This window comes from Nonomuraea sp. NPDC049419, from assembly GCF_040676995.1.
Taxonomy (GTDB): domain Bacteria; phylum Actinomycetota; class Actinomycetes; order Streptosporangiales; family Streptosporangiaceae; genus Nonomuraea; species Nonomuraea salmonea.
In genome coordinates, this window is the sequence record NZ_JBFAQB010000022.1 from 57,672 (window position 1) to 114,811 (window position 57,140).

The 57,140-nt window shown below is 72.2% G+C and carries 50 protein-coding genes (2 of these 50 cut by a window edge); 21 read left to right on the forward strand and 29 right to left on the reverse strand.

Going from position 1 to position 57,140, the window contains the following annotated elements:
- Positions 1-305, forward strand: partial view of a LacI family DNA-binding transcriptional regulator gene (locus tag AB0K12_RS40575; protein WP_364573187.1) — the 3' end only. 721 nt of this gene lie to the left of the window's left edge; only the last 305 of its 1,026 coding nucleotides appear in the window; its start codon lies beyond the left edge, outside the window; it ends in the stop codon at positions 303-305.
- Entirely contained in the window at positions 302-1,168 is an 867-nt protein-coding gene (locus tag AB0K12_RS40580; protein ID WP_364573189.1) for a PfkB family carbohydrate kinase, read from the forward strand. Before AB0K12_RS40575 ends, AB0K12_RS40580 begins: the two co-directional genes overlap by 4 nt.
- Here the strand turns inward: AB0K12_RS40580 and AB0K12_RS40585 are convergent.
- A complete protein-coding gene (locus tag AB0K12_RS40585) occupies positions 1,160-2,359 on the reverse strand; it encodes an MFS transporter (RefSeq protein ID WP_364573191.1) in 1,200 nt (399 codons plus the stop codon). The two genes, AB0K12_RS40580 and AB0K12_RS40585, sit on opposite strands and share 9 nt — an antisense overlap.
- A 240-nt stretch (positions 2,360-2,599) precedes the next feature.
- On the opposite strand from AB0K12_RS40585, the gene AB0K12_RS40590 reads away from it, so the two are divergent.
- Positions 2,600-3,505 (forward strand): D-isomer specific 2-hydroxyacid dehydrogenase family protein, encoded by a 906-nt coding sequence (locus AB0K12_RS40590; protein ID WP_364573193.1) that lies wholly within the window; start codon positions 2,600-2,602, stop codon positions 3,503-3,505.
- A 23-nt stretch (positions 3,506-3,528) separates the two neighbouring features.
- Here AB0K12_RS40590 and AB0K12_RS40595 read toward each other — a convergent pair whose 3' ends face one another.
- The 7 genes from AB0K12_RS40595 to AB0K12_RS40625 form a co-directional block, all read right to left on the reverse strand.
- Positions 3,529-5,607, reverse strand: coding sequence for a protein kinase (locus AB0K12_RS40595; protein ID WP_364573195.1), 2,079 nt, complete (start codon positions 5,605-5,607; stop codon positions 3,529-3,531).
- Between the two features lie 184 nt (positions 5,608-5,791).
- Complete coding sequence (locus tag AB0K12_RS40600; RefSeq protein ID WP_364573197.1) at positions 5,792-6,937, reverse strand: cytochrome P450; 1,146 nt, start codon at positions 6,935-6,937, stop codon at positions 5,792-5,794.
- A gap of 136 nt (positions 6,938-7,073) precedes the next feature.
- The gene (locus AB0K12_RS40605) at positions 7,074-7,865 is read right to left on the reverse strand and encodes an IclR family transcriptional regulator (protein WP_364573200.1); all 792 of its coding nucleotides are present in this window, start codon (positions 7,863-7,865) and stop codon (positions 7,074-7,076) included.
- A 122-nt stretch (positions 7,866-7,987) separates the two neighbouring features.
- The gene (locus tag AB0K12_RS40610; protein ID WP_364573202.1) at positions 7,988-8,734 is read right to left on the reverse strand and encodes an XdhC family protein; all 747 of its coding nucleotides are present in this window, start codon (positions 8,732-8,734) and stop codon (positions 7,988-7,990) included.
- Positions 8,731-11,079: an aerobic carbon-monoxide dehydrogenase large subunit gene (locus AB0K12_RS40615; protein WP_364573204.1), complete on the reverse strand. Its 2,349-nt coding sequence runs from the start codon at positions 11,077-11,079 to the stop codon at positions 8,731-8,733. Before AB0K12_RS40615 ends, AB0K12_RS40610 begins: the two co-directional genes overlap by 4 nt.
- Positions 11,076-11,543 carry a (2Fe-2S)-binding protein gene (locus AB0K12_RS40620; protein ID WP_364573206.1) on the reverse strand — a complete coding sequence of 156 codons (468 nt, stop codon included), beginning with the start codon at positions 11,541-11,543 and terminating at the stop codon, positions 11,076-11,078. The genes AB0K12_RS40615 and AB0K12_RS40620 overlap by 4 nt, the downstream gene beginning before the upstream one ends.
- A gap of 1 nt (position 11,544) precedes the next feature.
- Entirely contained in the window at positions 11,545-12,408 is an 864-nt protein-coding gene (locus AB0K12_RS40625) for a xanthine dehydrogenase family protein subunit M (RefSeq protein WP_364573208.1), read from the reverse strand.
- 85 nt (positions 12,409-12,493) lie between these two features.
- Between AB0K12_RS40625 and AB0K12_RS40630 the strand changes: the two genes are divergently transcribed.
- Positions 12,494-13,402, forward strand: coding sequence for a LysR family transcriptional regulator (locus tag AB0K12_RS40630; protein ID WP_364573210.1), 909 nt, complete (start codon positions 12,494-12,496; stop codon positions 13,400-13,402).
- On the opposite strand, the gene AB0K12_RS40635 is transcribed toward AB0K12_RS40630, so the two are convergent.
- The 5 genes from AB0K12_RS40635 to zwf all read right to left on the reverse strand — a co-directional run bounded on the left by AB0K12_RS40635 (position 13,403) and on the right by zwf (position 21,876).
- Positions 13,403-16,555 carry an NACHT domain-containing protein gene (locus tag AB0K12_RS40635; protein ID WP_364573212.1) on the reverse strand — a complete coding sequence of 1,051 codons (3,153 nt, stop codon included), beginning with the start codon at positions 16,553-16,555 and terminating at the stop codon, positions 13,403-13,405.
- A 91-nt stretch (positions 16,556-16,646) separates the two neighbouring features.
- On the reverse strand, positions 16,647-17,258 hold the full coding sequence (eda, locus tag AB0K12_RS40640) for a bifunctional 4-hydroxy-2-oxoglutarate aldolase/2-dehydro-3-deoxy-phosphogluconate aldolase (protein WP_364573214.1): 612 nt from the start codon (positions 17,256-17,258) through the stop codon (positions 16,647-16,649).
- A gap of 98 nt (positions 17,259-17,356) precedes the next feature.
- On the reverse strand, positions 17,357-18,322 hold the full coding sequence (gene glk, locus AB0K12_RS40645; RefSeq protein ID WP_364573216.1) for a glucokinase: 966 nt from the start codon (positions 18,320-18,322) through the stop codon (positions 17,357-17,359).
- A 120-nt stretch (positions 18,323-18,442) separates the two neighbouring features.
- Positions 18,443-20,386: a phosphogluconate dehydratase gene (gene edd, locus AB0K12_RS40650; RefSeq protein WP_364573218.1), complete on the reverse strand. Its 1,944-nt coding sequence runs from the start codon at positions 20,384-20,386 to the stop codon at positions 18,443-18,445.
- Positions 20,383-21,876, reverse strand: coding sequence for a glucose-6-phosphate dehydrogenase (zwf, locus tag AB0K12_RS40655; RefSeq protein WP_364573220.1), 1,494 nt, complete (start codon positions 21,874-21,876; stop codon positions 20,383-20,385). The genes edd and zwf overlap by 4 nt, the downstream gene beginning before the upstream one ends.
- Before the next feature lie 142 nt (positions 21,877-22,018).
- Here zwf and AB0K12_RS40660 point away from each other — a divergent pair, with 142 nt between their 5' ends.
- Positions 22,019-23,230 (forward strand): ROK family transcriptional regulator, encoded by a 1,212-nt coding sequence (locus AB0K12_RS40660; protein WP_364573222.1) that lies wholly within the window; start codon positions 22,019-22,021, stop codon positions 23,228-23,230.
- On the opposite strand, the gene AB0K12_RS40665 is transcribed toward AB0K12_RS40660, so the two are convergent.
- Complete coding sequence (locus AB0K12_RS40665; protein WP_364573224.1) at positions 23,231-24,805, reverse strand: ATP-binding cassette domain-containing protein; 1,575 nt, start codon at positions 24,803-24,805, stop codon at positions 23,231-23,233.
- 72 nt (positions 24,806-24,877) lie between these two features.
- Here AB0K12_RS40665 and AB0K12_RS40670 point away from each other — a divergent pair, with 72 nt between their 5' ends.
- Positions 24,878-25,498 (forward strand): TetR/AcrR family transcriptional regulator, encoded by a 621-nt coding sequence (locus AB0K12_RS40670; protein ID WP_364573226.1) that lies wholly within the window; start codon positions 24,878-24,880, stop codon positions 25,496-25,498.
- Between the two features lie 2 nt (positions 25,499-25,500).
- Here AB0K12_RS40670 and AB0K12_RS40675 read toward each other — a convergent pair whose 3' ends face one another.
- Entirely contained in the window at positions 25,501-26,202 is a 702-nt protein-coding gene (locus AB0K12_RS40675; protein WP_364573228.1) for a DUF2470 domain-containing protein, read from the reverse strand.
- A 78-nt stretch (positions 26,203-26,280) separates the two neighbouring features.
- Between AB0K12_RS40675 and rpsD the strand changes: the two genes are divergently transcribed.
- Positions 26,281-26,895 (forward strand): 30S ribosomal protein S4, encoded by a 615-nt coding sequence (gene rpsD, locus AB0K12_RS40680; protein WP_345409737.1) that lies wholly within the window; start codon positions 26,281-26,283, stop codon positions 26,893-26,895.
- A gap of 27 nt (positions 26,896-26,922) precedes the next feature.
- On the opposite strand, the gene AB0K12_RS40685 is transcribed toward rpsD, so the two are convergent.
- Entirely contained in the window at positions 26,923-27,795 is an 873-nt protein-coding gene (locus AB0K12_RS40685; protein WP_364573230.1) for an ion transporter, read from the reverse strand.
- A 116-nt stretch (positions 27,796-27,911) separates the two neighbouring features.
- Here AB0K12_RS40685 and AB0K12_RS40690 point away from each other — a divergent pair, with 116 nt between their 5' ends.
- Complete coding sequence (locus AB0K12_RS40690) at positions 27,912-28,220, forward strand: DUF4190 domain-containing protein (RefSeq protein ID WP_364573232.1); 309 nt, start codon at positions 27,912-27,914, stop codon at positions 28,218-28,220.
- Positions 28,221-28,273: 53 nt separating this feature from the next.
- On the opposite strand, the gene AB0K12_RS40695 is transcribed toward AB0K12_RS40690, so the two are convergent.
- Positions 28,274-28,915: a TetR/AcrR family transcriptional regulator gene (locus AB0K12_RS40695; RefSeq protein WP_364573234.1), complete on the reverse strand. Its 642-nt coding sequence runs from the start codon at positions 28,913-28,915 to the stop codon at positions 28,274-28,276.
- A 54-nt stretch (positions 28,916-28,969) separates the two neighbouring features.
- On the opposite strand from AB0K12_RS40695, the gene AB0K12_RS40700 reads away from it, so the two are divergent.
- From AB0K12_RS40700 to AB0K12_RS40715, 4 genes are all read left to right on the forward strand, one after another.
- Positions 28,970-29,725: an ABC transporter ATP-binding protein gene (locus AB0K12_RS40700; protein WP_364573236.1), complete on the forward strand. Its 756-nt coding sequence runs from the start codon at positions 28,970-28,972 to the stop codon at positions 29,723-29,725.
- Positions 29,722-30,450, forward strand: a complete 729-nt coding sequence (locus tag AB0K12_RS40705) for an ABC transporter permease (protein WP_364573238.1) — start codon at positions 29,722-29,724, stop codon at positions 30,448-30,450. The genes AB0K12_RS40700 and AB0K12_RS40705 overlap by 4 nt, the downstream gene beginning before the upstream one ends.
- A 286-nt stretch (positions 30,451-30,736) precedes the next feature.
- On the forward strand, positions 30,737-32,719 hold the full coding sequence (locus AB0K12_RS40710) for a spermidine synthase (protein WP_364573240.1): 1,983 nt from the start codon (positions 30,737-30,739) through the stop codon (positions 32,717-32,719).
- A 207-nt stretch (positions 32,720-32,926) separates the two neighbouring features.
- Positions 32,927-33,274 (forward strand): hypothetical protein, encoded by a 348-nt coding sequence (locus tag AB0K12_RS40715; protein ID WP_364573242.1) that lies wholly within the window; start codon positions 32,927-32,929, stop codon positions 33,272-33,274.
- On the opposite strand, the gene AB0K12_RS40720 is transcribed toward AB0K12_RS40715, so the two are convergent.
- Together AB0K12_RS40720 and AB0K12_RS40725 are read right to left on the reverse strand one after the other, a co-directional pair.
- Entirely contained in the window at positions 33,252-34,601 is a 1,350-nt protein-coding gene (locus AB0K12_RS40720; RefSeq protein ID WP_364573244.1) for an LCP family protein, read from the reverse strand. The genes AB0K12_RS40715 and AB0K12_RS40720 overlap by 23 nt on opposite strands.
- A 764-nt stretch (positions 34,602-35,365) precedes the next feature.
- Positions 35,366-36,496, reverse strand: a complete 1,131-nt coding sequence (locus AB0K12_RS40725; protein ID WP_364573246.1) for a neutral zinc metallopeptidase — start codon at positions 36,494-36,496, stop codon at positions 35,366-35,368.
- 424 nt (positions 36,497-36,920) lie between these two features.
- Between AB0K12_RS40725 and AB0K12_RS40730 the strand changes: the two genes are divergently transcribed.
- Positions 36,921-37,790: a LysR family transcriptional regulator gene (locus AB0K12_RS40730; RefSeq protein WP_364366831.1), complete on the forward strand. Its 870-nt coding sequence runs from the start codon at positions 36,921-36,923 to the stop codon at positions 37,788-37,790.
- Between the two features lie 394 nt (positions 37,791-38,184).
- On the opposite strand, the gene AB0K12_RS40735 is transcribed toward AB0K12_RS40730, so the two are convergent.
- The gene (locus AB0K12_RS40735; protein ID WP_364573248.1) at positions 38,185-39,531 is read right to left on the reverse strand and encodes an ATP-binding protein; all 1,347 of its coding nucleotides are present in this window, start codon (positions 39,529-39,531) and stop codon (positions 38,185-38,187) included.
- Positions 39,524-40,198 carry a response regulator transcription factor gene (locus tag AB0K12_RS40740; RefSeq protein ID WP_364573250.1) on the reverse strand — a complete coding sequence of 225 codons (675 nt, stop codon included), beginning with the start codon at positions 40,196-40,198 and terminating at the stop codon, positions 39,524-39,526. The genes AB0K12_RS40735 and AB0K12_RS40740 overlap by 8 nt, the downstream gene beginning before the upstream one ends.
- 145 nt (positions 40,199-40,343) lie before the next feature.
- On the opposite strand from AB0K12_RS40740, the gene AB0K12_RS40745 reads away from it, so the two are divergent.
- From AB0K12_RS40745 to AB0K12_RS40755, 3 genes are read left to right on the forward strand one after another with little or no spacing between them, the layout of a single operon-like run.
- A complete protein-coding gene (locus tag AB0K12_RS40745) occupies positions 40,344-41,495 on the forward strand; it encodes a DUF2092 domain-containing protein (RefSeq protein WP_364573252.1) in 1,152 nt (383 codons plus the stop codon).
- Positions 41,492-42,469: an ABC transporter ATP-binding protein gene (locus AB0K12_RS40750; protein ID WP_364573254.1), complete on the forward strand. Its 978-nt coding sequence runs from the start codon at positions 41,492-41,494 to the stop codon at positions 42,467-42,469. The genes AB0K12_RS40745 and AB0K12_RS40750 overlap by 4 nt, the downstream gene beginning before the upstream one ends.
- Positions 42,456-43,556: an ABC transporter permease gene (locus AB0K12_RS40755; protein ID WP_364573256.1), complete on the forward strand. Its 1,101-nt coding sequence runs from the start codon at positions 42,456-42,458 to the stop codon at positions 43,554-43,556. The genes AB0K12_RS40750 and AB0K12_RS40755 overlap by 14 nt, the downstream gene beginning before the upstream one ends.
- A gap of 51 nt (positions 43,557-43,607) precedes the next feature.
- Here AB0K12_RS40755 and AB0K12_RS40760 read toward each other — a convergent pair whose 3' ends face one another.
- A complete protein-coding gene (locus tag AB0K12_RS40760) occupies positions 43,608-44,336 on the reverse strand; it encodes a YcnI family protein (protein WP_364573258.1) in 729 nt (242 codons plus the stop codon).
- A gap of 47 nt (positions 44,337-44,383) precedes the next feature.
- The gene (locus tag AB0K12_RS40765; protein WP_364573260.1) at positions 44,384-44,920 is read right to left on the reverse strand and encodes an MFS transporter; all 537 of its coding nucleotides are present in this window, start codon (positions 44,918-44,920) and stop codon (positions 44,384-44,386) included.
- 119 nt (positions 44,921-45,039) lie between these two features.
- On the opposite strand from AB0K12_RS40765, the gene AB0K12_RS40770 reads away from it, so the two are divergent.
- Complete coding sequence (locus AB0K12_RS40770) at positions 45,040-45,522, forward strand: hypothetical protein (protein ID WP_364366850.1); 483 nt, start codon at positions 45,040-45,042, stop codon at positions 45,520-45,522.
- On the opposite strand, the gene AB0K12_RS40775 is transcribed toward AB0K12_RS40770, so the two are convergent.
- Genes AB0K12_RS40775 through AB0K12_RS40785 form a run of 3 tightly spaced genes read right to left on the reverse strand, consistent with a single transcriptional unit; the run spans position 45,516 to position 47,729 of the window.
- Positions 45,516-46,262: an ATP-binding cassette domain-containing protein gene (locus AB0K12_RS40775; protein ID WP_364573262.1), complete on the reverse strand. Its 747-nt coding sequence runs from the start codon at positions 46,260-46,262 to the stop codon at positions 45,516-45,518. The genes AB0K12_RS40770 and AB0K12_RS40775 overlap by 7 nt on opposite strands.
- Positions 46,263-46,264: 2 nt before the next feature.
- Complete coding sequence (locus AB0K12_RS40780; protein ID WP_364573264.1) at positions 46,265-47,053, reverse strand: ABC-2 family transporter protein; 789 nt, start codon at positions 47,051-47,053, stop codon at positions 46,265-46,267.
- Positions 47,046-47,729 carry an ABC-2 family transporter protein gene (locus AB0K12_RS40785; protein WP_364573266.1) on the reverse strand — a complete coding sequence of 228 codons (684 nt, stop codon included), beginning with the start codon at positions 47,727-47,729 and terminating at the stop codon, positions 47,046-47,048. Before AB0K12_RS40785 ends, AB0K12_RS40780 begins: the two co-directional genes overlap by 8 nt.
- A gap of 325 nt (positions 47,730-48,054) precedes the next feature.
- Between AB0K12_RS40785 and AB0K12_RS40790 the strand changes: the two genes are divergently transcribed.
- From AB0K12_RS40790 to AB0K12_RS40800, 3 genes are all read left to right on the forward strand, one after another.
- Positions 48,055-49,032: an alpha/beta hydrolase fold domain-containing protein gene (locus AB0K12_RS40790; protein WP_364573268.1), complete on the forward strand. Its 978-nt coding sequence runs from the start codon at positions 48,055-48,057 to the stop codon at positions 49,030-49,032.
- 93 nt (positions 49,033-49,125) lie between these two features.
- Positions 49,126-49,962 carry a siderophore-interacting protein gene (locus AB0K12_RS40795; RefSeq protein ID WP_364573270.1) on the forward strand — a complete coding sequence of 279 codons (837 nt, stop codon included), beginning with the start codon at positions 49,126-49,128 and terminating at the stop codon, positions 49,960-49,962.
- Positions 49,963-50,163: 201 nt separating this feature from the next.
- On the forward strand, positions 50,164-51,777 hold the full coding sequence (locus tag AB0K12_RS40800) for a serine/threonine-protein kinase (protein WP_364573272.1): 1,614 nt from the start codon (positions 50,164-50,166) through the stop codon (positions 51,775-51,777).
- Positions 51,778-51,888: 111 nt separating this feature from the next.
- Here the strand turns inward: AB0K12_RS40800 and aceA are convergent, their stop codons facing one another.
- Complete coding sequence (gene aceA / locus AB0K12_RS40805) at positions 51,889-53,175, reverse strand: isocitrate lyase (RefSeq protein ID WP_345402404.1); 1,287 nt, start codon at positions 53,173-53,175, stop codon at positions 51,889-51,891.
- Between the two features lie 292 nt (positions 53,176-53,467).
- On the opposite strand from aceA, the gene AB0K12_RS40810 reads away from it, so the two are divergent.
- On the forward strand, positions 53,468-54,907 hold the full coding sequence (locus tag AB0K12_RS40810; protein WP_364573336.1) for a helix-turn-helix domain-containing protein: 1,440 nt from the start codon (positions 53,468-53,470) through the stop codon (positions 54,905-54,907).
- A 4-nt stretch (positions 54,908-54,911) separates the two neighbouring features.
- Here AB0K12_RS40810 and AB0K12_RS40815 read toward each other — a convergent pair whose 3' ends face one another.
- Positions 54,912-56,084 (reverse strand): FAD-dependent monooxygenase, encoded by a 1,173-nt coding sequence (locus tag AB0K12_RS40815; protein WP_364573275.1) that lies wholly within the window; start codon positions 56,082-56,084, stop codon positions 54,912-54,914.
- Positions 56,085-56,181: 97 nt separating this feature from the next.
- Positions 56,182-57,140: the 3' portion of an asparagine synthase (glutamine-hydrolyzing) gene (asnB, locus tag AB0K12_RS40820; RefSeq protein ID WP_364573277.1), read on the reverse strand. It continues 934 nt past the right edge of the window; only the last 959 of its 1,893 coding nucleotides appear in the window; its start codon lies beyond the right edge, outside the window; the stop codon is at positions 56,182-56,184.

Here is a 57,140-nt window from a genome sequence, read left to right on the forward strand (position 1 = left end):
GCTGCACCGGCATCGTGTGCGCCAGCGACCTCATGGCGCTCGGCGCGATCAGGGCGTGCAGGGAGAAGGGACTGACGGTCCCGGGGGAGGTGTCGGTGGTCGGGTTCGACGACTCGCCGCTCATCGCGTTCACCGATCCGCCGCTGACCACCGTACGCAAGCCCATCGGCGCCATGGCGTCGGCCGCCGTGCAGACGCTGCTCGAAGAGGTCAACGGCGCGCCCGCGAAGAACGTCGAGCTGATCTTCCAGCCCGAGCTGGTCGTGCGCGGCTCCACCGGATCAGGCCCGCTGGTCAACCGGTGAGCGACCTGCTCGTGCTCGGCGGCTCCGGCGTCGACACCACCGTCTACGTTCCCGAGCTGCCGCTGCCCTACCGCGACACCCACCATGTGCCGCCCGTCATCGACCGCATCGGCAACACCGGCGCCGGCGTCGCGCTCCGCTGCCACGCGCTCGGCCTCGGCGTCGTCTTCGCCGACCTCATCGGCGACGACCCGCAGGGCGCGCTCATCCGCGACGCGCTGCGCGACCTCGACTGCCGCTTCGCCCGCGCCGCGGCGGGCACCCGGCGCAGCGTCCTGCTCGTGGACCCCGACGGCCGCCGCACCTCGCTGCACGACGCGCGGGCCACGCCGGGCGAGCGGCTGCCCCGCGAGCTTTACGCCGGCGTGCCGGTCAGGCACGCTCACGTGTCGATCATCGACGCCTGCCGCGACGTCCTCGCCGAGCTCGGCGGCGTGCCCGTCTCCACCGACCTGCACGACTGGGACGGCGTCAACGACTACCACCGCGACTTCGCCCGCCGGGCCGACCTCGTGTTCCTGTCCGCAGCCGCGCTGCCCGACCCGGCCGCCACCATGCACGAGATCATCGAGCGCGGGCGGGCCCACACCGTCGTCTGCACGCGCGGCGCGCTCGGCTGCCTGGTGCTGACGCGCGGCTCCGCCGTCCGCGCCTTCCCCGCCGCGCCGCTGCCGGGGCCGATCGCCGACACCAACGGCGCCGGCGACGCGTTCGTCTCCGGCTTCCTGTACGGCACCCTGCGCGGCAGGCCCCTGGAGGAGTGCGTACGCCTCGGCGCCGTCGCAGGGGCCCACGCCTGCACCGTGCCGGGCACCCACGAGTCCCCGATCACCGAGGCGGTGCTGCTCGCCCGCTCACCGTGAGCGGTCCAGCTCGCGCCAGGCGCGGAAGACGAAGGGCGGCGCCGAGATCAGCACGTAGACGCTGGTGAACATGAGCAGCGTCACGTCCAGGCCGGTCAGCGTGCTCAGCGAGCCCGCCAGCAGGCCGCCGACCGGCATGCCCGCGTACGCGGCGGCCGTCATCGCGCCGATCACCCTGGCCCGCAGCCGGGCGGGGATCCTGTCGTACTGCAGGATGCCCAGGATGGGGTTGATCGCGCCGGCGGCGAACCCCGACAGCGCCGTCACCGCCACCGCCACCGGGAACGGCGCGTCCAGGGCCAGCACCAGCACCCTTGGCACCCCGGCCAGCAGGAAGCACAGCCCGTACGTCAGCCGCATCGGTAATCGCTCGCCGGCCGCCCCGTACACGATGGTGCCGGCCACCGCGCCCGCCCCCAGCACGCCCGTGAGCAGGCCGAAGGCGCGCGGGTCGCCCACCACCTCGCGCGCGTAGAGCGCGAGCAGCACCTGCGTGACGCCCGTGTCGAGCAGGTTGACCACGACGACCATGGCGGTGGCGCTGAGCTGCAGCCGGTCCTGCCGGAGGAAGCTCAGCCCGGCCCGCAGATCGCCGAGGTAGCCGGTCGAGTCGCGGGCGTTCCGCCGTACGCGCGGCACGCCCGCCCCGATGAGCAGCGCCGACAGCAGGAACGACACGCCGTCCACGAACAGCAGCAGGTGCGGGCCGATCCATAGGATCAGCACCCCGGCCAGCGGCGCCCCGACCATGGCCGCGCCCCGGTAGACGCCGTCGTACGCCGCCGTGGCCCGCTCGATGCGCACCCCGGCCGCCAGCGACAGGTCGGGCAGCATGGCCTTGCGCGCGGTCTCGCCCGGCGTGGTCACCAGCCAGCGCAGGAAGAGCATCAGCAGCAGCAGCGGATAGCTGAGCCCTGTCGTCAGGAACAACGCCGGGACGGCCAGCACGATCAGCCCGCTGACCAGGTCGGACACCACGCTCGTCAGCCGGTAGCCGAACCGGTCCACCAGCGTGCCGCCGAAGGCCGCGGAGATCACGATGGGGAACGTGGTCGCGAACGAGGCCAGCCCCGTCAGCACCGCGCTCCCGGTCGTCTCCAGCACGAACCAGGGGACGGCGAGGATGGAGAGCATGTTGCCGGTGACGGATAAGGCGTTGGCGGCCAGGAAGGTGATGAATGGACGCCTCACGCGATGCCCCCGGCAACAGTTGTCGCTTCAGCGTTGCTCATGGGTGCCTTATGGTCAAGCGCCCCTTTTGAGAGTCGTAGTCCGATAAGTCAGATGATCACGCTACTTATGCGCCCGAAAGCCCAAAAGTCGGGAATCATGCGATGGCGGGAGCGAGGTGACGAACGGGGGCGGATAGGCTCGTGGCCCTGACCTTGAATGTCCTTGCGTGTCCTTGCGTACCTCCCGGAGGCTGCCCCGATGACCGTTGCCGTTCACGTCGGTCCCGAACCCGTCCCCGCGCTCATCGACGCCGTCGAACGCGGCGGCGGCCGGGTCGTGCCTCTTGAGCAGGCCGAGGCGATCGTCTACTTCGGCAGCGACGACCCCGCCGAGCTGCGCGGCATGCTGCACGAAGGCATCCGCTGGGTGCAGCTGCCGCACGCCGGCATCGAGCGGTGGGCCGACGCCGGCGTCGTCACGGAGCACCCCGTCTTCACCGCCGCCACCGGCTCCTACGGCCCCGCCGTCGCCGAGCAGGCGCTGGCCCTCATGCTGGCCGCCGCCCGCGATCTGCACCGCCACGCCAGGGCCACCACCTGGGGCCGCAACGACTCCCGGATGCTGGCCGGCTCGACGGTCGCCATCGTCGGCGCGGGCGGCATCGGGCGGGCGCTGACCCGGCTGCTCGAGCCGTTCGGCTGCCGGGTGGTGGGGGTCAGCGACCGCGGCGAGGTGCCGGGCGCCGACGCCGTCCTGCCGCGCGCCCGCTACCGCGAGGCGCTGCCCGGCGCCGACTACGTCGTCGTCGCCGCGCCCGCCACCCCCGAGACCAAGGGCATGTTCGGAACGCGCGAGTTCGAGCTCATGGAGAAGGACGCCTGGCTGGTGAACGTCGCCAGAGGCAGCCTCGTCGTCACCGGCGATCTGGTCGAGGCGCTGCGCGCGGGCGTCATCGGCGGCGCCGCCCTCGACGTCACCGACCCCGAGCCGCTGCCCGCCGGCCACCCGCTGTGGACCATGCAGAACGTCCTCATCACCCCCCACAGCGCCAACCCCCGCCCCGCTTACTGGCGCGGCCTGGCCGGCCGGGTCACCGCCAACGTCCGCCACTTCGGCGCCGGCGAGCCACTCGAAGGCGTGGCCTCTCCCAAGCAGGGCTTCTGACGCACCTGCCGCTGCGGGGGTGCTCAGTCGAGGTTGAGGCGGGCACCCCTGCTCAGGCCGGAGTCGTGGACCTCCAGGCCGAGCGGGTCGAGGTTCTTCGGCAGCTCGAACACCAGCGAGCCCTTGAACGTCCGGCCCGCCTCGATGCGGGCCGGGGTGATCTCCTTGCCGTCGGCGTCGAGCAGCTTGGCGCCGTCGTGCAGGGCCTCGTCCTCGTCGATCAGCTTCTGCCGGCCGGGGTCGAGGACGCGGGCCTCCTGGCCGACGTTCCTGACCTGGACGCCGACCTCGCACGTGCGCATGGTCGCCGCCCCGCCCGGCTCGGGGCACTTCGTACTGGTCACCGCGAACCGCAGCTTGCCGTCCTGCACCGGCCCGTCCGCGCCGACGCCCGTCGAGCGGAGGAACCACGACACCGCTGTCACCAGCAGCACCAGCAGCACGATGACGATCACGGCCGCCATCAGGCAGCCGGACAGTACCCCGCGCTTGGGCCGCGCGGGGTAGCCGGGGAGCGGGCCCTGGCCGGTCGTCGAGTGGTGCGGCCCCGCCTGATGGGGCATCGGCCCCTGCCCGCCCTGAGGCGGCATGGGCACCCGCGGCATGGGCCCGGTCCGCTCGACCAGCGGCGGCAGCTGCACACCCCCCGGTGGCGGCTGATGCGACGCCCCGGGCCGGGGTCCGGTGCGTTCGGCCGGTGGCGGCTGATGTGACGCCCCGGGGCGGGGTCCGGTGCGCTCGGCGGGCGGCGGCTGATGTGACGCCCCAGGGCGGGGCCCGGTGCGCTCGGCGGGCGGCGGCAACGGCGAGCCTCCCGGCAGCGGCCCGGTGCGCTCGGCGGGCGGCGGCAGTTGCGCACCCCCCGGCTGTGGTTGAGGTGAGGACCCAGGCCGGGGCCCCGTGCGCTCGGCGGGCGACGGCTGCTGCGAGACGCCGGGACGCGGTCCGGTGCGTTCGGCCGGCGGCGGTTGCGGCGCCCCGTGGGCGCCTCCCGGCACGACCTGCTGCGGCGCCCGCGCCGCCTCGGGCTGCGGCGCGTGCGAGGAGCCGGGTCCGGGCTGGGGCGCCCGCGCGGCATTCGGTCCGGGATGGGGTGCGTGGGCGGGACCTGGCCCGGCGTGCGAGGAGCCGGGAGCCGCCTGCGGCGCGTGCCCAGGGCCGGGAGTGCCGTGGGGGGCCGGGCCCGCGCGGTCGGGCCGGGGCGGCATGAGGGGGCCGAACTCCGACGGGTTCCACGCGCTGGTGAGGTGCCTGGTGGCGGCGAGCTGCGCGGCCGGCTCGTCGGCCGCCCCCACGAGCTCCAGCAGCAGCTGCCGGGCGGCGGGCCGCCGCGCGGGGTCGGGGTGGATGGCCGCGGCGACCAGCCGGTCGAGCGGCGCGGGCAGCCCCCGCAGGTCGGGTGGCGCCTGCCGGGCCCTGGCCGCCATCACGTACGCGTCGCCCTCGCCGAACGGATGCCCGCCGAGCCCCGCGTACGCGATGAGCGACCCCCACGCGAACACGTCGCCCGCCGGGCTGGTCTGGCCCTCGAAGACCTGCTCGGGAGCGATCCAGCCGGGCGTGCCCATGACCATGCCGGCGTTGGTGTGGCGGGAGTGCACGTGGGTGGAGCGGGCCAGCCCGAAGTCGATCACCCGCGGCCCGGCCAGCGTCAGCATCACGTTGGCCGGCTTGAGGTCGCGGTGGACGAGCCCGGCGGCGTGGATGGCGGTGAGCGCGGCGGCCACGCCGACGGCGGCGGCGTGGAGCACGGACGGCGACAGCGCCCCGTGCTCGATGAGGTGGTCTTCGAGCGAGATGCCGTCGATGTACTCGGTGACGAGGTAGAGCCGCCCGCGGTCCTCGCCGTGGTCGAGCACCCGGGCGGTGCAGAACGAGGCGACCTTGCGCGCGTTGGACACCTCTTCGTGGAAGCGCGCGCGGTAGACGGGGTCGGCGGTGAAGTCGCGCCGGATCGCCTTGACCGCGACCTTGGAGCCGTCGGCGGCCCTGGCGAGATAGACCACGCCCATGCCGCCGGAACCGAGACGGCTGATCAGCTCATAGGGGCCGATCGCCGGCGGGTCTTCCGGCTCAAGAGGAGTGCCTGCGGAGCGCCCCAACGTCGCCGTCCTCTCGCCGTCGTCATCCCGTCGCAACCCGAACCGTTCCTCCCGCCGGTTCGTTTCGTGTGACAACCCGAACTGTCCCGCGCCCGGCATCCCGTTTGTACCCCAGACTCTAACGGAGGAAGGCGATGCCCGGTGGCGAGTAGTCCGCGCATGGCCGCATCGGGCTATCCCGTCGTCAGCCTCTGGCGGGGTCGCGGCGCAGGGGACGCATGGAGATCCGCAACCGGGCGAGATCGATGGCGTGCGGCAGCGGCCGGTGGGGCGAGAGCAGCCGGCCGACGGGCTTGGGACGGGCGGTGCGCAGGATGGCGCCGAGGAACGCGGTGCCGACGGCGAGCGTCAGGTTCACGCCGTCGCAGCCGGGCCGGGCCCACCACTCGGTGGCGGCGGTGCCGTCCAGCCAGATCTCGGGGGCGAAGGTGTCGGCGTACGGCAGGCGCGGGCTGCGCTGGTGGGCGGCGACCGGCACGAGGACGGGGGTGCCGGCGGGGACGGCGCTGCCGTACCAGGAGGTCTCGGTGGTCGTGACGCGCGCGAGCGCGGGCACGGACGGCCACAGGCGCAGGCCCTCGCGCAGGCAGGCGCGCAGGTGGTCGGGATCGGAGCGGGCGGTCTTGCGGTGGCCGGGGTGCGCGGCGAGCAGCGCCAGCGTCTGCGTCAGCCCGGCGGCCGCGCAGCCGAACCCCATGAGCCAGTACGCCGCCTGCATGAGCCCGCGCGCCTCCGGCTCGGGGGTCTCGGCGATGAGCCCGGCCAGGCTGCCCGGTTCGGCCCTGCGCAGGTGGTCGATGATGCGGGCGTCGTAGCGGCCGGACAGGATCTCCTGCCGGCGGCTCGCCCGCCACCGCCCGGCCCGCGTGAGGCCCTCCAGCAGCCGGGTCAGCTCCTCGTCGCGGGCGGCGCCGTCGCCGTAGACGCACCGCCTGGCCACCCGCTGCCAGCAGGCGTTGAGCCTGGAGTGGTCGACCACGCCGCTGGCCAGGTCCGCGGCCTCCTCCTTGGCGATCTCGATGAAGCGCGGCCGCAGCACGTCGGTGGGCAGGCCGAAGGGGCGCTCGTCGAGCGCGGGCGCGTAGGAGGCGTCGTCCTCGGCCAGCACGCGCACGGCGTCGCGCTTGGACAGCACCAGCAGCGCGGGGCGGCGCGGCCGGCGGACGAGGACGGGACGGCCGCCGTAGCGGGCATCGAGGGCGGCCAGCAGCGGGCGGGAGCGCAGCAGGTCGCGGCCGTGCGTGACGTGCGGGATGCTGCCCGGGGGGAGGAGCAGGGCGGTCAGGCGCAGGCTCTCCAGCACGCTCGTCCTGGGCAGCCCCCTAGGCACGCGCTGCCTGCCGCGGAGCGGGTGGGTAGGTCATGGATCGATGTGATCGCCCCCGGAGCGGCGCCGCAATGCGGGGTTTCGGCCAATGGAACACATCCGGCGGCAAGATCGGTCGGTGTTCCGGTGACCGGAACGCTCACCGGCCGAGGAGGGCGGCGGAGATGGCCTGGGCGGCGCCGCGTACGGAGATGCCGAGCGGCCCCAGCGGCACCACTTGGGCCGGCGCCGCCACCGACACCGCCATGCACACCCGCCCGCCCGGCCCGAACACCGGCGCTGCCACGCAGGCCACGCCCTCGGTGTACTCCTCCTGGGAGCAGGCCAGGCCCTGCCTGCGCACCTGGGCCAGCTCGCGGTCGAGCGCCGCGAGGCTCGTGACCGTGCGGCGGGTCAGCCGCTCGAACGGGCCGTGCGCCGGCAGGTCGTGGCGCAGCTTGGCGTCGAAGGCCAGCAGCGCCTTGCCCGCCGCCGTGCAGTGCAGCGGCGCCCGGTCGTCGCCGTCGGAGCGCGAGCGGACCCGGTCGTGGCCGTAGACGCGTTCGACGTAACGGACCTCGAGCCCGGCGGGCACGGCCAGGTTGACCGTCTGCCGGGTGGCCTCGTACAGGTGGAGCAGGTAGGGCAGCACGCGCCTGCGGGAGCCGGGGATGCGCGGCCTGGTCACCCCGCCCAACGACGCCAGCAGCTCACCCGGCAGGTACGCGCTCCCCACCCGCCTGGCCAGCTCCCGCGAGCAGAGCACGCCGAGTATGCGGTGGGCCGTCGACTTCGGCAGGCCGGTGCTGCGGCACAGCTGCGACAGCGTGACGGGCCCGGTGGCCGCGCTGAGCGCGAGCAGGATGTCGATGCCCCGCTCAAGGCTGCCCGGCTGGGACGCGGGCCGCTCGCGCCGCACCATGCGCGCTTGACTGATCGTTTCCGTCGGCATCGATGTCCCTTTCGCTCTCCGAGGAGCAGAAAGGGCTTCCCGGGGGGCTGCGGTTCGGGCTGTTGTCGGGGCTGCTGATTCCAACCGCTGACCTACCCGGCCGCCGCCCGGTGATACCACGCTCAGTGAAGAGCGATGATCTCCGCGTACACGGAGACCGCCACCTCGCCCGGCGTCCGCGCGCCGATGTCCAGGCCGGCGGGGGCGTGCACGCGCTCACCTCCCTCCAGCCGGGCCAGCACCGCCGCGCCGCGCCTGCGGCTGGCGATCAGCCCGACGTACGGCACCCCGCGCTGCAGCGCCTCCCGCAGCACCGGCTCCTCGCCCACGCCGTGCGAGGCGACCAGCACCGCCGCGGTGTCGTCGGCGAGCGGCCCGGAGCCGGTGTCCACGTTGCAGCCCATCGCCGTCCCCACGGCGGCGAGCGCCCGCGCGATGGGGCCGTCGCCGTGCACGCGGACGAGCGCGGGCGGCAGCACCGCCTCCAGGAAGATCTCCAGCGTGCCGCCCGACAGGCAGGGCTGGCCGACCGCGACCAGCCCCTCCTCCTCGTGCGGCTCGGCCTGCTCCGGAGAGATGCGCAGCAGGGTCGTGCCGCCGGCGCTCAGCAGGCGCAGGCTCTGGGTGCGTACGGTGCCGGTCGCGCACACCCCGCCCACGAACCCCTCGATCGTCCCGTCGGGCAGCACCACCGCGCGGTCGCCCGCCTTGGCGCTGGCCGGCCGCTGCGCGCGGACGACGGTGGCCAGCACGTACGGCTCCCGCCCCGACCGCAGCCCGGCCGCCCGCGCGTCGAGATCCGTGGCCGCCGGCGCCCGCGAGGTTCCAGGCCGGGGCGGGGGCGCCGGCATGCCGAGGAACGCGCTCACGGGATCGCCAGGTCCGTGCGGAACGGCTCGCCCCTGGTGACCCGCCACACGTTCGCCGGGGTCAGCGGCATGTCGGCGTGCCGCACCCCGTACGGGCGCAGCGCGTCCACCACGGCGTTGACCACGGCGGCGGGCGAGCCCACCGTGGCCGACTCGCCGACGCCCTTCGCGCCGATCGGATGCGTCGGCGACGGCGTCACGGTCTCGCCCAGCTCCCACGACGGGCACTCCATCGCGGTCGGCAGCAGGTAGTCCATGAACGAGGCGCCCAGGTGGTTGCCGTCCTCGTCGAACGCCATCACCTGCATGAGCGCCATGCCGACCCCGTCGGCCAGGCCGCCGTGGATCTGCCCCTCGACGATCATCGGGTTGATCCGCACCCCGCAGTCGTCCACGGCCACGAACCTGCGCACCTTCACCTGCCCGGTGCCCGGATCGACGTCCACGACGCAGATGTAGGCGCCGAACGGATAGGTCAGGTTGGGCGGGTTGTAGACGGTGACGGCGTCCAGGTGGCCTTCGACGCCGTCGGGCAGCTCCAGGTTCGAGTGGGCGGCCAGCGCGATCTCGGCCATCGACCTGCCGGTGGACGGGTCGCCCACCACCGACCACTTCCCGTCGGCCCACTCCAGGTCGTCCGGCGACGCCTCCAGCATGGCCGCCGCGACGATCTTGGCCCGGTCGCGCACCTTGCGCGCCACGATCGCGGTGGCGGCGCCGGAGACGGGGGTGGAGCGGGAGCCGTACGTGCCGAGGCCGAACGGCGTCTGGTCGGTGTCGCCGTGCACCACCTCCACGTCGTCGGCCGGGATGCCCAGCTCCTGCCCGACGATCTGCGCGAACGTGGTCTCGTGCCCCTGGCCCTGCGACTGGCACGACACCCGCAGCACCGCCTTGCCGGTCGGGTGCACGCGCAGCTCGGCGCCGTCGGCCATGCCGAGGCCGAGGATGTCCATGTGCTTGCGCGGGCCCGCGCCGACCGCCTCGGTGAAGAAGCTGATGCCGATGCCCATCAGCTCGCCCCTGGCCCGCCGGTCGGCCTGCTCGGCGCGCAGCTTGTCGTAGCTGGCCAGGTCCATGGCCAGGCGCAGCGCCTTCGGGTAGTCGCCCGAGTCGTACTCCCAGCCGGTGGGGGAGTGGTACGGGAACTGCTCGGGTTTGAGCAGGTTGCGCATGCGCAGCTCGGCGGGGTCCAGGCCGAGCTCGGCGGCCAGCACGTCCACCAGGCGCTCGACCAGGTAGACGGCCTCGGTGATGCGGAAGGAGCAGGCGTAGGCGACGCCGCCCGGCGCCTTGTTGGTGTAGACGCCGGTGACCTCGCAGTGGGCGGCCTCGATGTCGTACGAGCCGGAGAAGACGTGGAAGAAGCCGGCCGGGAACTTCGTCGGCTGCGCGGTGCCGTTGAAGGCCCCGTGGTCGGCGAGCACCTTGACGCGGATCGCCTGGATCCGCCCGTCGCGGGTCGCGGCGATCTCGCCGCGCATGTGGTAGTCGCGGGCGAAGGCGGTGCTCATGAGGTTCTCCGAGCGGTCCTCCATCCACTTGACCGGGCGGCCGGTGACGATCGAGCCGACGATCGCGCAGACATATCCCGGATAGATGCCGACCTTGCCGCCGAAGCCGCCGCCGATGTCCGGCGAGATCACCCGGATCTTGTGCTCGGGCAGCCCCGCCACCATGGCGTACAGCGTCCGGTGCGCGTGCGGCGCCTGCGTCGGGCACCAGACCGTCAGCTTGCCCGTCACCTTGTCGAAGTCCGCCACCGCACCGCACGTCTCCAAGGGCGCGGGATGCACGCGCGGGTAGAGCATGTCCTGCGCGACCGTGACCTCCGCGCCGGCGAAGATCTCCTCCGTACGCGCCCGGTCCCCCGCCTCCCAGTCGAAGATGTGGTTGTCGGTACGGCCCTCCAGATCGTCCCTGATCACCGGGGCGGCCGCGTCGAGCGCCTTCCTGGCGTTGATGACCGCGTCGAGCGGCTCGTACTCGACGTCGATGAGCTCCAGCGCGTCGCGGGCCGAGTACGCGTCCTCCGCCACCACGAACGCCACCTCCTGCCCCTGGAAGCGCACCTTGTCCGTGGCGAGCACGGCCTGCGTGTCCTGCGACAACGTCGGCATCCAGGCCAGGTTCAGGCCAGCCAGCGTCTCGCCGGTGATGACCGCCTTCACCTTCGGATGCGCCTCGGCCGCGCTCGTGTCCACCGAGACGATGCGCGCGTGGGCGTGCGGGCTGCGCAGGATCGCGCCGTACAGCATGCCGGGCAGCAGCACGTCGTCGGTGTAGTTGCCGCGCCCCCGGATGAACCTGGCGTCCTCCTTGCGGCGCATGCGCCCGTAGCTCATGACCTCGCCTCCCTCTCGGCGGCCCACCTGATCGAGCGGACGATGTTCTCGTAGCCCGTGCACCGGCACAGCTGGCCCGAGATGGCCTCCCTGATCCGGCCCTCGTCGGGGTCGGGGTCGCGGTCGAGCAGCGCGCGGGCGGTCAGCAGCATGCCCGGCGTGCAGAACCCGCACTGCAGGCCGTGGCACTCCACGAAGCCCTTCTGCACGACGTCCAGCTCGCCGTCCCGCTCCAGGCCCTCGACGGTGGTCACCTCGTGGCCGTCGGCCATGACGGCGAGCACCGTGCACGACTTGACCGGCACGCCGTCCAGCTGCACCGTGCAGACGCCGCAGTTGGAGGTGTCGCAGCCCCAGTGGGTGCCGGTCAGGCCCAGCTCGTCGCGCAGGAAGTGCACGAGCAGCAGCCTCGGCTCGACGTCCCTGGTGTACGGCTGCCCGTTCACCGTGACCGTGATCCGCATGTCAGATCCTCCCCGCGGCGGCGCCCAGTGCGCGCCTGGTCAGCTCGGCGGCCAGATGGCGCTTGTAGTCGGCGGGCCCGCGCTGGTCGGCGTGCGGCTCGCAGTGCCCGGCGGCGATCCGTCCCGCCTCGGCGAACGCCTCGTCGCCGGGTGCCCGGCTCAGCAGGTACTCCTCAGCTTCCGGAGCGCAGAAGTGGTCGGCTCCGACGGCGGTCAGCCCGATCCCGGCCTGCCTGATGACGCCGTCCGCGACGGTGAGCACCGCGCCCGCCGCCGCCACCGGCCAGTCGCCGACGCGCCGCTCGACCTTCTCGTACGCGCTGCCGGTGCCCGCCGTGATCGGCACGCGGAGCTGGAGGAGGAGTTCGTGGGGTTCGACGGCGGTCTCGTAAGGACCCCGATGGAATTCCCTGACCGGCACCGTACGGGTGCCGCCTGGGCCCTGGATGACGGCCGTCGCGCGCAATGCGGTGAACACCGCCGACAAATCCTCCGACGGATCTCCCTGACAAAGGGAGCCGCCAACGGTCCCCCGATTTCGGACGATCGGGTCGGCAATAACCCGCTCCGCATCCCGAAATATCGGGAAAAGGTCGGTGGCGGTGCCGCTCTCCAGCAACTCCGTGTGCCGCACCAGCGCCCCGATCGCCAGCTCGTCGCCCTCGACCGCGATCCGCCCCAGCTCAGCGGCCAGGCCGTTGATGTCGATCAGCGCCTCGGGCTGGGCCAGGCGCAGCTTCATCATGGGGATCAGGCTGTGGCCGCCGGCCACGATCCTGGCCTCGGGGCCGTACCGCGCCAGAAGTTCGAGCGCGTGCGCGACACTGTCGGCTCTCTCGTATTCGAACGTCGCGGGAACCTGCATGAGAGCACAGTGCTGTTACCGATTTGTCGCATCAATCGCGAAATAAGGGATTCCTTAATGCGGGGGTGCGAACTATGAAGAGGAGGTGACACTCAGCCAGCTCGGCGCGTTCGTCTTCGTCGCCCGCCTCGGCTCGGTCAAAGCCGCCGCCCGCGCCCTGGGCGTCAGCGAGCCCGCCGTCTCCCAGTCGCTCGCCCAGCTGCGCCGGCACCTCGGCGACCCCCTCGTCACCCGCAGCGGCGACCGCATGGAGCTCACCGAGGGCGGCAGGCGGCTGCTCGGCATCGCCGCCAGGATCGTCGCGCTCGGCGCCGAGGCCGTCGCCGCCGTCCAGCCCGGTCGCCCGGCCCACCTGCACGTGGTCATGGACGCAGGACTCGCCGAGTACGTCGCGGGCCCCCTGCTCTGCCTGTTCACCCAGCGCAAGCCCGTGGACGCCACCACCGGTGTCGCCGACACCGCCGAGATCCCGCTGCTGCTCACCAGCCGGCTCGCCGACGTCGCGCTCGGCGCCCAGGTCACCGGCGACGGCCTGACCAGCCGGCCGGTGCTGCGCTGCCGCCTCATCGTGGTCGGCTCGCCGCGCGGCCGCCGCGACCACTGGCTGGTCGGCCCCTCGGCCGCCGACCCGGCCAGCGACACCAGCCGCCTGCTGCGCCTCCTCCGCGTCCAGGAGTCCCAGGTACGCGTCTTCGCCAACCAGACCGCCGCCTGGAAGGCCGCCGCGGAAGGCGCCGGCGTCGCCCCCGCGACCGCTCATCTGGTGGCGGCGGCGTTACGCAAGGGCGAGCTGACCACCATAGACACCCCGGCCACCCCACTGGCCACCTATTGGTACGCCACCACCCTCGACCAGGGAACCCGCTCGACCGCCGCCGGCACCTTCCTCCACTTCCTGACGACACCAGCGGCCACGCACGTCATGCGCACCCCGGACGAGGGCGTCCCCAGAAGCCGCTTCCGCCCCGCCGTGCACGTCTCGATCTGGAGCTGATCACCGACGCAACCGTCTCCCGAACAGGTGCCCGTTCCGCACCTTCTGACCCTGGAAGAGATGCACTGTCAGACGAGCGTTGCCGGCGAGGGGAGCGAGGTCGAGATCAGGAGGGCAGTCGGACAGATAGAGGAAGCGCAACTCCGGCAGGTGCGCCAGCGGTGAGAGGTCATGCACCGCGGTGTCCACGAGTTGCAGCGTTTGCAGCGACCGGCAGCCTGCGAGCGGCGAGAGGTCCTCCAGCAGAGGGATGCGCCACAGGACGAGCGAGGTGAGGCCGATCTCGCTGAGCGCGTCCAGATCGGTGACGTGGTCGTTGTCCCCGACCATGAGGAATTCCAGGCGGGGAGCACGGCGGACGATCTCGCGCGCGGAGGTCGCCAGCGGCGTGCGGGTCAGCGACAGGTCGCGCAGCCGATCGAGCGGAGGCAGCGAGTCCCATGAGGTCAGAGAAGTGGCTTTCCTGAGGTGCAGGGCCCGCAGTTCGGTGGCCCCGCCGAGGGCGTTGAGGTCCGGGATCCGGGATGTATCGGCGACTTCGACGAGGGAGAGATGAGGCAGGGCCGTCAGGACGTCGACGGAGTGAACACTGTCCACGCTGAGTTCCTTCAGAGCGCTGAGCCGGCGCACGACGGAGCCGGCCGCCTCGTCGATCGCGCCGGCCAGGTTGAGGTCGGTCAGGGACTCCCGATGGGCGAGGAGCGGGCTGAGATCCCGCACCGCCGTCGAAATGATCAATATGTCCCGCTGCGGAGGCAGCACGCGGAGGGCCTCCATCTGCCCCGCCGTGGTCACGAAGAGCCGCGGCGGAGTCGCCATGACGGAGAGCACTCGCCGGGCGTAGGCGTGCGGCTCGAAGTACCGCCAGCTCCGCACCAGCTCATCCTGCACCCGGTCATCACGGGCATACCCCGCCAGGAGATCGAGCGCCGCAGGGCCGTTGATCAGCTGGGCGGTTCTGGCACATGCTTTGGCGGCGGTGGGGGAGAGGGCGCTCAGCTCTCTCGGGAGGCGGTCGAGGACCACTTGGCCGGCCAAGGCAAGAGTGGCGGCCGCTGCCATGTCCCTCGGCGGGATGAGGTCGTCCAGGCACTGGTCCACGGCCTCGCGGAGGCGTTCAGGGACCGATGGCAACGTCTCCAGGCAGGCGCAGACCAGGATCTTGAGGCGGCGGGCGCGGCGGGGTTCGTTGGCTGTGCGGGACAGTAACCCGTCCAGGAGGGCTTCGCGGGTCGGGCCGTTGGCGTGGCCGGCGGCCATGACCACCACTTCGCGCCACTGATCCCGGTGGGCGTTCGAGACGAGGGGCTCGACGTCGCCGACCTCGGCGGCGGCGCGGGCCGTCAGGTATTCCTGGACGGTCCTGTGCACGAAGTCGATGCGGCCCTCGGCGGGCTCGCGGAGGACGCCGCTGCGGGCGAGCAGGTAGTCGAGCACCTGGCCGCCGTCGGCGCGCACCCGGGGCATCGTGGCGACGACCCGGTCCACCCAGGCGCGGGCCGCAGGCTTGGGCAGCTCGACCCGGTTCGTCACGGACAGCTGCCAGGCCAGCTCCTGCAGCACCTGGAGCTTCTGCGCCCGGTTGAGGTGGATCTCGCCGTAGCTGGGGATGACCCGCTCGGCGTCCCTGCGTTCGAGCAGCATCTCCAGCGCCGCCGCGTACAGGCCCATGCGGTCGGGCGGCAGCTGGGAGGTGCGGTCGAGGTTGAGCGCGCAGAGCATGGAGGCGAGCAGCGGGGTGGCGGCGAGGGCGCGCAGGTGCGGCGCGTTCTTCAGGTGCGACAGCAGGCGCTCGCGCACCACGGGCAGCTGCTCGGGCGGGCAGGGCAGGTCGGCGCTGCTCCTGATGGCCTCGTGCCAGTGCTCGACCAGCGCCCGCGTGTCGGCGGGCGTCATGCGTTCGAGGAACGCGGGCGCGAAGCCGTCCTCCTCCAGCCACGACGCCGAAGCGGCCGACGGGCGGCTGGTGACGAGGACGCGGACGGCGGGGAACTCGGCGAGCAGCCCGCTCAGCCACGGCTTGATCGCCCTGCGCTGCGCGCCGGTCAGCTCGTCCACGCCGTCGATGAGCAGCAGCGCCTGACCGGAGGCGAGCTGCCGGTGCGCCCAGCCGGCCGGCATCAGCCCGGCCAGCGCTCCCGCGGTCAGGTCGAGGAACTGCTCGGGCCGCGGCAGCTCGCGGTCGGCGTAGCTGCGCAGCTTCACCAGGAACGGCACGCAGCCGTTCCAGCCGGCCAGCTCACCCCCGAACCCGCTCCTGGCGGCGGTGATCGCGAGCCAGCGCAGCAGCGTGCTCTTGCCGCCGCCGGCCTCGCCGCGCAGCAGGATGCGGCGGCCCTGCCCGAGCGCGCTCTCCACGCGCATGGCGGCGGGCTCGTCGGGGACGTCGTGCCAGGCGGCGTGCAGGCCGCTCGCGGCCCGGGCAGCGGTCACCGACAGGCTGATGTAGGCGACGCTGAGAGACATCCGGGGCCGGAACCGCTCGACCCGTACGCCCAGCAGCTCCAGGTTGTCGAGTGTGCGGGCGACGTGTTCGAGGTAGCGGCGGCGGAAGTCGGCGTCGAGGTCGGACCCTTCTGGGGCCAGCAGCGTGCGCGCGGGTAACCGGGCCAGCATGGCGGCGAGCTGGTCGCCGAGCCCGGTCAGCCGGGACAGCGTCTCGGCCGCGGCGCGCGGCTGGAACTCGGGCAGGTGCCGCACCACCCTGACCAGGCAGTCGCAGCACTCGTCGAGCACGACCTCGTACAGCCGTGCCTGCGCCTCACCCAGGTCCTTGGACGCGGGCAGCGCCCCGCGCAGCTCGCGCGCCAGGCGTACGGGGTCGGCGTCGGCGGCGAACAGGGCACGGTCGGACAGATCGGCCCGCGCCAGCGCGTCGGTCACCTCGGCCAGCACGACCAGCCGGTCGTCGTCGCCGAGCCCGGGGAACTCGTGACCGCACAGCGTGGTGACGCGTGCGGTCACGGCGTCGGCGATGTCGTCGATCTGCCGCCGCGCCTTGCGGCGGACGAGCTGGTCGGGAAAATGCGTACGCATCAGCTCGACGAGCGGCAGGCGGCTGCTCTCGCCGGTCGATCGGGCGGTCAGCCAGGCGCGCACGGCACGCTCGCCGACCGCCGTGCCCACCTTCAGGGCGGCCGTCTCCAAAGCCACCCGGCCATTATCCCGGTGATCCCGGTGATCCGGGGATCCGGGGATCCCGGCAGTGCGGGATCACCGGATCTCCCGGCCGGGGAAGGCCGGGTCAGCGGAGCGCGGCGGCCTCCGCGGCCAGCTTCTCGACGCGGCCCCAGTCGCCGGCCGCGAGCGCGTCGGCCGGGGTGAGCCAGGTGCCGCCGACGCAGCCCACGTTGGGCAGCGCCAGGTAGTCGGGAGCGGTGGCCAGGCGGATGCCGCCGGTCGGGCAGAACCGCACGTCGGGCAGCGGTCCGCCGATCGCCTTGAGGTACGGCACGCCGCCCGCCGCCTCGGCGGGGAAGAACTTCAGCTCCTTGATGCCGCGCTCGGCCAGCGCCATCACCTCGGAGACGGTGGCCGCGCCCGGCAGATATGGCACCCCGCTCGAGTCGAGCGCCTCCACCAGCGACAACGTGGTGCCGGGCGAGACGAGGAACTTCGCGCCGGCTGACACCGACGCCGCGATGTCGTCGGTCGTCCTGACCGTCCCCGCGCCCACCGTGGCGTCAGGCACCTCGGCCGCGATGCGCGCGATGGCCTCGCGGGCGGCGGGCGTGCGCAGGGTCACCTCGATGACCGGCAGCCCGCCGGCGACCAGCGCCCGCGCCAGCGGGACGGCGGTCGCCGCGTCGTCGATCACCACGACGGGGATCACGGGGGCGAGATCGAGCAAGCTCATGGGATTTTCTCTCTCCTCATCGGCACTCCTGCGAAGAGGGCCGTGTCAATGTGCCGGAATCATGCCGATGTTGTGCCGATGCCGTGCCGATGCCGTGGTCAGCCCACCAGCTCCCGGCGGGCCCGCTGACTCAGCCAGGCGGCCGCGCCGGTCATGCCCGGCTGGGCGGCCACGATGAGCGACGTCCCGATGCCGGCCAGGTAGGCGGCCATGTCGGGGTTGGCCTCGAACCGCGCGCGGAAGGCGCTGCCGCACACGCGCTCCACGATACGGGGCAGCACGCCCCCGGCGAGGTAGACCCCTCCCCGGGCGCCGAGCGTCAGCGCCACGTTCCCGGCGAAGCCGCCCAGCAGCGCGCAGAACATCTCGATCGTCTCGGCGCACAGCGAGTCGTCGACCCTGGCCACGATGTCGGCGGCGGTCAGGCCGGGCGCGGTGACGCCGTTCACCAGGGCCAGCGCCCGGTGCAGCCGCACCAGCCCAGGCCCCGACAGCAGGTGCTCGGCCACGACGTGCGGCACCCCCTGCGAGCGCAGCGCGCGGACGACCTCGAACTCGCGCGGCTCCACGACCGGCACCGTGACGTGCCCGCCCTCGCCGGGGAGCGGGATCCAGCCGTGCTCGGACGGCGCGAGCGCGCCCACGCCGAGCCCCGTTCCCGGGCCGAGCACCGCCTTGACGCCGTCGCCCGGCGGCGGGCCGCCCAGCGAGACCAGGTCGCCGCCCTCAAGGTGGGGCAGCGACACGGCCAGCGCCTCGAAGTCGTTGAGCAGCCGGACGTACGGGATGCCGAGATCGCGGACGGAGCCGGCCCACGCGGAGTTCGTGAGCCGGTAGTGCTCGCCCTCGATCGGCCCCGCCAGCGCCAGGCACGCCGCGCCGGGCCGCACCCCGCCCGCGTGCTGGGCGAGGTAGGCCGTCACGGCGTCGGGCAACGTCGGGTAGTCGGCGCCGGCCAGCACCGCCACGTGCGACGGGCCTGCTCCGAGCGAGGTGACCAGGCCGAACCTGGCGTTGGTCCCCCCGATGTCGGCGACGAGCCACGGAAGGTCAAAGGCACTCACGCATACCTCCGGCGTTCAGGGCGGCGTCAAGATCGCAGCCGTTCCCCCGAAGGATGCCACGGGAGCTCACGGCGCCCCAGAGGGGGCCGTGAGCGCACCGGCGGACAGCGGGAAGAACGGTCACCGGGCCAGTCCAGCGGGCCGCGCGCCGACCGGCGCGCCCGTCTCCAGGTGCGAGGAGCCCGCCTGGGCGGGGAAGCCCAGCCCGGGGCCGTGGTCGGGCGACTCGGCGCCGCTGACGCCGAAGATGCCGGCGCCCTGCTCGGCGTGGCCCGCCATGCGGCGGAAGATGGCGAACAGCTCGCGGCCGGTGCCGACCCACTGCGCGTCGCTCAGCGGCCGGCCCTCGGGCGTCCGCCTGGCCAGCTCCTCGGCCGGCACCAGCAGCTCCAGCGTGCCCTGGGCCGAGTCCAGCCTGATCACGTCGCCGTCGCGGACCAGCGCGATCGGCCCGCCGTCGGCGGCCTCGGGCGACAGGTGGATGGCGGCGGGCACCTTGCCCGACGCGCCCGACATGCGGCCGTCGGTGACGATCGCCACCCGCTGCCCCCTGTCGAGCAGCACCGCCAGCGGCGGGGTGAGCTTGTGCAGCTCCGGCATGCCGTTCGCGCTCGGGCCCTGGTAGCGGATGACCGCCACGAAGTCCTGGCCGTCCAGCTCGCCGGCCTCGAACGCCTTCAGCAGGTCGAGCTGGTCGTCGAACACCTTGGCCGGCGCCTCGATCACCAGGTGCTCCGGCTTGACCGCCGACACCTTGCTGACCGCGCGGCCCAGGTTGCCCTCCAGCATGTGGATGCCGCCGTCGGCGGAGAACGGGTCGGCGACCGGGCGCAGCACGTCGCGGTCCTTGCTGCCGCCGGTGACCGGCGCCCACACCAGCTCGCCGTCCACCAGCTCGGGCGCCTCGCGGTAGCGGTCGAGGCCGGGGCCCGCCACGGTCATCACGTCGCCGTGCAGCAGGCCCTCGTCCAGCAGGTCGCCGATGAGCACCTGCATGCCGCCGGCCTCGCGGAAGTGGTTCACGTCCGCCTGGCCGTTGGGGTAGATCTTGGTGAGCGACGGCACGACCTCCGACAGGCAGGCCAGGTCGTCCCAGGTCAGCACGATGCCCGCGGCGGCGGCCATGGCCACCAGGTGCAGCGTGTGGTTCGTGGAGCCGCCGGTGGCCAGCAGCGCCACGCAGGCGTTCACGATCGTCTTCTCGTCCACGAGCTCGCCGATCGGCGTGTACGCCGCGCCGTGCGCGGTGATCTCCACCGCGCGCCGCCCGGCCGCCTCGGTGAGCGCGTGCCGCAGCTCGGTGTGCGGGTTGACGAACGTCGAGCCGGGCAGGTGCAGGCCCATGACCTCCATCAGCGCCTGGTTGGAGTTGGCGGTGCCGTAGAAGGTGCAGGTGCCGGGGGAGTGGTACGACTTCGCCTCGGCGTCGAGCAGTTCGTCCCTGCCGACCTTGCCCTCGGCGAACAGCTGCCGGGTGCGCGCCTTGACCTTGTTCGGCAGGCCCGAGGTCATCGGCCCGGCCGGCACGAAGATCGCCGGCAGGTGCCCGAAGTGCAGCGCGCCGATGAACAGGCCCGGCACGATCTTGTCGCACACGCCCAGCAGCAGCGTGGCGTCGAACATGTCGTGCGACAGCGCGATCGCGGCCGCCATGGCGATCACGTCACGGCTGTAGAGCGACAGCTCCATGCCCGCGCGGCCCTGCGTGATGCCGTCGCACATGGCCGGCACGCCGCCCGCGACCTGCGCGACGCCGCCCGCCTCGCGCACGGCCCGCTTCAGCTCGGGCGGGTACGTCTCGTACGGCTGGTGCGCGGACAGCATGTCGTTGTAGCTGGTCACGATGGCCACGCCCGGCTTGGCCGTGCCGCGCAGGGCCGGCTTGTCCTCGGCGGAGGCGCCGGCGAAGCCGTGCGCGAGGTTCGCGCAGCCGAGGTGGGCCCGCGCCGGGCCCTTGGCGCGGGCGGCCTCGCCGTCGCGGCGGATCCGCTCCAGGTAGGCGGCCCGGCTGGCGGCGCTCCGCGCGGCGATGCGGTCGGTGATCTCCTGAATGACGGGGTTCACAGTTCCTCCTCGTGCCAGGCGCGACCGCTGCGGCCGAGCAGTTCGTGGGCTCCGGCGGGGCCGGTGGTTCCTGCGGGGTAGGGCTCGGGCGACGCGGGGTCGGCCTTCCACGCCTCCAGAATCGGATCGATCCAGCGCCAGGCCGCCTCGACCTCGTCGCGCCGCATGAACAGCGTCGGGTTCCCGGCCAGCACGTCGGTCAGCAGCCGCTCGTACGCCTCAGGCACCCGCGCCGTGAACGTCTTGCCGAAGCTCAGCGACAGCGGCACCGGCTTCAGCGTCACCTCGCCCGCGCCCGGCTCCTTGGCCATGATGTGCAGCTCGATGCCCTCTTCGGGCTGCAGCCGCAGCACCAGCCGGTTCGGCGAGCCGCCGGGGAAGATGGAGTGCGGCACGTCCTTGAACTGCACCACGATCTCCGAGCGCCGGTACGGCATGCGCTTGCCGGTGCGCAGGTAGAACGGCACTCCGGCCCAGCGCCAGTTCTTGATCTCGGCCCTGATCGCGGTGAACGTCTCCACCCTGCGCGACTCCTCGGTCGGCGGCGTGGAGGCGGGCTCGTCCAGGTAGCCCGGCATGTCACCGGCCCCGGTGTACTGCCCGCGCACGGTGAAACGGTCCACTTCGCCGCCCGCGATCGGCCGCAGCGACTGCAGCACCTTGACCTTCTCGTCGCGGATGGCCTCGCGGTCGTTGCGGGCCGGCGGCTCCATCGCGGTCAGCGTGAGGAGCTGGAGCAGGTGGTTCTGCACCATGTCGCGCAGCGCGCCCGCGTGGTCGTAGTAGCCGCGCCGGCCGGGCGTGCCGACGGTCTCGGCGGCGGTGATCTGGACGTGGTCGATCCACAGCGAGTTCCAGATCGGCTCGAGGAAGGCGTTGGCGAAGCGCAGCACCAGCAGGTTCTGCACCGTCTCCTTGCCCAGGTAGTGGTCGATGCGGAAGATCTGGTGCTCCTCGAAGATGGCGCCGACCTCGTCGTTGATGCGCTGGGCGCTGGCCAGGTCGTTGCCGAGCGGCTTCTCCAGCACCACCCGCGAGCGCGGCGTCACCAGGCCGGCGTCCTGCAGCTCGCGGCAGAAGGGGCCGAACGTGCGCGGCGGGCTGGCCAGGTAGAAGACGCGGTCGCGCTGCTCGTGCCCGGCGAGCAGGCGGCTCAGCGCGCTCCAGCCGGACCTGTTCTGGCCGCCGACGTCCACCGAGACGTGGTGCAGGCGGCCCAGGAAGCGCTGCCAGCCGTCGGGGTCGTCGTCGGGCACCTGGCCGCGTACCTCGGCGTCCACCTTGCCGCGGAAGTCGGCGTCGGTCAGCCCGCCCCTGGACATGGCGATGATCCGGGTCTCCGGGGCCAGGCGGCCGTCACGGTCGCTGTGGTAGAGCGCGGGGATCAGTTTGCGCATGGACAGGTCGCCGGTGCCGCCGAACACGACGAGATCGGCGGTGTAGGCGGTGACTTCCGCAGGTGCGAGGGCTTCTGGGACGGAGGGGGACACGGTAGGGACTCCGAACGATCTACCAAGCAGGGACAGAACGGACACTAACGAGAGTTTGGGTCGTACACAAGCGGAGTTTTGGCATTTGAGATAAAAAAGTAGAGACTTCTCATGACAGAACCCTGTGTGGTTCACTTGGGCGATGCCTCGACGTACCGCCTCCGCCCTCGCCACGAGCGGCGAGGTGCTCCGCCTCATCCGCACCGGAGAGGCCGTGACACGGGCCGACCTCGGCAGGGTGACCGGCCTGTCGCGGCCCGCGGTGCAGTTGCGCGTCGGCGAGCTGCTCGAACGCGGCCTCGTCGTCGAGCGCACCGACGCCCCCTCCACCGGCGGGCGCCCGCCGGTCCGGCTGGAGTTCAACGCCTCGGGCGGCGTCGTGCTGGTGGCGGCGCTCGGCGCCAGCCGCACCAGGGTCGCCGTCTGCGACCTCGCCGGCGAGGAGCTGGCCGGGCGCGAGTTCGCCATGGACGTCGAGCAGGGGCCCGACACCGTGCTGCCGCTGCTCATGGACACCTGGGACGACCTGCTCGGTGACCGGCCGCGCTCGATGATCCGCGGCGTCGGCATGGGCGTGCCCGCCACCGTCGAGTTCGCGCAGGGCCGCACCGAGAGCGCCCGCGTCATGGCCTCGTGGACCGGCGTGGTCATCCCGCCGATCATCCGCGAGCGCTTCCCCGTGCCCGTGCTCGTGGACAACGACGTGAACGTGCTGGCCATCGGCGAGCACCGCGGCGTCTACCCCGACCTCGACGACCTGATGTTCGTCAAGATCTCCACCAGGATCGGCGCGGGCGTGATCGCCGGCGGCGGCATCCTGCGCGGCGCGCTCGGCGCGGCCGGCGAGATCGGCCACATCCCGGTGATCGACGGGGGCGGCGTGCTGTGCCGCTGCGGCAACCACGACTGCGTCGACTCCGTCGCCAGCGGCACCGCCCTGCTGCGCGACCTGCGCGCCATCGGCAAGGACGTCGCGACCATCGCCGACGTCACGGCGCTGGTGCGGGCCGGCGACGCCGAGACCATGGCCACCGTGCGCGAGGCGGGCCGGCGCATCGGCGAGGTCCTGGCGGGCGCGGTCAACATACTCAACCCGTCGGTCGTGGTGCTCGGCGGCGACGTCGCGGAGGCGTTCGGGCCCCTGGTGTCCAGCATCCGCGAGGTCGTCTACCGCCGCTCCACCGCCCTCGCCACCCGCCGCCTGCGCATCGAGCCCAGCAGGCTCGGCGCCGGGGCCGGCATCGGCGGGTGCGCGGTGATGGTGCTCGACCACGTGCTCTCGCCCGAGGCCGTGGACGAGACCATGACGCTCACCTCCCTGCGCCGCGACCGCGCCACCGCGACCGCCGGCTGATCACACGTCCCAGCGAGGCTCGGCGCTCTCCCGTACGAGGCCGTCCGCGCCGAAGATCAGATACCGGTCGAGGTCGTCGGCGAACCAGCGGTCGTGCGTGACGGTCAGCACCGTCCCCTCGAACCCGGCGAGGCCGCGCTGCAACGCCTCCGCGCTGTGCAGGTCGAGGTTGTCGGTCGGCTCGTCGAGCAGCAGCAGCGTCGCGCCCGACAGCTCCAGCAGCAGGATCTGCAGCCTGGCCTGCTGGCCGCCCGACAGCGTCTCGAAGGGCTGAGCGCCGGCCGGCGCCAGCTCGTACCTGGCGAGGGCGGCCATGGCCTCGTTCCTCGTCATCGGGCGGGCGGCCATGACCACCTCGGCCGCCGGGCGCCCGCGCAGGTCGGGCCGCAGATGCGTCTGGGCGAACGCGCCGGGACGCACCCGCGCGCCCAGGCGGGCCACGCCCGTGTGCGCGATCGGCTCGCCGGCGAGCAGGCGCAGGAAGTGGGACTTGCCGGTGCCGTTCATCCCGAGCACACCGACCCGCTCGCCGTAGTGGATCTCCGTCGAGAACGGCCGCAGCAGCCCGGTCAGCTCCAGCTCCTCGCACACCACCGCGCGCTTGCCGGTGCGCCCGCCGCGCAGCCGCATGCGGACGTTCTGCTCCTTCGGCGCCCGCTGCGGCGGCCCCTCGCGTTCGAAGCGCTCAAGCCGGGTCACCGCCGACTTGTACGCCCCGGCCAGCGCGTCGTTGTGCGCCGAGCGCTGCCGCAGGGTGTGCACCAGCCGCCGCAGCCGGTCGCGCTCCTCCTCCCAGCGCTGCCGGCGCTCCTCCAGGCGCTCTCTGCGCCGCGCGCGGGCCTCGGCGTAGCCGGCGAACCCGCCGCCGTGCACCCACACCGTGCGCCCCTCGACGGTGACGATCCGGTCGGCGGTCTCGGCCAGCAGCCGCCGGTCGTGCGAGACGAGCAGCACGGTCTTGCCCGATGCGCTGATCGCGCGTTCGAGCCACTGCTTGCCCCGCACGTCGAGGAAGTTGTCCGGCTCGTCGAGCAGCAGCACCTCGTCGGGGCCGCGCAGCAGTGCCTCCAGCATCAGCCGCTTCTGCTCGCCGCCGGACAGCGTGGCCAGGCTCCGCCCCTTCACCTCGTCGTACGGGAGGCCGAGCGCCTCGGTCGTGCACACGTCCCACACCACTTCGAGGTCGTAGCCGCCCGCCTCGGCGTGGTCGGCGACGGCCTGGGCGTAGGCGAGCTGGTGCGGCTCGTCGTCGTGCGCGGCCAGCGCCGCCTCGGCCTCCTCGACGGCGGCGACCGCCGCACGGACGCGCTGCGGCGCGACGCCGAGCAGCAGGTCGCGTACCGTGCCCGAACCTAGGAACTGCCGCATCACGCCCACCCCGCCGCCGGTCGTCACCCGGCCATCGGCGGGCGTCAGCTCGCCGGCGATCAGCCGCAGCAGGGTGCTCTTGCCGGCCCCGTTCGGCCCCACCAGCGCCGCCTTGACGCCCGGCCCGGCCTTGAACGACACCTCCAGCAGCAGCGGCCGCCCATCGGGCAGCAGGTACGTCACCCCGCTCACGTCCACGTGCCCCACGAGACCTCCCGCTCGATCGTTGTTCCTCTACTAGACCAACGATCCGGTTCTCGTACAACGTAATATCGCCGGATGGACACCGTGTGGTCACGCCGCAGGACGGAGCCCAAACCGCGGCTCACGCTCGACAGGATCGTGGCGGAGGCGCTCGCCCTGCTGGACGAGGAGGGCGTCGCCCGCCTCACCATGCGCCGGCTCGCCGAACGCCTGGGCACCGGCTCGACCACCCTCTACTGGCACGTCAAGACCAAGGACGACGTCCTCGACCTCGCCATGGACGCGGTCTTCGGCGAGGTCGGCCTGCCTGACGGCGACGCGGGGGAGGGCTGGCGGGCGCGGGTGCGCGCGCTCATGGGCGGCTGGCGGGCGGCGCTGCTGCGGCATCCGTGGTCGGCCACGCTGCTCGACCGCCCGCTGCTCGGGCCGAACGCGCTCTCGCGCACGGAGTTCCTGTACGAGACGCTGATCGCGGCCGGGTTCGCCGCGCCGACGACGGCCGCGTACAGCCTGTCCAACTACGTGATGGGGTCGGTCATCATGCAGGTGACCTGGGCGCAGAGTGACGCCGACACCGGCGGCTACCTGCGCGAGCGGGCCGGCGACTATCCCGCCCTGGCCGCGCACGGCCTGGAGCACGACTGGGACGCGACGTTCGAGGAGGGTCTCGGCTACCTGCTCGCCGGCATGTCCTGATGTCAGCAGGTGCAGAGCAGGCCGCGCAGCGCGGTCTCCAGGCACATCCCGGAGCGCGCGGGCGTCGGCCAGGGGAAGCGGATCAGCGACTCGTCCGCCCGTACGGTCGCGCCGTGGCTGTCCAGCTCCCACAGCCACACGTCCCCGGCGGGCTCGCCGAGCCGGCCGGACACGCCCGCGGCGAGCTGGGCCCGGTGCGCGGAGTTGACGTGGGCGAGCACCCGCTCGGCGACGTCGGTGAGCGGGTCGGGCGCGGCCCCCAGGTAGTCGTCGGCGTCGAGCAGCCCCGACTCCTGCCCGGTCAGGTAGACGACCTGGCCCACGTCGAGGCGCAGCAGCCGGGGCGCGTCGGGCGCGCCGAAGCGTTCGAGCGCGTCGAACAGGTTCTCATCCGGGCAGTGCGCCGCGACGGCGATCGCCGCCGCGCGGGCCTCGTCCCGCGGCACCGGCTCCGCCCACCCCTGCACCTCGATCAGGCCGCGCGGATGCGTCGCCGTGCCGAGCTGCCGCATCGCCGTCAGGTCCACCGCGGCGACGGCGTCCTCCCGCACCCCGTGCAGCGTCTCGCCGGGCAGCACCAGCAGCACCGGACGCCCGCGCTCGTCCACGCCGCCGCGCGCCGGCGAGGGGGCGCCGTCCACGGACAGCTTGGCGACGTTCGAGGTCGCGGCGAGGGTGCGGACCCGCTCGGGGATCGGGAGCATGGGCGTCTCCTTGAGGGCGGCAGCGTCTATAGGTTAGCCTTACCTAAGTAAGGACTACCTAACCACATTGAGGTGAACGTGCGCTACACCGGCCCGAAGGTGCGACTGTCGCGTCGCGCGGGCGTCCCGCTGACCAGGAAAGCCGTCCGCTACTTCGAGCAGCGCCCCTACCCGCCGGGCGAGCACGGCCGCAAGACCAACCGCCGCACCACCGGCGACTACGGGCTGCGGCTGATGGAGAAGCAGAAGCTGCGCTGGTACTACGACGTCTCGGAGCGCCAGCTCCGCCGCTACTGGGACCTCGCCGTGCGCAAGCCGGGCGCGTCGGGCACCGAGCTGGTGACGCTGCTGGAGAGCCGCCTCGCCTCGCTCGTGCTGCGCGCGGGCCTGGCCCCGTCGATCTACGCGGCCCGCCAGTACATCGCCCACGGGCACATCGCGGTCGACGGCCGCAAGGTGGACATCCCCAGCTACCTGGTCAAGCCCGGCCAGGTCGTCTCGGTACGCGAGCGCTCCCGCAGGATGCAGCCCTTCGTGGCCGCCGCCGAAGGCGTGTACGCCGACGAGCGCACCGCCGCGTACCTGTCGGTCGAGCTGCCCGACCTGCGCTTCACCCTCACCCACCGGCCGGAGCGCGAGCAGATCGCGGTTCCCGTGGACGAGCAGCTCGTGGTGGAGTTCTACTCCCGCTGACCGGGCTCCACGCGAGGGCCGCCGGCGTCACCGGCGGCCCTTCCTGGTGCGGTGGCCGTTGCCGTTGCCGTTCTGGCCGCCGTCGCGCCTGGGTGGCGCGGCGCCCGCCGGCACCGCCGTCTGGAGCGCCCGCAGCTGCGCGACCTCCTGGCGCAGCGCGGTCAGCTCGGCCAGGATGCGCTCGGAGTGCGCGGCCGCGTCGTGCTCCAGCGCCGCCCGCTCCTCGGCGTTCTCCTCGTCCATGGCGCTCACCACGACGGCGAGGAACAGGTTCAGCACCACGAAGGTGCACACCAGGATGAACGAGGCGAAGAAGATCCACGCCGTGGGGTGGCGGGTCATCACCTCGCGGGCGATGTTGCCCCAGTCGTCGCCCGTCATCGTCTGGTAGAGGGTGAACAGCGAGTCCGGCAAGCTGCCGAAGCGGTCGGGGGCGGTCTCTCCGTAGAGTTTGGTGGCCATCACGGCGGCCACGTACAGGACGAGGGAGAGCAGCACCACGATCGAGCTCATGCCCGGCATCGCCCGCAGCAGCGCCGAGACCACCCGGCGCAGGCTCGGCACGACCGACAGCAGCCGCAGCACCCGCAGGATGCGCAGTGAGCGCAGCACCGACAGGCCGCCGTTGGTGCTGGCGAAGGCGATGGCGACGATGACGGTGTCGAAGATGTTCCAGGGGTCGCGCGCGAAGGCGGTGCGTTCGACGTAGAGCTTGCCGGCCAGCTCGGCGGCGAAGATGTAGAGCGCGACGTGGTCGACCACGGTCAGCAGCGTTCCGTAGCTCTCGACCACGGCGGGGACGGTCTCCAGACCCAGGGTGGCGGCGTTGATCAGGATGACGCCGACGATGAAGCGCTGGAAATAGGGGTGCGCGAGGAAGGCGCGAATGCTGTCACGCACGGGGGAGACTCCTCAAGGGTGGACATGTGCCTCACCATGATGACGCAACATGATCAAGAGGAGGACTGTGGTATAAACCCACCTGACCTTGTCCACGTGAGGGGACCATTACCAGCATGTCCTACAGCGATTACGGCCCCGGCTATTACGGCCCGCCGCCGCAGAGCCACCCCAACGGTACGACCATCCTCGTGCTGGGCATCCTCAGCCTGGTGGTGTGCGGCGTCCTGGGCCCGTTCGCGTGGGTGATGGGCAACAAGGCGCTCAAGGAGATCGACTCCAGCGGCTACGTCTATGAGAACCGCGGCCAGATCCAGGCCGGGCGCATCTGCGGCATCATCGGCTCGATCTGGCTCATCCTCCTCGTCGTGCTCTTCGGCCTCGCCATCACCCTCGGGCTCGTCGCGAGCTTCAGCAGCTACTGACGTTCATCCGGAGCCCGGCCGCGCAGGCCATCGCCTGCCGCGCCGGGCTCTCGTCATTCCCGCGGCCCTGAGCCGACGGCCTCCAACCCCTTCTCCAGCAGGCCGAAGGCGAGCTCGGCCTGCTCGCGCAGCATGGGGGCGATGCGCTCCCACTCCTCGCCCGCCGTCATCATGGCCATCGCGCGCTCGCTGAGTATGCGCGTGGTGCCGAGCAGGTGCGCCGCCACCAGGCGGGGCGTGAGGTCGTCGGCGCCGGCGTCGAGCTCGTCGGCCAGCGCCCGCGCCAGCGCCTCCTCGCGCTCGACGTGCACCTGCCGCATGCGCGCCGTCAGCGCCGGGCTGTCCGCGACGATCTTGGCGAAGACGTCGGCGCCCTCGTTGAGTCCGTGGCGCCAGTGGCGGGTGCCGATGGCGTCGAGGTAGTCGCGCAGGAACGCGCGTACGACGCTCTCGCCCGGCCGCCGCTCGCGCAGCACCGTCGGCGGCAGCTCCACCACCGCGTCCTGCCGGTCGGCGAACAGGTCCTCCTTCGTGCTGAAGTAGTTGAAGACCGTGTTGACCGAGACGTCGGCGGCCCGCGCCACCTCGGCCACCGTCACGTTGTCGAACCCCCTGGCCATGAACAGGCCCGTCGCGACGTCGGAGATGCGCTCCCGCGTCTCGCGCTTCTTCCGCTCCCGCAGCCCTTCCGTCATGCCGCCATCGTACCAAGTTTGCAGTGACACCAAATTTGTGGTTACTTAAATTTTGTGATCGAAACCAGAAGTCTGAGCAAGACCTTCGACAACGGCGTCCACGCCGTCGACGGCGTGGACATGACCGTGCAGCCTGGCGAGATCGTCGGCTTCCTCGGCCCCAACGGCGCCGGCAAGACCACGACCATGCGCATGCTGACCACCCTGCTGCGCCCCACCGCGGGCACCGCCACCGTGGCCGGCCACGACCTCGTACGCGAGCCGCGCGAGGTGCGCCGCCGCATCGGCTACGCCGCCCAGGGCAGCGGCATGCCGCCCGTCACCCCCGTCAGGGGCGAGCTGGAGCTGCAGGGCATGCTCTACGGCCTCAGCCGCGCCGACGCCGCCGCCCGCATCCCCGGCGTGCTGGAGCGGCTCGACCTGGCCGGGCTCGCCGACCGGGCCCCCGCCACCCTCTCCGGCGGCCAGCGCCGCCGCTTCGACATCGCCTTCGCCCTGCTGCACGACCCCGTGCTGCTCTTCCTCGACGAGCCCACCACCGGCCTCGACCCGCAGAGCCGCGCCAACCTCTGGGACCACATCCGCTCCCTGCGCGACCGGCAGGGCATGACCGTGTTCCTGACCACCCACTACCTGGACGAGGCCGACGCGCTCTGCGACCGCGTCATGATCATCGACCGGGGCCGCATCGTCGCCCAGGGCGCGCCCGCCGAGCTCAAGACCGGCGGCCGCACGCTGGACGACGTCTTCCTCGACATCACCGGCAGGTCGCTGCGCGAGGAGAACGCGACGATCGGGCAGGGGGCATGATGCTGCGCGACACCTGGGTGCTGTTCCGCCACGGGCTGGGCGTGACGCTGGGACAGCGGATCGGCATCGTCATCGGGGCGATCCAGCCGCTGCTGTTCCTCGTGCTGTTCGGGCCCGTCTTCGTCACCATCGGCACCTGGGAGACGCTGGTCCCCGGGCTGATCGTGCAGCTCGGGCTGATGAGCGCGGGCATGGCCGGGTTCGGGATCGTCTTCGACAAGCGCGGGGGCGTGCTCGAACGGCTGCGCGTCACGCCGGCCAGCCGGCTGGCGCTGCTGCTCGGGCGGGTGCTCAACAACGTGGTGACGCTGGTCCTGCAGACCGTGCTGCTGCTCGCCGTGGCCTACGCCTTCGGCCTGCGGGCGCCGCTCGCCGGCGTGCTCGGCTCGTTCGTGCTGGTCGTGGTGCTGGGCGCGAGCCTCGCCGCGCTCTCGTACGCGATCGCGCTGACCATCGACGAGCACCTGTTCCCGCCCGTCATGACGACGGCGGTGGTGCCGCTGGTGCTGCTGTCGGGCTCGTTCCTGCCGATGTCGATGGCGCCAGGCTGGCTCGACGCGCTCTCGCACGTCAGCCCGTTCAGGTACGTCCTGGAGGCGCTGCGCGACCTGTTCCACGGCCACTACCTGACCGGCACCGTGGTGGCCGGCGCGGCGGTCACCGTCGCCTTCGCCGTCTTCAGCCTCACGATCGGCACCCGCGTGTTCAACCGCGAGCAGGCGTGAGCCGTCCCAGGGCGGGCGGGCTCAGGGCAGGCGGGCTCAAGGCAGGTGGGCTCAGGGCGAGCGGTGAAATGAAACGAAGGCCGTAACATTCCTGCTCCGCCCCTTAAGCACTCCAGCCATTCCGCGGCTTTTGACCTGCGCGAACACCGCATACCGGTCATATCCCTAGACATCGCCCCGGCGGCGTCAGGCTTCCGTGTTCCCAGTCCGTTCACTACGGTGAGGGCTTATGACGCTGCAGGCGCAAAAGCCCGTTCACGATGGTGAAAAAGCCCACTGGCTGGCGGTGCGGCCGAGGCTCGTCCTCGCCAGCGCCTTCATGCTCTTCCTCGAACTGGCACTGATCCGGTGGACCGGCTCCAACATCGTCCATCTGAGCTATTTCACCAATTTCGTGCTGCTGGGCTCTTTCCTCGGCATCGGGCTCGGCTTCCTGCGCGTCGGCCGATCACGACGGCAGCCCTACTACTCGCCCGTCGTGCTCGCCCTGCTGGTCATCGTCGTGCTGGCCTTCCCCGTCACGGTGGACAGGAACACCGAGGGCGTCCTCTACTGGACGAGCCTGTCCACCAGCGGGCCCCCCGCCTGGGCGATCCTGCCGGTCATCTTCTGCGCCGCCGCGGTCATCCTCATGGGCCCCGCCGAGCTCGTCGGCCGGTGCTTCCCCGAGCTGCCCCGCCTCGAGGCCTACCGCTACGACCTCATCGGCAGCCTCACCGGCATCGCGGTGTTCACGCTGCTGTCGTTCGTCAGCGCGCCGCCCGTCTTCTGGGGGCTGATCGCGGCCGGCTGCTACGCCGTGCTGCTCGTGCCCAAGCCGCCCGCCCTCTACGCGGGCCTCGTCGTCGTGCCCGCCGTGGCCGTCGTCGGGCTGCTGCTGGCCGAGACGCTCACCGCCGGCGCCATCTGGTCGCCCTACTACAAGGTCACCACCAAGCAGCTCGTGCAGCTCGGCATCCCCGTCACCGACATCGCCGTCAACGGCATCCCCCACCAGCAGGCCGTGCCCGCCGCCGCCCGCCTGCAGTGGGAGGCCCAGTACGGGCTCCCGTACGAGCGCACCACCAAGCCGCCGAAGGACGTGCTGATCGTCGGCGCGGGCAGCGGCACCGACGTGGCCATCGCGCTGTCCAAAGGCGCCACCCGCGTCGACGCCGTCGAGATCGACCCCAAGCTGCGCGAGCTGGGCGGCTCCACCCACCCCGACCGCCCCTACGACGACCCGCGCGTGACCACCCACGTCACCGACGGCCGCGCCTTCCTGGAGCGCAGCGGCGACCGCTACGACCTGATCCTCTTCGCGCTGCCCGACTCGCTCACCCTCGTCTCCGGCGCCAGCTCGCTGCGGCTGGAGAGCTACCTGTTCACCGAAGAGGCCATGCGGGCCGCCCGCGCCCACCTCAAGCCGGGCGGCACGTTCTCGATGTACAACTACTACCGCGAGAGCTGGCTCGTCGACCGCCTGGCCGCCACCATGCAGCGGGCCTTCGGCCACCGGCCGTGCGTCGACGTCGTCAGCACCGCCGGGCAGCAGGCCGTCATCACCGCCGGGGTGACCGCCGCCGACCAGCGCTGCGCGAGCGAGTGGCCGGGCGCCGCGCCCGGCACGCCCGAGCCCGCCGGCGACGACCGGCCGTTCCTCTACCTCAAGGACGCCACGATCCCGCCGATCTACGTCATCACGCTCGGCCTGATCCTCATCGTCAGCATGCTCGCCGTGCGCGCCGTGGCGGGGCCGTACCGGCGGATGCGGCCGTACGCCGACCTGTTCCTGCTCGGCGTCGGCTTCATGCTGCTGGAGACCAAGAGCGTGACCGGGTTCGCGCTGCTGTTCGGCACCACGTGGGTGGTCAACGCGATCGTCTTCGCCGGCGTGCTCGTCGCGGTGCTCGCCGCCGTCGAGGTGACCCGCCGCTTCCGCACCCCGCCGCTGCCCGTCATGTACGCCGTGCTCTTCGCCGGCCTGCTGCTGGCCTGGCTGGTGCCCAACGAATGGCTGCTGGCCCTGCCGGTGCCGCTGCGCGCGGTGGCCGCCGTCACGGTGGCGTTCCTGCCGATCTTCGCCGCGAACGTGGTCTTCGCCAAGCGCTTCGCCGACACCGCCGACGCCACCACCTCCTTCGGCGCGAACCTGCTGGGCGCCATGGTCGGCGGCTGCCTCGAATACGTCGCGCTCGTCGTCGGCTACAAGGGCCTGCTCATCGTGGCCGCCGTGCTCTACCTCGGCGCTCTCGCCCTGCTGCCGCGCCGTAACTCCGTCGCCGCCTGACAATCGCCGGACAGCGTTTCTGCTTTTCCTTGACCGGTGGTCGGAGGAATGGCTTGCTCTGGCGTGACATGCGAGGCGAGGCGGAGGTATCAGCCTGGCCGTGACCGGCCGGAAAGGTGAATCTGGAAACGGAAATCCGGCCGTTCGGAAACGGAGGTTGAAAGATCGGGGGTGACGTCGGGTGAACCCGCGAGAAAAGGGTGAACCATGGCGACACGAGGGGCGGCGAGAATCAACGTCGAGCTCGCCCAGCGGCCCGGATCCGACCCGGCGCCTCCCGGGCGCGCCGAACTCCACGCCCCCTCCTCGCCCGGCCAGGCCGCGCTCATCCGCAGCCCCGCCGCGCAGCAGCTGCTGTGGGCGTGGGTCGGGAGCGCCCGCTACAGCGGCCCCGTCGCCACCGCCGGCCCGCTGCGCGCCGAGTTCCTGCGCGACCGTCGCCCGAGCACAGCCGGCTCGACGACTACCACTGCGACGCCCACAACACCGCTCCTGACCCACCGCCCATCGGTTTCAGGGGCGGGGTGGTGGATCAGAGGCCGCAGAGGTCGTTGATGGACTGGGCGCCCTTCTGGGGGTTCTTGGTGGGGGTCTGGGTGGGGGACATGGCGCGCGTACGCGTCGGGCTGGGGCGGGTGCCGCTGGGGGAGGCGGAGACGTTCGCGGTCTGGGCGCGGCGGGCCGGGCGCATCGAGTCGGTGATCGCCTTCTTGGTGGCCTGGCGGATCTTGGCCCAGTCGGGACGTCCCGAGTAGAACTCCGGCGGCACGAACTGCAGGCTGGTGATCTTGGCGTTCTTGACCTTGAGCCCCAGCTCGACCAGCGGCTGCACCAGGTGGCGCGGGATGTTGGTCTGCGCCAGCCGCTTGGCCGCGCTGGCGATCTTCTCGAACCTGGTGAGGATCACGGTCGGGGTGGCCTGCTGGGCGAAGGCGCCGATGACGCAGCGCTGGCGGGCCATCCGGGAGAAGTCGTCGCTGCCGACGCGCGAGCGGCCGTACCAGAGGGCCTCCTCGCCGCTCAGCTTCCGGTAGCCGGCCTTGATGGTGCCGGCGGTGCCGTACAGGCCGCCCCACTTGACGTCCTGCTCGACCCGGATCTTCAGCCCGCCGATGGCGTCCACGAGGTCGGCGAAGCCGTACATGTTCATCAGCATGTAGTAGTCGATCTTCAGGCCGAGCGTGTAGCCGATGGCGTCCATCAGGGCGCGGGGGCCCTTGTTGCGGCCGCCCATGAGCTGCGGGTTGTCGTTGGCGTACTGCCAGACCTCGTTGAGCAGGCCGCCGTTCGGCAGCTCGGCCATGAAGCCGTTCGGGAACTGCTTGTGCAGCGGCGAGCTGGCGGGGAAGCGGACGTGCTGGAGGTTGCGCGGCAGGCTGAACAGGACGGTGGCGCCGGTCTTCAGGTCGACGCTGGCCACGTTCATGCTGTCGGTACGCACGCCGGTACGGTTGCCCGCCGCGTCACCGCCGATCAGCAGGAAGTTCACCCGGTCCTTGTCGCCCCACGGGTTCTCGGGGTCCTTGGCGGCGACGGGCACCTCGGCGTCCGGGTGCGAGGGGAAGATGGCCCCGATGGAGTCGCGGGCGGCCACCACGTAGTTGGCGGTCAGCGCGAACGGCGACATCACCGCCACGCACAACACGCCCACCACGATGCCGGTCAGCACCTGGCCCTGCTGCGGCAGCCGGCTGGGCCCGAGCGCGATGTACGAGGTCACCAGCAGCGCGAACCACGCCAGCGCGAACACGGCGGCGAGCACGATCACCGTGCCCATCGCGCCGTCGTCGGCCAGGAATGCCACGTTCGACAGGTCGCCGGCCACGCTCAGCCCGTAGGCGAGCAGGGCGAGCAGCAGCACCGCGTACACGCTGATCAGCACCAGCCCGGTACGGCGATGCCCGGCCCGCAGGTGAGCGGCGCCGGGCAGGATGGCGGAGAGAGCGGTCCAGCCGAGGAAGGAGGCGGGGGTCAGCGGCTTGGCGAAGCGCGGCGCGGCGGACCCGGTGCCGGGCTTACGGCCGGGACGGCCCTTCTTGCCGGAGGGACGGCCCGCGCCGGGACGCGTCCCCGACGGGGCGCCGGAAGGGCTTCCCGACCGACCTCTGGACCCCTGCCCCGCACCTTCCGAGGAGCGATTCCGGGAGCCGGAGGGAGCCTCCGAGCGGCTCCGGGCTCCGGCAGGACCCTCCGAGCGGCTTTCGGGCCCGGCGCCTTCCGAGCGGCTCCTGGAGCCCGAACGGGCGGACGGCTGGGCGGAGGCGGAACCACCAGGCTCGGACGAGCGGGGCTGCGACGACCGGGGCTGCGACGACCGGGGCTGCGACGACCGGGGCTGGGACGACCCGGATCCGGCCGCCCCCGGCCCGGACGAGCGCGACGGAGCCGGGCCCGCCACGTGCTTGTCCTGGCTCGCCGCCCCCGGCTCCCCCTTGCCGCTCGTGCGCGACCGTCGCTGGGGGCGCCGTTTCCTGCCTTCTGGCACGGTGTCTTCCCCATCGCGATTGCTCACACCCGGCTCCTTTGACCGCCTACCAGGCAAAACTGACGTTTGCCCCCCGTTGGGCACAAGATTGCCAGGATTCTAGTCCCCATATCTGGACAACCGAGACATGTGCTCAACCTGAGATGAACGTCAGGGGGCTGTCAGGAGACGGTCGAGGAGGGCGCCATCCACGTGTTGCACTGGTATGCCTTGCTCTTCTCCCACCCCTGGCGGAACCACCGATTGTTGTTCACAGGTTTGCCATGGTCCGGCGGCCGGCCCGGGTAGTCGCCCACCTGTCCGTAGAACCAGTAGAGCCGGTTCCGGTTGGCCGTGCTGACCGGGTACGACGCCGCCACCGACCGCATCCACATGGCCCCGAAACAGGTGGCCTGCAGCTCAAGCCGCCGGCTGAGCGCGAGCTTGGTGTTCTGGCTGCTGGAGTCGAGGGTCTGGCGCCACCAGGAGTCCATCAGGCCGGTGATGTTCTGGACGTGGTGCCCGTACTCGTGGGCCATCATGCTGATGATGGCGCCGTGCCAGTTCAGGAGCTGGCCGTAGCCCATCGACCTGCCGTTCCCCCTGGCCATGGCCGAGGTGGAGGCGTAGATCGTGTTGTTGCGCGGGCAGTAGTACGGCACGATGTTGCCCGGCTGCGGATAGTCGCCGCACGCGCCGCGCCCGCGTCCGGCCACGATGGCCCAGCGCGGCGCACTGAACCGGATGCCCTGCTTCTCCAGGATCGACTCCCACGCCCTGTCCATGCACTTCCCGGTCTTCAGGATCAGCGCCTTGGTCTGGCTGTGGTTGAAGATGTTGACGTTCCCGCTGCGGCAGTTCAGGCGCGGCAGGATGCCGGCCTTGTACATCGTGTTGTTCTTCAGGCTCGTGTTGAGCTGCACCTGGGCGGGGGGCGTGACCGTGGTGTCGGGCCGCTCCGTCGGCTCCCTGCTGGTGGTGGGCCGCTCCGACGGCGGGTCCGAGCGGTCGTACGAGGGGTCCTCCGAGGGCTCCTCGGACGGCTCGTACGTCGGGATCGCCACCGGCCTCGTCGTCTCCGTGCCCGACTTCCCGCCGAGCAGCACCGCGCCCACCACGATCAGCACGAACAGCGCCGCCAGCGACCCGAACACCACGCCCAGCACGCCCCCCACGCCCATGCCCTGCTTCTTGGGCGGCGGCCGGTGCCACTGCTGCGGCGGCATCGGGGGCGGCGGCGGCGGTGGGGGAGGAGGCGGCTGCTGCCGGTACGGTTGGTGCCCGTACGGCGGCTGCTGCATCGGCTGCTGCATCGGCTGCGTGTAGGGCCGCGTATGAGGCGGCGCCTGCGGCGGCGCAGGGGGCTGCTGCGGATGCGGCTGATGGTACTGCTGGGGCGGCGGTGCCTGTTGCGGGTACGGGCTGCCCTGCGGTGGCGGCTGCCGGTAGCCCGGCGGCGGCCAGGGCCGCGAGGGTGGCCTCTGGGGCTGCCCTGGCCCCTGAGGCGGGGGTGGATAATGCCCGTTCCCTGTCAACCTGTCTCCCCGTTCAGCTGGATGTCTGCATTGCCATGGTTTGTCGCACGGCTTGACGGACCCTTGCCAAATTTGGGGCAAAAGCATACTGACGTATCACCCGTCACGGATGTAGCAGCGCTCGGTTACAGTCCGAAATCATTCGAGGTGATCTCCGCTATCTCCCGGTCCCGACGGCGGGCGGTGTCCTAGCTTCTTTGGCATGAATCTCCAGCAGCTCCGCTATGTGGTCGCGACTGCGGAGCACCGCACCATGACCGATGCGGCCAGATCGCTCTATATCGCGCAGCCTGCGCTGTCCCGCGCGATCCGCGATCTCGAGCGGGAGCTCGGCATGACGCTCTTCGCTCGTTCCGGACGCGGGGTGGTCGTCACCGCGCAGGGACGCCGGGTGGTCAAGCTGGCCCAGGAGGCACTCGACGCCGTTCACGAGATCGAGGGCCTGGCCAACCAGGGTACGGTCACCGAGGCGGAGCTCCGCATCGCCGCCACCCCCAGCCTCGAGCCCGGCCTCGCAGGGCGGTTGTTGCCCGCCTACGCGGCCGAGCATCCGGGCGTCCGCGTCCACATCGTGCGCTGCGACGGCCGTGACGGCGTCGTCAGCGCCATCCGGGATCAGCGCGCCGACCTGGGTCTCACCGACCTGCCGGTGCCCACTGATCTCATCACCCATCCACTCGAACGCCAGGAGATCGTCCTGATCTCCCCGCCGGGGCTCGAACTTCCCAACCCGGTGCCCATGGGCAAGCTGCACGGCATGCGGCTGGCCCTGCCCGCACGGGGAAGCCTGCGCCGCCGGGAGCTCGACGCGATGTTCGGCAAGTACGCGGTCACCCCGGTGGTCGTGGTCGAGACCGACGAACGCAACGGCTGGCTCAACGCCGTACGCGCCGGGCAGGCCTCCCTGCTGTGGTACCGCGGCATGGCCGAGCAGGCCGCACGCGCGGGCCTGGTGGTGCGTTCGCTCGAACCCGCGGTGCGTCGCGTCATCGCCGTCGTGCACGCCCGCCGCCGGCTCCCGCTCATCGCGCAGGACTTCCTGACGACCGCGGAGAAAGGAACCGCCGCCTGACACACGCATCTGGAACGATCCATTTCCGCCTGACGAGCCACGCCATCCCGGTGACGCCGCCCGCCCCTGAGGTGACGGCACCACGACGGCGGAAGCCCCGTCAGCGGACGATCCCCACCCCCCGATGAATCCCGGAACTCCCGGAACCCCCTGCTGATCCCCGCGAGGACGTCATACGCGCATGCTCCGGCGGCATGCGCGGATCCTGATCTGTGCTCAGGTACGCCCTCCCATCGCGGCGCGGGCACGGGCGAGGAAGCGGGCGCCGCCATGGAGGCGGCGCTCGGGACGAGCCCGGCGAGCCGGTCGCGTGCCGCACGCATGACCCGTGCGTAACACGTGGAGCCCCGCGTTGAGAAGGGCCCCGGCCCCTCATGGACACCAACGGGTATGACTAGCGCGCCGGCGGCAGCGAGACGACCGCCCGCAGCCCCGGTGACGCGTCCTCCAGCCGGACGGTCCCGCCGTGCGCCCGCACGGTCTCCCGGACGATCGCGAGGCCCAGCCCGGCCCCGCCCTCGTCGCGGCTGCGCCCTGTGTCGAGCCGGGTGAACCGGTTGAAGACGCGTTCGCGGTCCTGCTCGGGGATGCCGGGCCCGTCGTCGGTGACGGTCAGCACGCCGTCGCCGCTCAGCGCCACCTCGACCTTGGAGGTGGTGTGGCGTACGGCGTTGTCCATGAGGTTCGTCAGCACCCGGCTCAGGTCGAGGGCGTCGCCGGTCACCACGACCGGCTCGCAGGCGGCCAGCCGGGCCTCGGGATAGCGGTCGACGGTCTGGCGTACGACCTCGTCGAGGTCCACCGGCTCGCGCCGGGCCGGCACGCCGCCGCGCTCGTCGAGCCTGGCCAGCGCCAGCAGGTCCTCGGCCAGCCGGGACAGCCGCAGGGTGTCCTCCAGGACGCCCTCGGCGGTCTCCTGCCAGTGCTGGCCGTCGGGGTGGCCGAGCGCCACCTCCAGCTGCAGCCGGATGCTGGCCAGCGGGCTGCGCAGCTCGTGGGCGGCGTCGGAGACCAGCGCCCGCTGGCGCTGCTCGGCCTCCTCCAGCCGGGCCAGCATGTCGTTGAGCGTGGTGGCCAGCGAGTGCACCTCGTCACGTGACTGCGGCACCGGCAGCCGCCGCGACCGCGCGGTGTGCGTGATCTCCGCGGCGCCCCGGCGCAGCGCGGTGATGGGCCGCAGCGTGCGGCCGATCATCAGCCAGCTGGCCACCGCAAGCAGCACGATCAGCGCCGGGGTGCCGACGAACAGCACGCGCCCGGCCGTGGCCAGGCTGGTCTGGATCTCGCCGATCGGCCTGGCCGCCACCACGGTCTGCCCGCCGTCCGCGCTGAGCACGACGACCCGCAGGAACCCGGGCATCGCGTACGGCCGCCCGTCCAGCAGCGCCGCCTGCCCGCTCGCCAGCACCTTGGCCCTGGAGGGCGCGTCGAGCAGCGGGACCAGCCGGTCGGTGCCGTACGTGACGTGCGTGATCCGCCCGCGCGCGTCGATGACCTGCACGATCGTGCCGTCGTGCGTGGTGATCGGGCTGGTCAGCGTGCCCGCGTCGGCCGCCACCCGCACGGCCTGCGCGTGCTGCATGGTCGTGTCGTCGACGGTGGAGATCAGCGCCCTGTCCAGCACGCTGAGCAGCACCGACGCCGACAGCGCGAGGGCCAGCGCGAGCACCGCCGCGGCCGCCGCCGTGAGCCGGAAACGCAGCCCCTGCCGCCGCCACCAGACCAGCGGCGACTCAGCCACCGTCGCCCGCCAGCCGGTAGCCCGCGCCGCGCACGGTCTGCAGCGCGTTCCTGCCGAACGGGGCGTCGATCTTGCGGCGGAGGTAGCCGACGTAGACCTCGACCACGTTGGGATCGGTGTCGAAGGTGTCCCACACGTGTTCCAGGATCTCCGACTTCGACACCACCTCGTCCCGCCGCCGCATCAGGTACTCCAGCAGCGCGAACTCCCTGGGCGTCAGCTCGATCGCCTGCTGGCCCCGCTCCACCCTGCGCCTGGCCGGGTCCAGCGACAGGTCGCCGGCCAGCAGCACCGACGGCCGCCGCCCGGCGTCGCGCCGCATCAGCGCCCGCAGCCTGGCCACCAGCACCACGTACGAGAACGGCTTGGTCAGGTAGTCGTCGGCCCCCAGGTCGAGCCCGTCGGCCATGTCGTACTCGCCGTCCTTGGCCGAGAGCATCAGGATCGGCACCCAGTTCTCCTCCGCGCGCAGCTGCTTGCACACGTTGTAGCCGGACAGCCTGGGCAGCATGATGTCGAGCACGACCACGTCGTAGTCGCCCTGCCTGGCGGCGTGCAGCCCCTCCTCGCCGTCGTGCGCGAGGTCGACGGCGAACCCCTCGGCCTGCAGCCCGCGCTGGAGCGCGGCGGCCATCCGGCGCTCGTCCTCGACGACAAGTACTCTCATGTGGCGATTCTCCCGTTCCTGCGCTGAGACGACGCTGAGAAGGCTGAGAGCCGTCTCAGACTGTCTCAGGTCCACCACAGGATCGGTGACGCAGGCTCTGAGCATCGACATACCGTTAAGGAGTGAGATGCGAAGAGGTACGTTCGTGAGGTGGGGGGTCCCGGTCGCGGCGGTCGCCGTGATCGGAGCCGCGATCGGCGCCGGCCCCGTCATCGCCGCGGTGAGCGGCGAACCCGTGCTCCCCGAGCGCTCGGCCGAGCAGCTGCTCGCCGACGCCGTGGCGGCCACGCACAAGGAGGGCGGCATCCCACCCATGTCGGGCACCGTGCAGCAGACGGCCTCGCTCGGCATCCCCGCGCTGCCGGCGGCCGGCGGCTCGTCGCCGCTGAGCCTGCTGTCGGGCTCGCACGAGGTCAAGGTCTGGTACGGCGCCGCGGGCAAGCTGCGCGTGGCCATGCCGACCCAGCTCAACGAGACCAACCTGGTCATCAACGGCGGCCAGGCGTGGTACTGGGACAGCGCCACCAACACCGCCACCAAGCTGAAGATCAAGGAGGGCGCCCCCGAGCGGCCCGCCACGCCCGTCCCGCAGCAGACCGACCTGACGCCGCAGCAGCTGGCCCAGCGGCTGCTGGACGCGGCCGGCGAGCACACCGCGATCCGGGTGATCAACACGGCGGAGGTGGCCGGTCGCCCGGTCTACCAGCTCGTGCTCTCGCCCAAGGAGGAGGGCTCGCTGGTGCAGGAGGTGCGCATCGCCCTCGACGGCGAGACGTACGTCCCGCTCCAGGTGCAGGTCTACGCCAAGGGCTCGGCCGAGCCTGCGTACCAGGTGGGCTTCACGCAGGTGACGTTCACGCCGCCGGCGGCCGAGAACTTCACCTTCACCCCGCCCGCGGGCGCGAAGGTCGAGGAGCAGGAGGTCGGCTTCGAGAGCGGCAAGGACCAGCGGGCCGAGCACGCCGAGCACGTCGCGGGCGACGCGAAGGTCGTCGGCGAGGGCTGGGCGACGGTGGCGGTGCTGCCGTTCGACGCCGGCACCTTCGCCAAGGACGCCGCGAAGGCTCCCGAGAGCGAGTCCGGCGAGCAGCACGGTCCTGGCGGGTTCGGCTCCGACGCCGACCCGCAGGCGCTGATCGACGGCGTGCTGCAGAGCGCCACCCCGGTGAGCGGCACGTGGGGCTCCGGCAAGCTGATCAAGACGAAGCTCGTCACCGCCCTGCTGACCGACGACGGCCGCCTGCTGGTCGGCGCGGTCACCCCGGAGGAGATCACCAAGGCGGCGGGCCTCAAGTGACCGCGGTCATGCACGAAGCGGGGGCGCCCTCCGGGGCGGCCCCGCCCTCCGGGGCGGACGCGGCGATCGTGACCCGGGGGCTCACCAAGCGCTTCAAGGGCGGCCAGGTCGCCGTGGACGCCCTCGACCTGACCGTGCCACGCGGCTCGGTGTTCGGTTTCCTCGGGCCCAACGGCTCGGGCAAGACCACCACCATCCGCATGCTGCTCGGCCTCGTGGCGCCCACCTCGGGCGCGCACACCGTGCTCGGGATGCCGCCCGTGCAGGCGCTGCCCAGGGTGGGGGCGGTGGTCGAAGGGCCGGCCTTCTACCCGTACCTGTCGGGGGCCGCCAACCTCATGCGCTTCGACGCGGCCGACCCGACCGCGCCGCGCGCCACCGCCCGGCGGCGGGTCGCCGACGCGCTGGACCGGGTCGGGCTGTCCGGCGCCGCCGGCAAGCGCTACCGCAACTACTCGCTCGGCATGCGCCAGCGCCTCGCCATCGCCGCCGCCCTGCTCGGGCCGCGCGAGCTGCTCGTGCTCGACGAGCCCACCAACGGGCTCGACCCGCAGGGCACCCGCGAGGTGCGCGCGCTGGTCAAGGAGATCGCCGCCGACGGCACCACCGTGTTCGTCTCCTCCCATCTGCTGGCCGAGGTCGAGCAGATGTGCACGCATGCGGCGATCATGCGTACCGGGCGGCTCGTGGCGCAGGACACGATCGCCTCGCTCAGCGCCGGGCTCGCTGTCCGCATCCAGATCGAGACGCCGGACGCGGCAGGGGCCGCGCGGCTGCTCGACCGGCTCGGGCTCACCGACGTGCGGGACGAGGGCGCGCAGGTCACCGCGGAGCTGGGCGGGCACGCGCCGGAGCGGGTCAACGCGGCCCTGGTCGAGGACGGCATCGCCGTACGGGGGCTGGCCGTCGTACGGCCGAGCCTGGAGGACGTGTTCGTGGGACTGACAGGGGAGGGCTTCGATGTCGACGGCTGAGAACGGAGGACCGGCCGGCACCTCCACACTGGGCGGCCGCGCCCGCCGCACCCCCGGCCTGGTCCCGGTGACCGAAACCCTCCGCACCGCCGACCGCACCACCTCTGGGCCGGATGGGGTTGCCGGGCCGGATGGGATCATCGGGCCCGACGGGGCTTCCTCGGCTGGGGCTCCCGCGTCCAACGCCGCCCCTACCGGCACCACGGTCAGTGGCGGGGGCCGGGAGGCCGAGCTCGGAGGTGGAAGGGTCGTTGGTGGGGTGGGGCGGGGCGCCATGGCGTTCTGGCGGTTGCTGGGGTCTGAGCTGGGGCTGACGTTCAGGCGGCCGCGGAATCTGGTGATCCTGGCCGTGCTCGCTGTCGTGCCGGTCGTCATCGGGGTCACGCTGCGCGTCGTCGGCGGGGGCGATGAGGGCATGGGCGGCATCGTGCAGGATGTCGCGGGGAACAGCCTGATGCTGACGTTCCTGTCGTTCTCGTTCCTGACGCTGCTGCTGATGCCGGTGGCCGTGAGCGTCGTGGCGGGGGATGCGATCGCCGGGGAGGCGGGGGCCGGCACGCTGCGGTACCTGCTGGCCGCGCCCGCGGGGCGCACCCGGCTGCTGGTGGTGAAGTTTCTCAACGCGGCCGTCTACTCCTACGCCGTGACCGCCGTGGTGGCGCTGTCGGCGCTGGTGACGGGGCTGCTGTTGTTCCCGGCGGGGCCGGTGACGCTGCTGTCGGGGACCACCATCAGCATGGCCGAGGGGCTGCTGCGGATCGCCATCTGCGTCGGGTACGTCGGCGCCGGGATGGCCGCGCTGGCCGCGGTCGCGCTGGCGCTGTCGGTGTTCACCGAGGTGTCCATCGGCGCCATCGCCGGCACGATGGTGCTCATCATCGTCTGCCAGGTGCTGCGCGCGATCCCCGAGCTGGACGCGGTCACGCCCTACCTGCTGCCGACCAGGTTCACCGACTTCGACGCGGTGCTGCGCAGCCCCATCGACGTGGCCGTGCTACGCGACGGGCTGCTGGCGTTCGGGGCGTACATCCTGCTGTTCGGGTCGATCGCCTGGGCGCGCTTCTCGGGCAAGGACATCACCTCCTGAGCGCGCGCGGCGCTCCGGGAGAGCCTCCCGGAGCGCCGCAGGCTCAGGAGATCAGGCGGACGGACGGCGCCGCAGGCCGAGGAAGCCGACCACGACGCCGATCGCGCCGACCACCAGCCCGGCCCCGCCGAGCAGCCGCGCCGTCCCGTCGGACGACGCCCCGGACGCGGCCGCCGGCGCCACCGACGGTGTTGCGGCGACCGGAGCGGTGGCGGGGGCGGTGGTGGTGCCGGCCGTGCCGTTCGCGGCGGCGGCGGGCGTCAGCTTGAGCAGCGGCGCCGGGTGCTCGGGCTCGGAGCCGTCCGCCTTCGGCGCCTCCGACCAGTCGACGACCTCACCGTTCGAGTACGTCTGCTTCGTCGGGAACATCAGCGAGTCGACGCCCTCGGGCAGCTTGCCCATGGACACCTCGAACTCCTGGAACTGCCCGGGCTCGACCTTGCCCCCGGACCAGACGACCTTGGTGACGGCCTCGTCCAGCTCGCCGTACTCGGTCGTGACCGGCTTGGGCAGCTTGCCCTCGGTGACCTTGACGTCCCACCCGGGCACCGGCTTGACCGACACGAACGCCAGCGGATGGTCGGTGGGGAAGGACACCTCGATCTTGGTGGTCGAGGCGTTGTCGCGCTCGTTCGGCACCCGGAAGGCGACCTTGGTGAAGCCGCCCTGCTCGGCCGAGCCCGGCTGGATCGTGACGTGGGCGAGCGCGGGCAGGGCCAGGCCGGCGGTGAGGGCGGTGGCGGCGGCGAGCACGGTGACGGAACGGCGTAGGAAGGACATGCGGGAACTCCACTTGTATGGGGGGATGAAACAGGGGTGTCAGACGGTCAGGCGGGAAGTGGAGGACCGCGCCTGGCCACGCTGTGCCGGAAGGCGGGGCGCAGCGGGATGACCCTGGTGACGACGGGCGGCGCGCACCGCGGCCGCACCGGCGGTGCGGGCGGGACGAGCAGCGTGAGCCGGCGGCCGAGCCGGTGCAGCACCGACCAGAGCGCGGCCTCGCCGCGCGCCAGCCACAGCCCCGTGATGACGGTCGCCGTCAGGTGCGTGAGCAGCATGCCGGCGTTGACGGCGAGCCCGCCCTGCGCGTGCCCGTGCACGGACACGTAGGAGGCGCCCTCGCCGGCGAACAGCTCGTGCAACCCGATCTGCGCCCCGACCAGCGTGAGGTTGATCGTGCCCGCCGAGCGTTCCCTGCCGCACAGCGCCAGCCCCAGCAGGGAGACCCCGGCGAGGCCGAGCGCCGCGGCCCACGGAGCCGGCGCGGAACCGCCGCCGAGCACGTGGGCGAACGCGGCCAGCGCCACGCAGACGGCGGCGAAGGCGGCCGTCCGCGCGAACCTCAACGGGAGTTGCGCACGCATGGGTGTGCTCATGGTCTCACGGGGCAAGGTCTCTTGAGACCTCCGATTCCAAGCTGCCCAAGGGCTGGGCCGAAAATGGCATTTGTCGCTAGGGTCGTGCCGACCACGTCGACATAGAGGTGAGAACGTTGCGGCACTTAGCTGGATTGCTCGTCGGTTTAGTGGTGACGGCGGCCGTGCTCGGAGGCGGCGGGTGGGCGGTGCGGCACGCTCTCGACGTGGCGGCGGCGACCACGGCCGACGAGAAGACGATGTGGATCGCCTTGAGCTCGATGGCCGCCGTGGGGCTGGTCGTCGGTCTCGTGACCGCGGGCCGCATCTCGCCGCTCGCGACGTTCGTGCCCTCGATGGTGCTGCTGGCCTGGACGGTCGTGTACGCGCTCGACGTCAACAGGGCGCTCTCCCTCATCCCCACCGGGCAGTCGGTGAACCAGATCGTGCTCGAAGCAGGAGTGGGCGCCAAGACGCTGCTGACCAGCGGCGTGTACGCGCTGCTCGGCGTCGCCCTGTTCATCCCCGTGCTGATGCCGTCCAGATGGTCCAGGCGCCAGGACGATCTGGACGACGACTACGAGACCAGCCCCGAGGGCGGCTATTACTGACCCGCGCCCGTGTAGAGGCGGGTGACGACGTCCTCCAGTGACGACTGGCCGGGCGCGGTGGCCATCAGGTCGTCGAGCGTCCCGTCGAAGGCCAGCCGCCCGTGATCGATGAGCATCACCCGTCGGCACAACCGCTCGATGTCGCCGAGATCGTGCGTGGTCAGCAGCACGGTCGTGCCGCGCTCGGCGTTCAGCCGCAGCAGGAAGCCGCGGATGCCGGCCTTGCTGACCACGTCGAGCCCGATCGTCGGCTCGTCGAGCACCAGCACGTCGGGCGCGTGCAGCAGCGCCGCCGCGAGGTCGCCGCGCATGCGCTGGCCCAGGCTGAGCTGGCGCACCGGCGTGCTCAGGAACGCGCCCAGGTCGAGTGTCTCGGTCAGCTCGGCCAGCCGGGCGCGGAACGCCGTGCGATCTACTTTGTAAAGGTGCCGGATCAGCTCGAAGCTGTCCTTCAGCGGCAGATCCCACCACAGCGTCGTGCGCTGCCCGAACACCACGCCGATGCGCCGCGCCAGCGTCGTACGCCGCCGCGACGGCTCCAGCCCGGCCACCCGGACCGTGCCCGAGGTGGGGGTGAGGATGCCGCAGAGCATCTTGATCGTGGTGGACTTGCCCGCGCCGTTGGGCCCGAGGTAGCCGACGAACTCGCCGGCTGACACGGTGAACGACAGGTCGCGCACGGCGTGCACGACGTTCTTGCGCACCTTGAACGAGCGCCCGGCCCGATCGAGCTCGATCATCGTCAACTCCCCGTGGATCGGTAGTGGCGGACGCCCTGCCGCCAGGCCAGCGCGGCCAGCAGGGCGAGGGCCAGCGCGGCGGCCGGCCCGATGAAACGCATGAACTCGGGCGTGCCGAAGGGGTCGGCGCGGCCCAGCACGTACAGGCCCGGCTGCCAGTTGACGAACGCCAGCGGCAGCACGTACGTCACCCCCGCCACCAGGTCGCGGGCGTAGATGCTGAGCGGATACTGGTTGAGCTGCTGGCTGCCGTAGGTGAAGGCGTTGACCACCTCGGGCGCGTCGGTCAGCACGAACTGCACGGCGCCGGCCAGCGTCCACAGCGCCGCGAAGATGACGATGCCGGTGACCACCATGACGGGGATCATCCAGGCCCGCCGCACGTCGATGCCGAGTGCGGCGATCGCGTAGCCGAGCACCAGCGCGGCCTGCAGGATGCGGCCGATCCTGGTGGCGTTGAAGCGGTCGGTGGCCAGTTGCAGCCACGCGCCGACCGGCCTGATCAGGATCGTGTCGAGGGTGCCCGCCTTGATGTGCTGGCTGACCCGGTCGAGGTTGCTGACGAACGTGTCGCAGATCGTGAAGGAGAGGCTCGCGGCGCCGTACAGGAACAGCACCTCGTCGCGGGAGAAGCCGGCGAGGCTGGTGGTGTTGGCGAAGACGACCAGGATGACGCCCACGTCGATCGCGGCCGTGACGAAGCCGAGCAGGGTCATCATGGCGAAGGAGGCGGGGTAGGCCGCGGCGGCGCGGGTCCACGTCCAGATGAGCAGCAGGTACGTCCTAACCACCCTGGATCACCACCTTGTGGCGGATCGCCCGGGTGCCGAGCGCGCCGAGCCCGAGCAGGACGGCCGCCCAGAACGCCTGGAAGGCCAGCGCCTGCGCGGGGTCGGTCTTGCCGAGGTAGAGGTCGGCGGGCACCTGCACCATGGCGGCCCAGGGGAGCGCGGCGGCGATGTCGCCGAGCAGGCCGGGGAAGAGGTGCAGCGGCACCATCATCCCGGAGAAGAAGGTCATCAGGACCATCGACAGCACGGCCACGCCGCGGTCGTCGAGGAGCCAGCAGACCGACAGGGCGAGCAGGTAGCGCCAGGCGAAGCTGGCCACGACGGCGATGGACAGGCCGGCCAGCACCACGGCCCAGTGTCCGGCGTCGGTGGGGACCTTGATGCCGAACAGGGCCGCGCCGAGCAGCATCGGCGGGATGCCGCGGACGAGGAACAGGTAGGAGGCCCTGCCGAGGTCCTCGGCGAGCGACCACAGTTGCAGGGAGGCCGGGCGGACGAGGTCGAGCGCGATGTCGCCGCTGCGGATGCGCTCGGGGATGGCCAGGCCGCCGCCGAAGAGCTGCATCGGCGCGATGAACGCCTGGGTGAGGAAGCAGTAGGTGACGGCGTCGGTCACGTCGTAGCCGCCCAGCCCGGGGCGGGCCTGCCAGAGCGCGATGAGGATGTAGGCGCGCATGACGCCGAACACGCTGTTGGTGAAGGCGTCGGCGAGTGCGGCCCAGACGTAGGTGGCGTGCTTGCGGAAGCCGTACCGGACGAGCCGGGCGTAGAGCGGGATGGTTGGGCACCTCCGGGGGGTGATGGCACGGTGACGGTCCGTGCCCGGACCCGCACGCGGGCCTGCGGTCGGGAAGCACGGAATTATCCGTTGCGGCGGCGCGGGCGCGCAACGCGTTTTCTGTGCTCGGGTGCGGGGCCGAAATGTGCCGGTAAGAGATGAGTTACTTACTGGCCGGTAGGAACGCGATCTCCAGGGAAGGACTTCCTTGGAGGGTCACACAATGCGGATCGATACGGACGTGGTTCCCGACTACCCCCTGAGCTGGCAGGCTCGCGCGCTCACCGGCCTGATGTGGGGCACCGTCAAACCGGTCTCCAGCCTGCTCATGCGCCATCCGCTCGCGCTGGCCGGCGCCGCGCGGCTGGGCGAGCTCGGACGGGTCGTGCGGGTGCCGTGCCCCGAGCACGTCGCGCTCGCGCCCGCGGCGTTCTCGGCGTGCGGGGGCGAGTGGGTGCGCGCGGGGGAGGGGCTCGACGAGCGCAAGATGGTGCTCTACTTCCACGGGGGCGGCTATTTCTCGTGCTCGCCGCGTACGCACCGGTCCATCACCTGGAGGCTGTCGGCGGCGGCCAGGCGTCCCGTGCTCGCGCTCGACTACCGCCAGGGGCCGGTGCACAAGCTGGCCGACTCGCTGGCCGACGCCCTCGACGCCTACGACTGCGTGCTGCGCCAGGGGTACGCGCCCGAGGACGTCGTGCTGGCGGGCGACTCGGCGGGCGGCCACCTGACGCTGGCGACGCTGCTGGCGCTGCGCGACGCGGACCGCCCGCCGCCCGCCGCGGCGATCTGCCTGTCGCCGTGGGCCGACCTGACCGACATTCCGCGCAGGGAGAACCGCTGGCAGGACCCGATGCTGCCGGCGGGACGGGTGCGCTGGCTGGCCCGCCGGTGGACCTCGGGGCTCGACCCGTGGGACCCGCTGGTCTCGCCGGTGCACGGGGACTTCACGGGGCTGCCGCCGCTGATGATCGTGACGGGGTCGACGGAGGTGCTGCGCGACGAGGCGCGCCGGGTGGCCGCGCGGGCGCGTGAGTCGGGTGTGCCCGTGCGGTACGAGGAATGGCCCAGGATGCCGCACGTCTTCCCGATCCTGGCCGACGTGCTGCCGGAGGCGCGGCAGGCGTTCCGTCACATGGCGCGCTTCCTGAAGGAGGTGGCTGCGACGGGTTCCGCCACCGAGGACACGGCGGCGGCCTGATTTTTACCCGTCCTATTTGGGGGCAATGGCATACGCGGAGGAAAGAGAGCAGTGTAAGGTTAGGTATACCTAACTTGCTCAGGGGGACAGCTCATGGCGGAACAGCAGGTCGACCACCACCGGGGGATCGTGCAGCGGACCGAGCGCATCTCGCGTCACATGGTGCGCGTCGTCGTGGGGGGCGACGGGCTGGCGCACTTCTCGACCGACGGATGCACCGACCACTACGTCAAGCTCGTGTTCCCGTACGAGGACGTCGACTATCCGCGCCCGTTCAGCATGAAGACCTGCCGCGCGACGATGCCGCGCGAGCACTGGCCGCGGCTGCGCACCTACACCGTGCGCGCGTGGGATCCCGACGCCCTTGAGCTCACCCTTGACTTCGTCGTGCACGGTGACGAGGGCCTGGCCGGTCCCTGGGCCGCGCAGGCCACGCCCGGCGACGAGCTGATCATGCTGGGTCCCGGCGGCGGCTACGCGCCCGACCCCGGCGCCGCCTGGCACCTCCTGGTGGGCGACGAGAGCGCGCTGCCGGCCATCGCCGCCGCGCTGGAGGCGCTGCCCGAGGGCGCGCCCGCGCACGTGTTCGTCGAGGTGGACGCCCCCGAGGACGAGCTGAAGCTGGAGACCGCCGCCGACGCCCACATCACCTGGCTCTACCGGGGCGGCCGGCCGGTGGGCGAGCCGCTGGTCGCGGCCGTGCGGGCACTGGAGTTCCCCGGTGGTGACGTGCACGCGTTCGTGCACGGCGAGGCCGGGTTCGTCAAGGAGCTGCGCCGCTTCCTGCGGCTGGAGCGGGGGATCGGCCTCGACCGGCTGTCGATCTCCGGCTACTGGCGGCTCGGCGTGGACGACGAGGCGTGGCGCGCGGTCAAGAGCGACTGGAACCGCCAGGTCGAGGCCGAGGAGGCGGCGGCCATCGCGTCCTGACCCCCGGATGCGCTGTGCCACTTCAGACCGCTATGTCACTGCTTTTACTCACCTAGAGGGTACGACCGCCTTACCTCCAATACCCCTTATGTAAGACATGCGGAAAGCCTTCGCGGATGCCGCCACAGTGTGCTGTGCCAGGACACCGATCAGGGGAAGGCGGCCCGGATGGCGCGTGGTGCGAGCGGCATGCCTCCCGGCGTGCGACCGCTTACGGTGGGGGACCCGGTCATCATCGGCCGCTACCTGCTGCTCGGCCGCCTGGGAACGGGCGGGATGGGGATCGTCTACCTGGCCGAACACCCGCAAGGTGGCCTTGTCGCCCTCAAAACCCCGCATCCAGTGCATCTCAACGATGCCACGTTACGGGCCCGCTTCGCAGAGGAAGTCGCCTTCTCCCGCAGATTGCTGCCCTTCTGCACGGCCGCCGTCATCGAGGACGGCGCCGAAGGGGAGCGCCCCTACCTCGTCACCGAGTACCTTCCCGGCCCCGCGCTCTCCCAGGTCGTCCTGGCCGGCGGGCCGCTGACGCCCGACCTGGCGTACGGCGTCGCGCTCGGCGCCGCCGCCGCGCTGGTGGCCGTGCACGAGGCCGGTCTCGTGCACCGCGACCTCAAGCCGGCGAACGTGCTGCTGTCCCCCGGCGGGCCGCGGGTCATCGACTTCGGCATCGCCCGCGACGTGGCCGTCTCCGCCGCGCACACCCAGGCCGGGCAGGTCATGGGCAGCCCGGGATGGGTCGCGCCCGAGCGGCTGACCGGCGGGGCCGCGCTGCCCGCGTCCGACGTCTTCGCGTGGGGCTGCGTGGTGGCGTTCGCCGCCACCGGGCACCACCCGTTCGGCACCGGCGACGACGACGTGATCACCCGCCGCATCCTCTTCGAGCCGCCCCGCCTCGACGGCGTCCCCGCCCTGCTGCGCCCGGCCGTCGCCGCCGCCCTCGCCAAGGACCCCGCAGCACGCCCCGACTCCGCCGCCCTGCTCCGTGCGCTGCTGGCGTCCGGCGGCGTCGGCGCCCCCTGGGACCTGCGCCAGGCGGTGGCCGAGGTGCTCTCCACGATCTGGACGCCGCTCCCGCACCGGCTCGGGGGCGACCACTCAGAAGGCAGCGGTCCCGCCGCCCTCCTGGAGGGGGGTGGGCCGGCTCGGCTCTCAGGCGCGGGCGAGCCGGCCCTGACCCCCGTCGGGGACGGGCTCGCGGGGCCGACGGCCGGGGTGGACCGTTCCCGGCCGGCCAGGCGCGGCCGGCGGGCCCGGCAGCGCGCGCACCTCGGCCACGCGGGCTTCGCCGCGCTGGCGACCGTCTCCATCGCGGCGGTCACCGTCATCGCGGCCGCCGGCGGCGACGGCAGGAGCGCCGAGGGGGGCGCGCTGCCGCCCGGCGACCTGCCCGCCGTGGTGCAGACCTCGGGCAGCGCCCACTCCGCCATCAGGCCCACAGCCTCGGCCGGGCGCGGGGTGCCGGTCGTGCGCGCGGCGACGACGGCTCCGCCGCCGGGCACGTCCACGGTGATCGTCACGCAGACGATGACGAAGGGCCCGGTCAGAACGCTCACGCCGTCCTCCGGCAGCCCGTTCAGGCAACCTCGCACCCGCACCTTCGGCCCCGGCGGCCGGGACGGCGACGGCGGCCCCGGCGGTGGCGCCGACGAGCCGCAGACCTGCGCAGGCCCTGGCCGCCGCCCGGTCCCTCGCCGCGCCTGCCCCACTCCGTCGTCCTCGATCAGCACCATCCCTCAGGACGGCCCCGGCGAGCCGGAAAGCCCGTCCCCGGCCCCCTCGGAGACCCCGCCGACCAGCACCCCCACCCCGTGACGCTGAAAAGGTGAGGGCCGCGCCGGTGGTGGGGCCCCCACCATCGGCGCGGCCCGGTCGCCGGGGAACCGTCCCATGCCCTAGGACGTGTGCCGGCGAGCCTGTGCGGGGTCAGCGGGCGAACTGCTCCTCTTCCGTCGACCCCTTGAGCGCCGTCGTCGAGGAGTCGGGCGCCACGGCGGTGCTGACCAGGTCGAAGTAGCCGGTGCCGACCTCGCGCTGGTGCCGGGTGGCGGTGTAGCCGCGCGCCTCGGCGGCGAACTCGGCCTCCTGCAGCTCGACGTAGGCGCTCATGCCGTCGGTCGCGTATCCCTGGGCCAGGTCGAACATGCCGTAGTTCAGCGCGTGGAACCCGGCCAGCGTGATGAACTGGAACTTGTACCCCATGTGCCCCAGTTCGCGCTGGAACTTGGCGATGGTGGAGTCGTCCAGGTGCGCCTTCCAGTTGAACGACGGCGAGCAGTTGTAGGCGAGCATCTGGTCGGGGTACTCGGCCTTGATCGCCTCGGCGAAGGCGCGGGCCACGTCGAGGTCGGGCGTGCCGGTCTCCATCCAGAGCAGGTCGGAGTACGGCGCGTACGCCAGGCCGCGCGCCACGCACGCCTCCAGCCCGTTCCTGACCCGGTAGAAGCCCTCGGCGGTGCGCTCGCCGGTGACGAACGCCTGGTCGCGCGGGTCCACGTCGCTGGTCAGCAGGGTCGCGGCCTGAGCGTCGGTCCGCGCGATGACCAGGGTGGGCACGCCCGCCACGTCGGCGGCGAGCCGGGCGGCGTTGAGCGTCTTGATGTGCTGGCCGGTCGGGATGAGCACCTTGCCGCCGAGGTGGCCGCACTTCTTCTCGGAGGCGAGCTGGTCCTCCCAGTGCACGCCGGCGGCGCCGGCCGCGATCATCGCCTTCATCAGCTCGAACGCGTTGAGCACGCCGCCGAAGCCGGCCTCGGCGTCGGCCACGATGGGCGCGAGCCAGTGGGGCGCGTCGTCCACGCCCTCGGACCAGGTGATCTGGTCGGCGCGCAGCAGCGCGTTGTTGATGCGGCGCACGACGGACGGCACGGAGTCGGCCGGGTACAGGCTCTGGTCGGGGTAGGTCTGCCCGCTCAGGTTCGCGTCGGCGGCCACCTGCCAGCCGGACAGGTAGATGGCCTTCAGCCCGGCCCGCACCTGCTGCACCGCCTGGTTGCCGGTCAGCGCGCCGAGGCTGTTGACGTAGTCCTCGGTGTGCAGGAGGCTCCACAGCCGCTCGGCGCCGAGCCGGGCCAGCGTGTGCTCCTCCTGGACGCTGCCCCGCAACCTGATCACGTCATCGGCGCTGTAGGTGCGTTCGATGCCGGCCCAGCGAGGGTCGTTCTCCCATTCGTCCCGCAGCTGCTCAGCAGCTCCCTTGAGGCGATCGTTCACCGTTCACTCCTTCGGTCGTCCCCTGGGGCTCACGCCGAGTCTCTGCCCTCGCAAGCACCGTCAAATAGGGCAAACCACCGAGAAGAATCGCGATTCTTCCGTCTTTATGCATTGCTCGCGCGTATTCAGCAGTGAAGAATTCGCAACTTTTACCTTTGGCCTAGACCAATCCGCCGGGCGCATCGGGGCGGCGCCCGAACCCGAATCGGCATCGCGTTGAGGCTAGAAAATGACCGGAAATTCTGTCTAAGATCCCACTATGGCGCCCGTGCTGAGCGAAGAACCGCTGTCTTTGACGCAGGAGCTCGATCTGATCGCGTTCGGCCAGCGCCTGCGCCACCTGCGGAAACAGCGCGGGCTCACGCTGTCCGACCTCGGCTCGCGCGTCGGCCGGGCGCCGAGCCAGCTCTCCCTGCTCGAGAACGGCAAGCGCGAGCCCAAGCTCTCCCTGCTCAAGTCGCTCGCGACCGCGCTCGGCGTGCCCGTCGAAGAGCTGCTGCGCCGCCAGCCGCCCAACCGCCGCGCCCAGCTGGAGATCGCCCTGGAGGAGGCCCAGCGCGACCCCGTCTACGCCGGCCTCGGCCTGCCCCGGCTCAAGGTCTCCGCCCGCGTGCCCAACGACGTGCTCGAACACATACTCGGCCTGTACGGCGAGCTACGCGCCCGCCAGGCCAGGGGCACCGCGACGCCCGAGGAGGCCAGGGTCGCCAACGCCGAGCTGCGCCGCCGCCAGCGCGAGGTGGGCAACTACTTCCCCGAGATCGAGAAGGCCGCCGCGGAGGCGCTCGACGCGGTCGGCTACCGTACCGGCGCGCTGTCGCAGAGCATGATCCAGAGCGTGGTCACGCACTTCGGCTACACCGTGCACACCGCCCAGGACCTGCCGCGATCGGTGCGTTCCATCACCGACCTGCGCCACCGCCGCATCTACGTCAAGCACGAGCAGCTCGGCATGCACACCCCGCGCACGATCCTGCTCCAGACGCTCGGCCACCTCGCGCTCGGCCACGACAAGCCGCGCGACTTCGCCGACTTCCTGCGCCAGCGCACCGAGGCCAACTACTTCGCCGCCGCCGTCCTGGTGCCGGAGAAGGCCGCCGCGCTCTACCTCCAGGAGGCCAAGTCCGACCGGGCGCTGTCGGTGGAGGACCTGCGCGACGTCTTCGCCGTGTCGTACGAGATGGCCGCCCACCGCTTCACCAACCTCGCCACCCACCACCTCGGCCTGGTCTGCCACTTCGTGCGCAACGACGCGGGCGGCACCATCTACAAGGCGTACGAGAACGACGGCATCGTCTTCCCCGCCGACGAGCAGGGTGCCATCGAGGGGCAGCGGATGTGCCTGCAGTGGTCGGGGCGGCAGGTGTTCGCCTCGCCCGACCGGTTCTCCGTCTACTACCAATACTCCGACTCGCCCACCGGCACCTACTTCTGCGTGGCGCACGTCGATCCGTCGCGCGAGCGGGACTTCGCGATCACGCTCGGGGTGCCGTACAAGGAGTCGCGCTGGTTCCGCGGGCGTGAGACGACCAACCGCACCCGCTCCAACTGCCCCAACGGCGACTGCTGCCGCCGCCCGCCCGCCGAGCTGGCCGAGCGCTGGGAGGGCTACGCCTGGCCGTCGGCCCGCGCCAACAGCCACGTGCTGGCCGCGCTGCCGCCCGGGTCGTTCCCCGGCGTGGACGAGGCCGACGTCTACACGTTCCTGGAGCGGCGCGCGGCGGGCAGCTGAGGCTTCAGGCCCGGCCCCTGACCCGCGACCACCACGTCGCCGCCCGGTCGAGCACCTGGTCGCAGCGGTAGTACAGGCCCGGCGGCACGTGCGGGAGCACGGTCGAGTGCCGCCGGCCGAGCAGGGTGAGCAGCTGCTCGGGGGGCAGCTTCGCGTAGCGCGGCAGGTTCTCGTACCAGCGGGCGCTGTAGCGCGCCGCCTTCTGGGCGCGCCGGATCGTCGCCTGCCGGCCCCGCTCGTAGCCGGCCAGCGCCGCGGCGAGGTCCTTCTCGGTGGTGAGCGAGTGCACCAGGTGGGCGGCGTCGCCGAGGGCGAGCGCGGTGCCCGCGCCGATGGAGTAGTGGGTGGTGTGCGCGGCGTCGCCCATGAGCACGAGGTTGCCGTGGTGCCAGCGCTCGTTGGTCACCGTACGGAAGTTCAGCCAGCGGGCCCGCTCACCGGCGTCGTCGCGGCCGATCAGCGGATGGCCGTCGAGGATGTCGGCGAACAGCTTCTCCAGCAGCGCCAGGCCCTCGGCGTCGGCCGCCCGGTCGAGGCCGAGCCCCTCCCACGTCTCGGGCGAGCACTCGATGACGCAGGTGCTGTGGCCGGCGTCGTAGCCGTAGCCGTAGCACCAGATCCAGCCGTGCGGGGTTTCGGCGAAGGAGAACGTGAACGGCCCGAACACCTTGGTCGTGCCCAGCCACAGGTAGGCGTTGCGGCCGAGCGCGACGGCGGTGCCGAAATGGCCGGAATGCCGCTCGCGCAGCGCGCTGTGGACGCCGTCGCAGGCCACGATCAGGTCGGCGTCGGACAGCTCCTCCTCGCCGGTGATCTCCCGCCCGTACTCGATCCGCACGCCGAGCGAGCGGGCCCGGTCGGCGAGGATGCCGAGCAGCAGGTTGCGGCCGATGCCGAAGCCGCCGTCCCAGTGGCCGACGCGGGCGGGCGGATGCTCGCCGACCCGCGCCACCCACGACTTCCAGCGCACCGAGCCGTCACGGATCGCCCGCGCGGACTCCGGGTCGATGGCGCGCAGCTTGGCGTACAGCTCGTCCCAGTACGTCACGCCCCACCCGTACGTCGAGCCCTCCGGATAGCGCTCGTAGACGGTGACCTCGTGCGCCGGGTCGGTGCGCTTCAGCAGCAGCGCGAAGTAGAGACCGGCGGGACCACCACCGACGCACGCGACCTTCATCCCCGAACCCCCTGATGTGACGCAATGCCATCAATCCATTCCAGAGGGTAACAGGTGGGCGCGTCCCGCCCGTGGAGGCGGGCTCACGACGGTTCGTTCAGAGGACCAGGTCGACCCCGTAGCGGTCCAGCCAGTAGTGGAGCTGGACGAACCGCTCCAGCGCCGCCCTGCTCCCCGGCGAGGCCGGTTCGTCGACGGTCGCGCGGGCCTTCGCCCAGTCGACCAGCCGCCCTGCGGGCGAGCTTTTGAGCTCCAGCAGCTCGCGGGCCCGTTCGCGCAGCGCCTCGTCGTACGAGGGATCCTGGGTGGCCGGGTAGGGGCTCTTGATCCGCTGCAGGATGCTGTCCGGCAGCAGGTCGGCCGAGGCCGCCCGCAGCAGGCTCTTCTCCCGCCCGTCGAACGTCTTGATCGCCCACGGCGCGTTGAAGACGTACTCGACCAGGCGGTGGTCGCAGAACGGGACGCGCACCTCCAGCCCCACGGCCATGCTCATCCGGTCCTTCCTGTCGAGCAGGATCTGCACGAACCGGGTCAGGTGCAGGTAGCTGATCTCGCGCATGCGCCGCTCGTGCCCGCTCTCGCCCGGCAGCCGCGGCACCTCTTCCAGCGCCTGCCGGTAGCGCTCGGCGCGGTAGCCGGGCAGGTCGAGCAGGCGCAGCAGGTCGTCGTGGAACAGCCGCTCGGCCCCGGCGTGCGCGGCGGTGGCCGGGCTGGCCAGCCACGGGAACGTTTCGGCCGCCACCGACTCCGGGTCGTGGAACCACCGGTAGCCGCCGAACACCTCATCGGCCGACTCGCCCGACAGCGCCACCGTCGAGTGTCCCCTGATGGCCTTGAACAGCAGGTACAGCGACGTGTCCATGTCGCCGACGCCCATCGGCAGGTCGCGCGCCCGCAGCACCGCCCACCGCACCGCCGGGTCCATCAGCGCGCCCGAGTCGAGCACGATGTCGCTGTGGTCCGCGCCCGCGTGGCGGGCCAGCTCGTGCACGTACGGCGTGTCGGGGGTGGAGCGGGTGAGGTCGGGCTTGAAGTTCTCGCTGTAGCCGGTGAAGT

Excerpts from the sequence above, each read along its gene's own strand:
- AB0K12_RS40675 (WP_364573228.1), bottom strand. The coding sequence starts at position 26,202 with ATGCTCCCGATCCCCGAGCGGGTCCGCACCCTCGCCGCGACCTCGAAC.
- AB0K12_RS40615 (WP_364573204.1), bottom strand. The coding sequence starts at position 11,079 with ATGAGCTACGGGCGCATGCGCCGCAAGGAGGACGCCAGGTTCATCCGG.
- AB0K12_RS40790 (WP_364573268.1), top strand. The coding sequence starts at position 48,055 with ATGCGGATCGATACGGACGTGGTTCCCGACTACCCCCTGAGCTGGCAG.
- AB0K12_RS40670 (WP_364573226.1), top strand. The coding sequence starts at position 24,878 with ATGGACACCGTGTGGTCACGCCGCAGGACGGAGCCCAAACCGCGGCTC.
- eda (WP_364573214.1), bottom strand. The coding sequence starts at position 17,258 with ATGAGCTTGCTCGATCTCGCCCCCGTGATCCCCGTCGTGGTGATCGAC.
- AB0K12_RS40660 (WP_364573222.1), top strand. The coding sequence starts at position 22,019 with ATGCCTCGACGTACCGCCTCCGCCCTCGCCACGAGCGGCGAGGTGCTC.
- AB0K12_RS40695 (WP_364573234.1), bottom strand. The coding sequence starts at position 28,915 with ATGACGGAAGGGCTGCGGGAGCGGAAGAAGCGCGAGACGCGGGAGCGC.
- AB0K12_RS40775 (WP_364573262.1), bottom strand. The coding sequence starts at position 46,262 with ATGATCGAGCTCGATCGGGCCGGGCGCTCGTTCAAGGTGCGCAAGAAC.
- AB0K12_RS40625 (WP_364573208.1), bottom strand. The coding sequence starts at position 12,408 with ATGCAGGTTCCCGCGACGTTCGAATACGAGAGAGCCGACAGTGTCGCG.
- AB0K12_RS40785 (WP_364573266.1), bottom strand. The coding sequence starts at position 47,729 with ATGCGCGCCTACATCCTCATCGCGCTCTGGCAGGCCCGCCCCGGGCTG.
- AB0K12_RS40755 (WP_364573256.1), top strand. The coding sequence starts at position 42,456 with ATGTCGACGGCTGAGAACGGAGGACCGGCCGGCACCTCCACACTGGGC.
- AB0K12_RS40740 (WP_364573250.1), bottom strand. The coding sequence starts at position 40,198 with ATGAGAGTACTTGTCGTCGAGGACGAGCGCCGGATGGCCGCCGCGCTC.
- AB0K12_RS40590 (WP_364573193.1), top strand. The coding sequence starts at position 2,600 with ATGACCGTTGCCGTTCACGTCGGTCCCGAACCCGTCCCCGCGCTCATC.
- AB0K12_RS40690 (WP_364573232.1), top strand. The coding sequence starts at position 27,912 with ATGTCCTACAGCGATTACGGCCCCGGCTATTACGGCCCGCCGCCGCAG.
- AB0K12_RS40620 (WP_364573206.1), bottom strand. The coding sequence starts at position 11,543 with ATGCGGATCACGGTCACGGTGAACGGGCAGCCGTACACCAGGGACGTC.
- AB0K12_RS40795 (WP_364573270.1), top strand. The coding sequence starts at position 49,126 with ATGGCGGAACAGCAGGTCGACCACCACCGGGGGATCGTGCAGCGGACC.
- AB0K12_RS40725 (WP_364573246.1), bottom strand. The coding sequence starts at position 36,496 with ATGCAGCAGCCGATGCAGCAGCCGCCGTACGGGCACCAACCGTACCGG.
- AB0K12_RS40765 (WP_364573260.1), bottom strand. The coding sequence starts at position 44,920 with ATGCGTGCGCAACTCCCGTTGAGGTTCGCGCGGACGGCCGCCTTCGCC.
- AB0K12_RS40605 (WP_364573200.1), bottom strand. The coding sequence starts at position 7,865 with ATGCCGACGGAAACGATCAGTCAAGCGCGCATGGTGCGGCGCGAGCGG.
- AB0K12_RS40730 (WP_364366831.1), top strand. The coding sequence starts at position 36,921 with ATGAATCTCCAGCAGCTCCGCTATGTGGTCGCGACTGCGGAGCACCGC.
- AB0K12_RS40815 (WP_364573275.1), bottom strand. The coding sequence starts at position 56,084 with ATGAAGGTCGCGTGCGTCGGTGGTGGTCCCGCCGGTCTCTACTTCGCG.
- AB0K12_RS40705 (WP_364573238.1), top strand. The coding sequence starts at position 29,722 with ATGATGCTGCGCGACACCTGGGTGCTGTTCCGCCACGGGCTGGGCGTG.
- AB0K12_RS40760 (WP_364573258.1), bottom strand. The coding sequence starts at position 44,336 with ATGTCCTTCCTACGCCGTTCCGTCACCGTGCTCGCCGCCGCCACCGCC.
- AB0K12_RS40715 (WP_364573242.1), top strand. The coding sequence starts at position 32,927 with ATGGCGACACGAGGGGCGGCGAGAATCAACGTCGAGCTCGCCCAGCGG.